The 55319-nt window shown below is 70.1% G+C and carries 57 protein-coding genes; 28 read left to right on the top strand and 29 right to left on the bottom strand.

Going from position 1 to position 55319, the window contains the following annotated elements:
• Positions 1-207 precede the first annotated feature (207 nt).
• The 6 genes from ACIBI5_RS48760 (at position 208) to ACIBI5_RS48785 (ending at position 4970) form a co-directional block, all read left to right on the top strand.
• Positions 208-381: a hypothetical protein gene (locus tag ACIBI5_RS48760; protein WP_379620108.1), complete on the top strand. Its 174-nt coding sequence runs from the start codon at positions 208-210 to the stop codon at positions 379-381.
• Between the two features lie 173 nt (positions 382-554).
• Positions 555-1415: an SDR family NAD(P)-dependent oxidoreductase gene (locus tag ACIBI5_RS48765; protein ID WP_397257779.1), complete on the top strand. Its 861-nt coding sequence runs from the start codon at positions 555-557 to the stop codon at positions 1413-1415.
• A gap of 10 nt (positions 1416-1425) precedes the next feature.
• Positions 1426-1908, top strand: a complete 483-nt coding sequence (locus ACIBI5_RS48770; protein WP_397257781.1) for a MerR family transcriptional regulator — start codon at positions 1426-1428, stop codon at positions 1906-1908.
• A 62-nt stretch (positions 1909-1970) separates the two neighbouring features.
• Positions 1971-3104: a catalase family protein gene (locus tag ACIBI5_RS48775; protein WP_397257783.1), complete on the top strand. Its 1134-nt coding sequence runs from the start codon at positions 1971-1973 to the stop codon at positions 3102-3104.
• A 16-nt stretch (positions 3105-3120) separates the two neighbouring features.
• On the top strand, positions 3121-3660 hold the full coding sequence (locus ACIBI5_RS48780; protein ID WP_397257785.1) for a hypothetical protein: 540 nt from the start codon (positions 3121-3123) through the stop codon (positions 3658-3660).
• Positions 3657-4970: a Dyp-type peroxidase gene (locus tag ACIBI5_RS48785; RefSeq protein ID WP_397257787.1), complete on the top strand. Its 1314-nt coding sequence runs from the start codon at positions 3657-3659 to the stop codon at positions 4968-4970. Before ACIBI5_RS48780 ends, ACIBI5_RS48785 begins: the two co-directional genes overlap by 4 nt.
• Here ACIBI5_RS48785 and ACIBI5_RS48790 read toward each other — a convergent pair.
• Together ACIBI5_RS48790 and ACIBI5_RS48795 are read right to left on the bottom strand one after the other, a co-directional pair.
• Positions 4927-5154, bottom strand: a complete 228-nt coding sequence (locus ACIBI5_RS48790; RefSeq protein WP_397257789.1) for a hypothetical protein — start codon at positions 5152-5154, stop codon at positions 4927-4929. The two genes, ACIBI5_RS48785 and ACIBI5_RS48790, sit on opposite strands and share 44 nt — an antisense overlap.
• 22 nt (positions 5155-5176) lie before the next feature.
• Positions 5177-5926: a glycosyltransferase family 2 protein gene (locus ACIBI5_RS48795; protein ID WP_397257791.1), complete on the bottom strand. Its 750-nt coding sequence runs from the start codon at positions 5924-5926 to the stop codon at positions 5177-5179.
• Between the two features lie 176 nt (positions 5927-6102).
• On the opposite strand from ACIBI5_RS48795, the gene ACIBI5_RS48800 reads away from it, so the two are divergent.
• On the top strand, positions 6103-6981 hold the full coding sequence (locus ACIBI5_RS48800; protein WP_397257793.1) for an RNA polymerase sigma-70 factor: 879 nt from the start codon (positions 6103-6105) through the stop codon (positions 6979-6981).
• Between the two features lie 104 nt (positions 6982-7085).
• Entirely contained in the window at positions 7086-8408 is a 1323-nt protein-coding gene (locus ACIBI5_RS48805; protein WP_397257795.1) for an FAD-binding oxidoreductase, read from the top strand.
• Positions 8409-8411: 3 nt separating this feature from the next.
• Here ACIBI5_RS48805 and ACIBI5_RS48810 read toward each other — a convergent pair whose 3' ends face one another.
• Positions 8412-8957 (bottom strand): YciI family protein, encoded by a 546-nt coding sequence (locus ACIBI5_RS48810; protein ID WP_397257797.1) that lies wholly within the window; start codon positions 8955-8957, stop codon positions 8412-8414.
• A gap of 90 nt (positions 8958-9047) precedes the next feature.
• Between ACIBI5_RS48810 and ACIBI5_RS48815 the strand changes: the two genes are divergently transcribed.
• Genes ACIBI5_RS48815 through ACIBI5_RS48825 form a run of 3 tightly spaced genes read left to right on the top strand, consistent with a single transcriptional unit; the run spans position 9048 to position 12210 of the window.
• Positions 9048-10124, top strand: a complete 1077-nt coding sequence (locus ACIBI5_RS48815; protein WP_397257799.1) for a TetR/AcrR family transcriptional regulator — start codon at positions 9048-9050, stop codon at positions 10122-10124.
• Positions 10121-10720: a transcriptional regulator gene (locus ACIBI5_RS48820; protein ID WP_397257801.1), complete on the top strand. Its 600-nt coding sequence runs from the start codon at positions 10121-10123 to the stop codon at positions 10718-10720. The genes ACIBI5_RS48815 and ACIBI5_RS48820 overlap by 4 nt, the downstream gene beginning before the upstream one ends.
• Positions 10714-12210 carry a pyruvate, phosphate dikinase gene (locus ACIBI5_RS48825; RefSeq protein WP_397257803.1) on the top strand — a complete coding sequence of 499 codons (1497 nt, stop codon included), beginning with the start codon at positions 10714-10716 and terminating at the stop codon, positions 12208-12210. The genes ACIBI5_RS48820 and ACIBI5_RS48825 overlap by 7 nt, the downstream gene beginning before the upstream one ends.
• Positions 12211-12213: 3 nt before the next feature.
• Here the strand turns inward: ACIBI5_RS48825 and ACIBI5_RS48830 are convergent, their stop codons facing one another.
• Genes ACIBI5_RS48830 through ACIBI5_RS48840 form a run of 3 tightly spaced genes read right to left on the bottom strand, consistent with a single transcriptional unit; the run spans position 12214 to position 15539 of the window.
• The gene (locus ACIBI5_RS48830; protein ID WP_397257805.1) at positions 12214-12801 is read right to left on the bottom strand and encodes a histidine phosphatase family protein; all 588 of its coding nucleotides are present in this window, start codon (positions 12799-12801) and stop codon (positions 12214-12216) included.
• 48 nt (positions 12802-12849) lie between these two features.
• Positions 12850-13977, bottom strand: coding sequence for a MalY/PatB family protein (locus ACIBI5_RS48835; RefSeq protein ID WP_397257807.1), 1128 nt, complete (start codon positions 13975-13977; stop codon positions 12850-12852).
• Positions 13974-15539 carry an APC family permease gene (locus tag ACIBI5_RS48840; RefSeq protein WP_397257809.1) on the bottom strand — a complete coding sequence of 522 codons (1566 nt, stop codon included), beginning with the start codon at positions 15537-15539 and terminating at the stop codon, positions 13974-13976. The genes ACIBI5_RS48835 and ACIBI5_RS48840 overlap by 4 nt, the downstream gene beginning before the upstream one ends.
• Positions 15540-15607: 68 nt before the next feature.
• Here ACIBI5_RS48840 and ACIBI5_RS48845 point away from each other — a divergent pair, with 68 nt between their 5' ends.
• Positions 15608-16534 carry a LysR family transcriptional regulator gene (locus ACIBI5_RS48845; RefSeq protein WP_397257811.1) on the top strand — a complete coding sequence of 309 codons (927 nt, stop codon included), beginning with the start codon at positions 15608-15610 and terminating at the stop codon, positions 16532-16534.
• Positions 16535-16543: 9 nt separating this feature from the next.
• Here the strand turns inward: ACIBI5_RS48845 and ACIBI5_RS48850 are convergent, their stop codons facing one another.
• From ACIBI5_RS48850 to ACIBI5_RS48860, 3 genes are all read right to left on the bottom strand, one after another.
• A complete protein-coding gene (locus ACIBI5_RS48850; protein WP_397257813.1) occupies positions 16544-17548 on the bottom strand; it encodes a CU044_5270 family protein in 1005 nt (334 codons plus the stop codon).
• Positions 17545-18129, bottom strand: coding sequence for an RNA polymerase sigma factor (locus ACIBI5_RS48855; RefSeq protein ID WP_397257814.1), 585 nt, complete (start codon positions 18127-18129; stop codon positions 17545-17547). The genes ACIBI5_RS48850 and ACIBI5_RS48855 overlap by 4 nt, the downstream gene beginning before the upstream one ends.
• A gap of 81 nt (positions 18130-18210) precedes the next feature.
• Positions 18211-19416, bottom strand: a complete 1206-nt coding sequence (locus ACIBI5_RS48860; RefSeq protein WP_397257816.1) for a cytochrome P450 — start codon at positions 19414-19416, stop codon at positions 18211-18213.
• 198 nt (positions 19417-19614) lie between these two features.
• Here ACIBI5_RS48860 and ACIBI5_RS48865 point away from each other — a divergent pair, with 198 nt between their 5' ends.
• Complete coding sequence (locus ACIBI5_RS48865) at positions 19615-20283, top strand: helix-turn-helix domain-containing protein (protein WP_397257818.1); 669 nt, start codon at positions 19615-19617, stop codon at positions 20281-20283.
• A 7-nt stretch (positions 20284-20290) separates the two neighbouring features.
• Here the strand turns inward: ACIBI5_RS48865 and ACIBI5_RS48870 are convergent, their stop codons facing one another.
• From ACIBI5_RS48870 to ACIBI5_RS48880, 3 genes are all read right to left on the bottom strand, one after another.
• Positions 20291-21253, bottom strand: a complete 963-nt coding sequence (locus tag ACIBI5_RS48870; RefSeq protein WP_397257820.1) for a cupin-like domain-containing protein — start codon at positions 21251-21253, stop codon at positions 20291-20293.
• Positions 21254-21364: 111 nt separating this feature from the next.
• Positions 21365-22033: a response regulator gene (locus ACIBI5_RS48875; protein ID WP_397257822.1), complete on the bottom strand. Its 669-nt coding sequence runs from the start codon at positions 22031-22033 to the stop codon at positions 21365-21367.
• Entirely contained in the window at positions 22030-23214 is a 1185-nt protein-coding gene (locus tag ACIBI5_RS48880) for a sensor histidine kinase (protein WP_397257824.1), read from the bottom strand. The genes ACIBI5_RS48875 and ACIBI5_RS48880 overlap by 4 nt, the downstream gene beginning before the upstream one ends.
• Positions 23215-23423: 209 nt before the next feature.
• Here ACIBI5_RS48880 and ACIBI5_RS48885 point away from each other — a divergent pair, with 209 nt between their 5' ends.
• The 3 genes from ACIBI5_RS48885 to ACIBI5_RS48895 are packed head-to-tail and all read left to right on the top strand — an operon-like array spanning position 23424 to position 27989.
• Positions 23424-25619 carry an MMPL family transporter gene (locus tag ACIBI5_RS48885; protein WP_397257826.1) on the top strand — a complete coding sequence of 732 codons (2196 nt, stop codon included), beginning with the start codon at positions 23424-23426 and terminating at the stop codon, positions 25617-25619.
• Positions 25616-26746 (top strand): serine hydrolase domain-containing protein, encoded by a 1131-nt coding sequence (locus ACIBI5_RS48890; RefSeq protein ID WP_397257828.1) that lies wholly within the window; start codon positions 25616-25618, stop codon positions 26744-26746. The genes ACIBI5_RS48885 and ACIBI5_RS48890 overlap by 4 nt, the downstream gene beginning before the upstream one ends.
• 55 nt (positions 26747-26801) lie before the next feature.
• Positions 26802-27989 carry a winged helix DNA-binding domain-containing protein gene (locus ACIBI5_RS48895; protein WP_397257830.1) on the top strand — a complete coding sequence of 396 codons (1188 nt, stop codon included), beginning with the start codon at positions 26802-26804 and terminating at the stop codon, positions 27987-27989.
• 187 nt (positions 27990-28176) lie between these two features.
• Here ACIBI5_RS48895 and ACIBI5_RS48900 read toward each other — a convergent pair whose 3' ends face one another.
• Positions 28177-28590: a hypothetical protein gene (locus ACIBI5_RS48900; RefSeq protein ID WP_397257832.1), complete on the bottom strand. Its 414-nt coding sequence runs from the start codon at positions 28588-28590 to the stop codon at positions 28177-28179.
• A 51-nt stretch (positions 28591-28641) separates the two neighbouring features.
• Positions 28642-29085 (bottom strand): MarR family transcriptional regulator, encoded by a 444-nt coding sequence (locus tag ACIBI5_RS48905; RefSeq protein WP_397257834.1) that lies wholly within the window; start codon positions 29083-29085, stop codon positions 28642-28644.
• 25 nt (positions 29086-29110) lie between these two features.
• Between ACIBI5_RS48905 and ACIBI5_RS48910 the strand changes: the two genes are divergently transcribed.
• The 3 genes from ACIBI5_RS48910 to ACIBI5_RS48920 all read left to right on the top strand — a co-directional run bounded on the left by ACIBI5_RS48910 (position 29111) and on the right by ACIBI5_RS48920 (position 30799).
• On the top strand, positions 29111-29557 hold the full coding sequence (locus tag ACIBI5_RS48910) for a MarR family winged helix-turn-helix transcriptional regulator (RefSeq protein ID WP_397257836.1): 447 nt from the start codon (positions 29111-29113) through the stop codon (positions 29555-29557).
• A 148-nt stretch (positions 29558-29705) separates the two neighbouring features.
• The gene (locus tag ACIBI5_RS48915) at positions 29706-30092 is read left to right on the top strand and encodes a PadR family transcriptional regulator (protein ID WP_397094517.1); all 387 of its coding nucleotides are present in this window, start codon (positions 29706-29708) and stop codon (positions 30090-30092) included.
• Positions 30089-30799 (top strand): RDD family protein, encoded by a 711-nt coding sequence (locus ACIBI5_RS48920; RefSeq protein WP_397257838.1) that lies wholly within the window; start codon positions 30089-30091, stop codon positions 30797-30799. Before ACIBI5_RS48915 ends, ACIBI5_RS48920 begins: the two co-directional genes overlap by 4 nt.
• On the opposite strand, the gene ACIBI5_RS48925 is transcribed toward ACIBI5_RS48920, so the two are convergent.
• From ACIBI5_RS48925 to ACIBI5_RS48960, 8 genes are all read right to left on the bottom strand, one after another.
• Entirely contained in the window at positions 30788-31444 is a 657-nt protein-coding gene (locus ACIBI5_RS48925) for an alpha/beta hydrolase family protein (protein WP_397257839.1), read from the bottom strand. The two genes, ACIBI5_RS48920 and ACIBI5_RS48925, sit on opposite strands and share 12 nt — an antisense overlap.
• Before the next feature lie 42 nt (positions 31445-31486).
• Positions 31487-32815 (bottom strand): carotenoid oxygenase family protein, encoded by a 1329-nt coding sequence (locus ACIBI5_RS48930; protein WP_397257841.1) that lies wholly within the window; start codon positions 32813-32815, stop codon positions 31487-31489.
• A gap of 679 nt (positions 32816-33494) precedes the next feature.
• A complete protein-coding gene (locus tag ACIBI5_RS48935; protein WP_397257843.1) occupies positions 33495-35798 on the bottom strand; it encodes a sensor histidine kinase in 2304 nt (767 codons plus the stop codon).
• An 80-nt stretch (positions 35799-35878) separates the two neighbouring features.
• Positions 35879-37303 (bottom strand): aldehyde dehydrogenase, encoded by a 1425-nt coding sequence (locus ACIBI5_RS48940; RefSeq protein ID WP_397257845.1) that lies wholly within the window; start codon positions 37301-37303, stop codon positions 35879-35881.
• A gap of 166 nt (positions 37304-37469) precedes the next feature.
• A complete protein-coding gene (locus ACIBI5_RS48945) occupies positions 37470-37706 on the bottom strand; it encodes a hypothetical protein (protein ID WP_397257847.1) in 237 nt (78 codons plus the stop codon).
• A gap of 117 nt (positions 37707-37823) precedes the next feature.
• Positions 37824-38219, bottom strand: coding sequence for a hypothetical protein (locus ACIBI5_RS48950; RefSeq protein ID WP_397257849.1), 396 nt, complete (start codon positions 38217-38219; stop codon positions 37824-37826).
• Positions 38220-38317: 98 nt separating this feature from the next.
• Complete coding sequence (locus ACIBI5_RS48955) at positions 38318-38836, bottom strand: type II toxin-antitoxin system PemK/MazF family toxin (RefSeq protein ID WP_397257999.1); 519 nt, start codon at positions 38834-38836, stop codon at positions 38318-38320.
• A gap of 124 nt (positions 38837-38960) precedes the next feature.
• On the bottom strand, positions 38961-39626 hold the full coding sequence (locus ACIBI5_RS48960; protein WP_397257851.1) for a DUF4386 family protein: 666 nt from the start codon (positions 39624-39626) through the stop codon (positions 38961-38963).
• 55 nt (positions 39627-39681) lie between these two features.
• Between ACIBI5_RS48960 and ACIBI5_RS48965 the strand changes: the two genes are divergently transcribed.
• Positions 39682-40290, top strand: a complete 609-nt coding sequence (locus ACIBI5_RS48965) for a TetR/AcrR family transcriptional regulator (protein WP_397257853.1) — start codon at positions 39682-39684, stop codon at positions 40288-40290.
• A 127-nt stretch (positions 40291-40417) separates the two neighbouring features.
• Here the strand turns inward: ACIBI5_RS48965 and ACIBI5_RS48970 are convergent, their stop codons facing one another.
• Positions 40418-41227 (bottom strand): hypothetical protein, encoded by an 810-nt coding sequence (locus ACIBI5_RS48970; protein ID WP_397257854.1) that lies wholly within the window; start codon positions 41225-41227, stop codon positions 40418-40420.
• A 785-nt stretch (positions 41228-42012) separates the two neighbouring features.
• Entirely contained in the window at positions 42013-42348 is a 336-nt protein-coding gene (locus tag ACIBI5_RS48975) for a hypothetical protein (protein WP_397257856.1), read from the bottom strand.
• 464 nt (positions 42349-42812) lie between these two features.
• Between ACIBI5_RS48975 and ACIBI5_RS48980 the strand changes: the two genes are divergently transcribed.
• On the top strand, positions 42813-43871 hold the full coding sequence (locus ACIBI5_RS48980; RefSeq protein ID WP_397257858.1) for a M4 family metallopeptidase: 1059 nt from the start codon (positions 42813-42815) through the stop codon (positions 43869-43871).
• Positions 43872-43899: 28 nt separating this feature from the next.
• Positions 43900-44046, top strand: a complete 147-nt coding sequence (locus ACIBI5_RS48985; RefSeq protein ID WP_397257860.1) for a hypothetical protein — start codon at positions 43900-43902, stop codon at positions 44044-44046.
• A 14-nt stretch (positions 44047-44060) separates the two neighbouring features.
• Here ACIBI5_RS48985 and ACIBI5_RS48990 read toward each other — a convergent pair whose 3' ends face one another.
• From ACIBI5_RS48990 to ACIBI5_RS49005, 4 genes are all read right to left on the bottom strand, one after another.
• Positions 44061-44552 carry an SRPBCC family protein gene (locus tag ACIBI5_RS48990; protein ID WP_397257862.1) on the bottom strand — a complete coding sequence of 164 codons (492 nt, stop codon included), beginning with the start codon at positions 44550-44552 and terminating at the stop codon, positions 44061-44063.
• 10 nt (positions 44553-44562) lie between these two features.
• Positions 44563-45198: an SRPBCC family protein gene (locus tag ACIBI5_RS48995; RefSeq protein ID WP_397257864.1), complete on the bottom strand. Its 636-nt coding sequence runs from the start codon at positions 45196-45198 to the stop codon at positions 44563-44565.
• Positions 45199-45210: 12 nt separating this feature from the next.
• Positions 45211-45594 (bottom strand): ArsR/SmtB family transcription factor, encoded by a 384-nt coding sequence (locus tag ACIBI5_RS49000; protein WP_397257866.1) that lies wholly within the window; start codon positions 45592-45594, stop codon positions 45211-45213.
• A gap of 159 nt (positions 45595-45753) precedes the next feature.
• Complete coding sequence (locus tag ACIBI5_RS49005) at positions 45754-46692, bottom strand: hypothetical protein (protein WP_397257868.1); 939 nt, start codon at positions 46690-46692, stop codon at positions 45754-45756.
• A 55-nt stretch (positions 46693-46747) separates the two neighbouring features.
• On the opposite strand from ACIBI5_RS49005, the gene ACIBI5_RS49010 reads away from it, so the two are divergent.
• The 6 genes from ACIBI5_RS49010 (at position 46748) to ACIBI5_RS49035 (ending at position 53304) form a co-directional block, all read left to right on the top strand.
• Entirely contained in the window at positions 46748-47200 is a 453-nt protein-coding gene (locus ACIBI5_RS49010; protein ID WP_397257870.1) for a MarR family winged helix-turn-helix transcriptional regulator, read from the top strand.
• A gap of 506 nt (positions 47201-47706) precedes the next feature.
• Complete coding sequence (locus ACIBI5_RS49015) at positions 47707-48288, top strand: PadR family transcriptional regulator (RefSeq protein ID WP_397257872.1); 582 nt, start codon at positions 47707-47709, stop codon at positions 48286-48288.
• Entirely contained in the window at positions 48285-49025 is a 741-nt protein-coding gene (locus ACIBI5_RS49020; protein WP_397257874.1) for an ABC transporter ATP-binding protein, read from the top strand. The genes ACIBI5_RS49015 and ACIBI5_RS49020 overlap by 4 nt, the downstream gene beginning before the upstream one ends.
• A gap of 5 nt (positions 49026-49030) precedes the next feature.
• On the top strand, positions 49031-50824 hold the full coding sequence (locus ACIBI5_RS49025; protein ID WP_397257876.1) for an FtsX-like permease family protein: 1794 nt from the start codon (positions 49031-49033) through the stop codon (positions 50822-50824).
• A 918-nt stretch (positions 50825-51742) separates the two neighbouring features.
• Positions 51743-52201 (top strand): hypothetical protein, encoded by a 459-nt coding sequence (locus ACIBI5_RS49030; RefSeq protein WP_397257878.1) that lies wholly within the window; start codon positions 51743-51745, stop codon positions 52199-52201.
• 779 nt (positions 52202-52980) lie between these two features.
• A complete protein-coding gene (locus ACIBI5_RS49035) occupies positions 52981-53304 on the top strand; it encodes a hypothetical protein (RefSeq protein WP_397257880.1) in 324 nt (107 codons plus the stop codon).
• A gap of 429 nt (positions 53305-53733) precedes the next feature.
• Here the strand turns inward: ACIBI5_RS49035 and ACIBI5_RS49040 are convergent, their stop codons facing one another.
• Positions 53734-55176 carry an alpha/beta fold hydrolase gene (locus tag ACIBI5_RS49040; RefSeq protein ID WP_397257882.1) on the bottom strand — a complete coding sequence of 481 codons (1443 nt, stop codon included), beginning with the start codon at positions 55174-55176 and terminating at the stop codon, positions 53734-53736.
• Positions 55177-55319: the final 143 nt, after the last annotated feature.

A 55319-nucleotide genomic window follows, 5' to 3' on the forward strand; every position in this document is an offset into this window, starting at 1 on the left:
CCCCCGACCTCGCCCTGCTGGCCGGCGACGTCATCGTCGTCGTCGGCACGGCCGAGTCCACCGCGGCGGTCGCCGAGATCCTCGCCACCGGATAGCCGCGCCGGACCGGCCGTGACCTTCCGGCCCGAAGCGAGATGACTCCTGTCACCAGCGGCTGGTGACAGCGGCCTCTACGCCGGCGGCACCCCTCTGGCCGATGATCGAACCATGACGAACAAGGACACCTCCTCCCCCAACTGGACGCTCGGCCTCTCCTCCGGACTCGCCATCGGCATGGGCCTCGCCGCCGCCCTGAACGACATCGTCCTGGGAATCGCACTCGCGCTGTGCTTCGGAGTGGCCCTGTCGTACGCGCTGGCGCCCAAGAAGGACGAGGCCTGACGAGGCCGACCTGGCCATCTTCGTCGGCTCCGTGCACGACGACACCCTGCTGCGGCCGGGGTCGCGCTCATCGTCGGCGGGGTGCTGGTGGTCGAGCTGGGCGCGCGGTCGGCGCGCTGAGCGCCGGTCGTCCATTTGCGTTCGAGCGCGCTCGAAGACATAACGTCCCCGGCATGACATCACAGACCTGGATCATTACCGGCGCCTCCCGTGGTTTCGGCCGCGCGCTGGCGGAGTCGGCGCTCGCCGGAGGCGACCACGTGGTGGCGGCGGTGCGGCGGCCCGAGAGCGTCGCCGATCTCGCGGCCGCCTACCCGGACGACTTCCTGGTGGCCGAGTTCGACGTCCGCGACGTGAATGCGGCCGCGGGCCTGGTGCGTGCCACCCTCGACCGCTTCGGCCGGATCGACGTGCTCGTGAACAACGCGGGCAGGGCCGTGGTCGGCGCGGTCGAGGAGGTCGCCGACGCGCAGTTGCGTGAGCTCATGGACCTTCACCTGTTCGGCCCCGCCGCGCTGGTCCGGGCGGCGCTGCCCGCGATGCGCGCGCGGGGCGCCGGGACCATCGTGCAGATGAGCAGCCAGGGCGGGCGGATGTCGTTCCCCGGCGTGTCCACGTACTCGGCGTCGAAGTTCGCCCTCGAAGGGTGGTCGGAGGCGCTGGCCGGGGAGGTCGCGCCGTTCGGGATCCGGGTGATGATCGTCGAGCCGAGCCGGTTCAGGACCGACTTCAACGCCGCCGACGTGCTGGAGTTCGCCGAGACGTCGCCGACGTACCGTGAGGTGCTCGCCGGGGTGCGCGCGGACATGGCCGGGACCGACGGCCGCCAGGAGGGCGACCCGGCGCGCGCGGCCGAGATCATCGTCTCCCTCGCGCACGGTGACGACGTGCCGCTACGGCTGCCGCTCGGACGTGAGGCGGTCGAGCGCATCTCCGGCGTCCACCGGCGCGGACTGGCGGAGGTCGAGCGGTGGGCGGAGACCGCGCGCAGCGCCGACTTCGAGGACGTCCCGGCATCGGCCCGGCCGATTTAGGCTGATTGTCATGGCCACCGACGACCTGATGACCAGGGCACTCGAGATGATCGGGGACGACGGCCCGCCGTCGGTCGAGGCGATCCACCGCCTCGCCGACCTGGCCGACGTGCCCACGCCGATGACGATCGTGGAGGTCGCCGACCTGCTCGACATCTCGCCGCACACGCTGCGCTACTACGAGCGCGCCGGGCTGGTCGAGGTGGCCCGCGACGGCAACGGCCATCGGGTGTACGACGACCGGGCGGTGCGGCGGCTGGTGTTCCTCACCCGGATGCGGTTGTCCGGAATGCCGATGCGCGACCTTCAGCACTACGTCGCGCTCGTCGACGACGGGGCCGGGACAGTGCCAGAACGGCTCGACATGCTGCTCGAGCACCGCGACACCATCCGCCGCCGGATCCGGGAGCTGACCCTTTCGCTCACGGCCGTCGAATACAAGATCGCCACCTACGGAGGCGAGACCGGGCCCGACGTCCACACCAAGGTTTGAACGACGCCTCAGGCTAACGAGCCGCGAAGCAGGGCAGATCATCCCCCGCGTCGGCAGGGGAGATGACAGTGCGTCCCATCAGGTATTCGGCCGAGATCGAGCCCCAGGAGCCGGGCTTCGAGGAGAGCCGCCAGAAGGCCATCGACATCGTCACCGAGTTCGAGCGGAACTCGGTGGCGGGAGAAGGCGTCAACCGGGCCGTGCGTTTCGCGCATGCCAAGGCGTACGGCCTGGTCAAGGGCACCTTCGAGATCCTGGACGGCCTCCCGGCCGAGTACGCCCAAGGCGTCTACGCCCGCCCCGGCATCCACGACTGCGTGGTCCGCTACTCCAACGGCCTCGCTCACCTGGGGATCGACCGGGCATTGGGCAACGTGGTCGGGATGGCGACCAAGGTGTTCGGCATCGAGGCGGAGACCACGCTGGAGGACGAGCGGCACACCACGACCATGGACTTCAACATGATCAACGGCCCGTTCTTCTTCTGCAACACCGCACTGCACTACCGCTTTCTCGCCAAGCTCTTCATCGACATCCCGAAGTACCACGCCGGCGGGAAGAAGGGCACGCACCAGATGTTCCACGACTGGGTCACCGGCTACGGCACCCTGCCGCCGGACGAGTGGGCGTGGGACGAGCTCGGCGCCTTCATCCGGCTCGGTTCGCAGGCCCGCTGGCAGAACCTGCTGCTGTCGACCTTCTGGACGATGGGCGCGGTACGGCACGGTGACCACGTCGCGAAACTCCGCATCACCCCCACGCCCGTCTCCGCGGGGGCGGTCACGAACCGCGACCTCGACCCGGCGGCGCACGACGAGGTGTTCCGCCCCGCGCTCGTGGACGAACTGTCCAGGCACGGCGCCGAGTTCGACTTCCAGGTGCAGCTGTGCGCGTCGCTGGAGGAGATGCCCGTCGACGACCTGACGGTGGAGTGGCCGGAGCGCCTCTCGCCGTTCGTCACGGTCGCCCGGATGCGTTTCCCGCGCCAGGACATCGGCGGTGCGGACAATCTGGCCGCCGCCGACGTCGTCTCGTTCACGCCGTGGCGCTGCGGCGCCGAGCACGTCCCCGTCGGGAGCCTGCAGCGCCTGCGCAGGGAGGTCTACCGGCTCTCGTCCATCGAACGGCACCGCCTCAACGACCAGGTCCGGGCCGAACCGGACAGCGTCGCCGACGTCCTCCCGCCGACACCCTGAGGGAAGGAATCCGATCATGCAGCAGGACTATGTCCCGATCTCTCCCGGCGTCACCGCCGAGGAGATCGGCAAGTGGACCCAGCCCACCCGGCGGCAGACCGACGGCGTGGGCCTGCGGGTCGGCAACAAGGCCGAGTTCACGCTGGTGGCGCCGGTGAAGCCGGGCGGAGCGGAGATCTTCCGCGAGCGGGTCAAGAAGGCACAGATCGAGGCGGCCTATTGGGAGGGCAAGCTCGGCACCGTCCACGACCTGCGCGTCGCCCTGATCAACGACGGCACGCAGATCCTGTTCGCCGCGAGCTACAGCGACGAGTTCAAGCCGTACGTGGTCGACGTCATCAACTTCGCCACGCCGTGGATCGACCACATGTTCGTCGACGTGGCCGAGGGCTATCCGGGGCTGGGGTCGCCCGACGCGCTGGCGTACATCGCGAAGCACCAGGTCGAGGCGAGCGTCTGGTACGCCTCGAACGAGCAGGCCAGCGTCCGTGACATCGCGCGCGGGCAGAAGGCGCTCACCTCGCTCAACGACCTCCTCGACGCCACGCAGGCATGAGCGAGATCCGGCTCGACCTCGGCGACATCCAGGGAACGGTGCTGAGGCCAGGTCCGGCGGCGTACCGGGGGGCGTTCCTGCTGTTCAGGATCGACGACGCGGCGGCGGCCAGGGCGGCGCTCCGCGACGTCCTCGGCTCCGTGACCTCGGCCGCCCACATGGACCGGCCGCGCCCCTTCACCTTCAACATCGCCTTCACCCACACCGGGCTGGAGAGGCTGGGCGTGCCCCAGGAGTCCTTCCCCCGGGAGTTCCGGGACGGCATGGCCGCGCGCAAGGACGTCCTGGGCGACGTGGGCGACAGCGACCCCGCGCGCTGGGAATCTCCGCTGGGCACCGGTGACGTGCACATCGGCATCGTGATCATCGCCGGGGACGAGGCGGACCTCGAACGGCCGCTCGCGCTGGCCGCCGACTTCAAGGGCGTGTCCCAGGTGTACCGGCGCGATGTCCATCTGCCGCCCGGCGGCAAGGAGCATTTCGGGTTCCGGGAGGGGATCGGCGGGCCGTACGTCGTCGGCAGCGGCATCGACGCCCTGCCCGGCCAGGACCACGTGATGCCCGGCGAGTTCATCCTCGGCTACGAGGACGGATCCGGCCGGGTGGCCCCGCTGCCCGAGCCGGAGATCCTCACCCGTAACGGCACCTTCGTCGCCTTCCGCCAGTGCGCCACGCACGTGGCGGAGTTCCGCCGCTACCTGAAGGAGCACGCCCGCTCGCCAGAGGACGAGGAGTTGCTGGCCGCCAAGATCGTCGGCCGCTGGCGCAGCGGCGCCCCCCTCGCCCTGAGCCCCGACCACGACGACCCCGGCCTGGGCGCCGACCCCCACCGCAACAACGACTTCACCTACGACGGCGCCGACCCCGACGGCCTGCGCGTGCCGCGCGGCGCCCACATCCGCCGCGTGAACCCCCGCGACTCCCTGACCGGCACGATCGTCGACACCCGAATCCACCGCATGGTGCGGCGCGGCGCCCTCTACGGCCCGCCCCTGCCCGAGGGCCGGACCGACGACGACGGCGTCGAACGCGGCCTGATCTTCATCTTCATGGGCGCCAGCCTGACCCGCCAGTTCGAGTTCATTCAGCAGGTATGGATCAACAACGGGGACTTCACCGGCCTGGGCACGGAAAGGGATCCGCTGGTCGGCGCCAACGACGGAACCGGCGTCCACACCATCCCCGCCCACCCCCTGCGCCGACGCCTGACCGGCTTGCCGCGCTTCGTCACGGTACGGGGTGGCGAGTACCTCTTCATGCCCGGTCTCACGGCTCTGGACTGGATCGCCACCCGGACTCCGGCGGGATGATCCCCCACCTGTCCCGCTCCCGCAGCCGCCGCCCGTGCTCGTCGGTCTCGACGAGGCTCGCCACACCCGCGAAGGCGATGTCGATCGTGGTGGTCCCGGACGTCTCCCGGCCGCTGCGCAGCAGCAGCTTGGAATGCGTCGGCACGTACACCCACAGCCGGAACCTTCGGTCGGGATAGTCCACGATCTCCATTCTGGGACCGCGTTCAGGTGGTGACCTGGGCCCACATGGCGCGTACCGCCTCGGCGCGCTCTTCGACCAGCCGCATGCGCAACTCCCGTTCGAGCTTCGCGTAGTGCTCCGTCCGCGCGGTCTCCTGCCCCGGCCACTTGCGGTAGAGCAGGCCGACCTCGCTGTGGAACCAGCCGTGGCTGATCACGCTGGCCGGGACCAGCAGGCCGGTGTCGTCGGAGCCGGGGATGCCCATCCACCCGCCCAGGGCGACCGCCAGTTCACGCCGGACGCAGATGGTCGTGGGGTGCACGGGGAGCCGGTAGTCGTTCCCGCGCCAGTGGTCGTAGACGAACCCGGGTTCCAGCCGCCCGCCGGGCGGATCGCTGTCGAAGGCGACCGCGGAACCGTCGGGCAGCAGGTCCAGGACCCGGGACGTCGTCCACCGCACGAGCGGATCCGCCGCCAGCACGCCGATGTCCCTCATCAGCACATCCGGCATGAGCACGTCGTCATGGTCGAGATTCTTGATCAGCTCGCCCCTGGACCGCGCGAGCGCGAGATTCCGTGTCAGCGCGACCCCGCCCCGGCGCCCCGTCGCGAACGTGACGATGGGGTCGCGCGGAAGGATCTCCATGGCCGCGCCCGTGGCGCCGTCCTCCTGGATGACCCACTCGACCTCCCAGCCGTCCGGCAGGCGTTGCGAGCGGACGGACTCGTAGGCCGCGAGGAGATGGCCGGGAACCGGGTTGTAGCTCGGCGTGACGATGGAGACGAGGGGCACGTGGCCGACCCTAGTGGGGCTTGGCGCCGGGTGCGCCGGCCAGGGTCGGCCCCTACCTGTGGTGGTCTGGTGCCGGTGGGGTACACGGCGATGTGACGTACGCCACGTCACAACGTGGTAGGTACCGGCGTCTTGTGCACGTACGCATGGCCGGAGGAGAACAGGTGGGGGCAGCGATGAACGAAGCGGCGACCGAGGCGTTCGTGACACACCGCAATCTGCTGTTCACCGTCGCCTACGAGATGCTCGGCTCCGCCGCCGACGCGGAGGACGTGCTCCAGGAGACCTGGCTCAAGTGGGCGGGGGTCGACCTTGACGAGGTCCGGGACCGGCGGGCGTACCTGGTGCGGATCACCACGCGGCAGGCGCTCACCCGCCTGCGCGCGCTCGGCCGGCGCAAGGAGTCCTACGTCGGGCAGTGGCTGCCGGAGCCGCTGCTGACCACGCCCGACGTGGCCGAGGACGTCGAGCTGGCCGACAGCGTGTCGATGGCGATGCTGCTGGTGCTGGAGACGCTCACGCCGACCGAGCGCGCGGTGTTCGTGCTGCGCGAGGTGTTCGACCTGGACTACGACGAGATCGCCGAGGCCGTCGACAAGACCCAGGCGGCGGTCCGGCAGATCGCCCACCGGGCACGGGCCCACGTGGCGGCGCGCCGGCCTCGGGGACGGGTTTCCCCGGCCGAGACCCAGGACGCGCTCAAGGCGTTCCAGCGGGCGGTCGCGACCGGCGATCTGCAACGCCTGCTCGACATCCTCGCGCCGGACGTCGTGCTGCTGGGCGACGGCGGCGGAGTCGTCCAGGCCGTGCTTGAACCGGTCGTGGGCGCCGGGAACGTGGCTTCCCTGCTCGCCGGGTCGAGCAGGTTCGGCGATGTCGCGGCGTTGCGGCCGTCGCAGGTCAACGGCCACCCGGCGCTCATCTTCCGGCTCAACGGCGAGATCGACACCGTCCTCGCGCTCCGCATCGACGACGGTCTCATCACCGGCCTGTACGCCGTGCGCAACCCGGAGAAGCTCTCTCACCTGGAGCAGGAGACCAGCCTGCGCCGCTAGAAGCCCGTATGGCGTATGTCACACGGCCATGCCGTCACAGAATCCGAATTGGCGGCATCTTTTGGTCATACAGTGCGTAACCCACCCAAACCCTGGAGCAAGTCATGAGTTCAGTGCTGGATTTCGGCGGCGACATCATCGAGCCGGGCGCACCGGAGTACGAATCAGCCGGCCGCTCACTGCTGGCCGCGGGCAGTCCGGCGTACGTGCTGCGACCCAAGAGCGTCGCGGACGTGCAGGCGGGGGTGAGGTTCGCCGCCGCGGAGGGCCTGTCCCTGTCGGTACGCGGCGGCGGCCACAGCTTCGCGGGCTTCGGCACCAATGACGGCGGCGTCGTGATCGACCTCGGCATGCTGGCGAACGTGGAGATCACCGACCCCGTCCGCCACCTCGTGCGGATCGGCGGCGGCGCCACCTGGGGCCAGGCCGCGGCCGCGCTGGCCCCGCACAACCTGGCGATCTCCTCGGGCGACACCAAGAGCGTCGGCGTCGGCGGGCTGACGCTGACCGGCGGCATCGGCTGGAAGGTCAGGAAGTACGGCCTGGCCCTGGACAACCTGGTCGCCGCCGAGCTGGTCACGGCCGGAGGCGAGATCGTACGGGCCAGTGAGCGGGAGAACCCGGAGCTGTTCTGGGCGCTGCGCGGTGGCGGCGGCAACTTCGGGATCGTGACCGCCTTCGAGTTCGCGGCGCACGTGACGACGGAGGTGTTCTTCGGCGCGATCACCTTCCCCGCCGCGGAGGCGTCCGCCGTGCTCCAGGGCTGGGCGGACCACCTCCGTGACGCGCCCGAGGAGCTCACCTCCCTCGTGAGCCTCGCCAATCCGGGCGCCGGTGGCCACGAGGCGCCGGTCGAGATCGCCGTCGCCTTCGACGGCGACGACCCGGACCTCGCCGCGGCGGCGATCGACCCGATCCGGCGGCTCGGCACGGTGATCGGCGACACCGTCGCGCTGATGCCCTACGCGGACGTCCTGGTGGACGGCGGGACCCCGCCGCCCGGCATCCAGCTCGTCACGCGAGGCGCGTTCGTCGAGAAGGAGTCGGTGACCTCGGCCCTGCGGATCCTCACCGAGGTCGGGACGTCGCAGGGCTCGCCGCTCATCGTCGTGCGCGGCGTCGGCGGCGCGGTGGCGCGCGTGGCCGACGACGCCACCGCCTACGCGCACCGCCGGGCGGAGCTGATGGTCGTGACGCTCACCGGGGGCCCCAAGCCGGTCGTCGAGGCCGGCCGTCCCGCCTGGGACGCGATCTGGGAACGGCTCGCACCGCACGTCAGCGGCGCGTACGCCAACTTCCTCGCCTCCGCCACCGAGGAGGACGTCGCCGCGATCTACCCGAAGGAGACGTACGAGCGGCTGGCGGCGGTCAAGCGGGACCACGACCCGGGCAACCTGTTCGCGGGCAACCACAACGTGCGCCCGTAGCCGCTACCGCCGGCCGCCGAACTCCCAGTCGTGGACCTCGATGCCGGCGTACCGGTCCCGGGTCAGTACGGCGCGCGCCGCATCCGGGTCCGGCGCCCGGATCAGCAGCGCCGTACCCACCCAGGTGCCGCCGTCGTCGGACAGCAGCGGCCCGTAGGCGATCAGCTCGTCCCGGCCCGAGGGGTCCAGATCGGCGGGCCGCCCGGAGCCGAGACCCAGCACCAGGTACCGGTTGCCGCCTTCCCCGCCGCCCGGGAAGTCCCACATGGTGCGCCCCAGCACGTTGCGCCATCGGCGTACCACCACGTCCCGGTACACACCGGCCTGGTAGTTGGGCTCGTCGAAGGCGAACGCCCGCGCGGTCGCGGCGTCGGGCAGGTCGACGATGTGGACGCTGCCGCTGGCCGTCTCGGTGCCGCGGACGAAGGTCGGGCCGCGGGCGATCAGCTCCTTCGTGTACCCGTCCATGTAGGACCAGTGCGCTTCCAGCAGTTCGTCGCGCAGCGCGGCAGAGTCTGGCCGATCCCGGTGATAGCAGAAGAACTCCATGGCGACAGTACCTATCACACCGATTTCAGATGGCGACAACATTCGGATTCTATGAGTATCCTGGCTGCATCACGGAGAGAAGGAGCGGTGATGGTGCGGCTGACGCGGGTCCAGCAGCAGGCGCGTACGCGGGCTTCGGTGCTGGCGGCGGCGAGGCAGGAGTTCATCGAGCAGGGCTACGTCCTGGCCAACGTCGACCGGATCGCCGAACGGGCGGAGCTGACCCGGGGCGCGGTGTACTCGAACTTCCCCAGCAAACGGGCCCTGTATCTGGCCGTGCTCGTCGAGATGGTGGGGCAGGCCGAGACAACGGAGCCCGCCGGACCGCCGCGGTCGCCGGCCGAGGCGCTGGGCAGGTTCGCCAGAACCTGGCTGGAACGGCTGCCGCTGGTCGACGACAGCGCGTCGGGCGGGCGGCTGCAACTGCGCTCGCTGGCGGGTGTCGTCGAGGACGAGCAGGCCCGCGCCGTGCTGGCGCAGGTCGCCCAGCTGGAGGCGCTGCTGCTGGCCATGGGACTGGAGACCTGCTCATCCCACCGGCAGGTACGGCTGGCCGAGCTCGTGCTGACGTTGCTGGGCGGCGCCGGCTTCCTGGCCGAGATGGCCCCTGGCTTCGGCGACCCCTTCGACCGGGCGCGAGCCTGTGAGCATCTGGCCGGGCTCGACTTGGCCGACACGTGGGCGCCGCCGCATCTGCCCTTCGTGACGCCGGCCGTACCGTGTCAGGACGCTTGGACACCGCCGGAGGGGTTGCCGGATCTGATCACCGGTGACCGCGTCGACCTCGGCGCCGACGGTGTGGTGGCGGTGCTGGGGGCGCACCGCGTGTCCGCGGCCGAGGAGGCCGTCCGGGCGACGGGGCCCGGCGAGCGGGTCACAGTGGTCGTCGTCCCCGGCGACCTCGCCGAGACCGGCGCTCTGGTGCGGCTCAGGATCAGCGACCTCGCCGGTTGCCTGCGGCGCGTCTTCCCGCCCGCCGCCTGGGCGCGCCTGCGGGTGGTCGTCGACGACGGAACCGTCGCGGCCGCCGCCGGCCTGACCGAGGCCGGCCATGAGACCGAAGCCGCCGTCCGCGTCCGGGACGGCATGATCGTCGCTCGGGCCGGTGGGCGGGGCGCCGCCCACGCGGCCGCGGACCACCCCACGTCGCGAAAGGCCACGACATGACCCGCACCGACCTGCTGGTGCTGCACACCCTGCGCTGCGGCGGACATTCCGGTCTCGCCCGGGTGTCCGCGACCACCGGCCTGGACGAGTCCGCGGTCGAGTCCGAGCTGATCGACCTCGCGGTCGCCGGTCTCGTCACGCACCAGATGGGCGCGTGGGGCCTGACGGAAGCGGGCCGGGCCACCGATGCCGAGTGGATCAACGAGGAGCTGGAGTCCGGCGGCGCCCGCCCCGCGATCACCGCGGCGTTCGAGCGCTTCCTGGTGCTCAATCCGGAACTGCTCGACCTCTGCACCGCCTGGCAGATGCGCTCCGTCGACGGCGTCCTGACCGTCAACGACCATCGCGACCGATCGTACGACGGCCGCGTCCTGGACCGGTTCTCCGACCTGGACCAGCGCGCCGCGGCCGTCTGCGCCGAGCTGTCCACGGCGCTGCCGCGCTTCGGCCGGTACCGCGTGCGCCTCAGGGACACGCTGGGCCGCGCCAGGGCGGGCGAGCTGGAGTACCTCGCCGACCACACCACGTCGTACCACACCGTCTGGGCCGAGCTGCACGAGGACCTGCTCGCGACGCTCGGGATCACCCGGTGGTGAGGTGGGTCAGGCCGCTGTCCGCGCGGTCCGAGGAGAGCGCGCGGGCCGTGGGGGCCAAGGCGAGCGGTCTCGTGGTACTGCACCGCCTGGGCCTGCCCGTGCCCGCCGGGTTCGTCGTCACCACCGAGGCCTGCCGGGCCTATCTTCGCGAAGGCCGTCTTCCTGACGGGCTGACCGGGGAGCTCGCGCTCGCCATGACCGGCCTGGAGGCCGCGACGGGGCGCCGGTTCGGCGGGGCGCGGGCGCCGCTGGCCGTGTCGGTGCGCTCCGGGGCGAGCGTGTCGATGCCCGGCATGATGACCACGATCCTGAACCTCGGCCTCACCGCCGAGGCCACGGCGGGACTGGCGGCCGAGACCGGCGACGCCCGGTTCGCGCAGGACTCACGGCAGCGGTTCCTGTCCGGCTTCGCCGCCGCGCGGGACGTCCCCGACGACGCGGCGCGGCAGCTGGAGCTGGCGGTCGAGACCGTCTTCTCCTCGTGGGAAACGCCGCGCGCCCGCACGTACCGCGAGCTGCACGACATCCCCCACGATCTCGGGACAGCCGTGATCGTCCAGGCGATGGTGTACGGCAACCGCGACGCCCACAGCGGCACCGGGGTCGCCTTCAGCCGCGACCCCAACACCGGGGAGAACGTCCCGTTCGGCGATGTTCTGTTCGGGCACCAGGGCGAGGACGTCGTCTCGGGCCGGTCGCTGACCCGGCCCCTGCGCGAGCTCGCCGACCGCGAACCGGCCGTCTGGGCGGCGCTGACCGAGGCTCTGCGCCGGGTCGAGGGGCACTACCGCGACGCGTGCTACGTCGAGTTCACCTTCCAGGCCGGTGAGCTCTGGTTGCTGCAGGTCCGGCCGGGACGGTTCGTGGGCGGCGCCGCCGTTCGCGTCGCGACGGAGCTGGCCGACGCGCGGCTGATCACGCGCGGCGAGGCGCTGCTGCGGGTCTCGCCCCAACACCTGCCGCACGTACGCACCCCCCGCATAGCCGCACCGGCACGGGCCGACATCCTGGCCCGGGGCGTGGGAGCCTGCCCCGGCGTCGCGGCCGGCAAGGTGGCGACCACGACCGACGCGGCGGTACGCATGGCCGCCGACGGCCCGGTCATCCTGGTCCGTCCGGAGACGTCCCCGAATGACATGCGCGGCCTGGCCGCCGCCGCGGGCATCGTCACCGCGCGCGGCGGTCCGGCCAGCCATGCCGCGGTCGTCGCACGGGCGATGGGCAAGCCCGCCGTCGTCGGCATCGCCGACCTGGTCGTCGACGGCCGCTCCCTGAGCGCCGGTGGGCGCACCGTCGGCGAGGGCACGGTGGTCACCATCGACGGGACCAGCGGCGAGGTGGCCCTCGGCAGCCCGCGCATCGCCACGGACACGGCCGACGCCCACCTGCGCCGGCTGCTGGCGTGGGCGGACGACGTCTCGGGCGAGCGCTCCGAGCGCGATGAGGCCCAGCGCCTCATCGCCGCCCACATCGCTCTGCGTGACTCCTAGATCTCAGGGGCGGACGCCGGGCCCGAACCCCGTCCAGCGCAGGTCGTCCGGGAGGTGGCCCATGTCGTTGTACAGCATCACCGACGGGCCCACGCCGTCGCGATACTCGATCACGGTGAGCGCCGTGTTCCCGCAGGTCAGGCCCAGCCACCGTACGGGCGGCGCGTCGAGGGCGTCCCGGACCAGCCAGGCCACCTGGTAGGCGTGGGTGACCAGGACCTCATGGGTCTCGGCCGTGGCAGGGCGGGCGAAGCGATCGGTCAGGGCGTCGGCGAGCCGCGCGCCCTCGGCCGCCTCCTTGGCGTCGTATCCGTCGAAGAACCCCCTCCACGCGGGCGGCATCTCGGCCGGGACGTGGGGGACGTGGTCCACCAGTTCCGCCGCCTCCCCCACCGGAACCCCCGGCAGGCGGGCGCCGATGATCTCCGCCGAGCTCACCGCCCTGGACAGGGGTGAATGCCAGACGGCGTCCACGGGCAGGCGGGCCAGCCGGTCGGCCAGCAGCTCCGTCTGCCGCCTGCCGACGTCGGTCAGCGCGCCGAAGGGGTCGGCCGCGCCGTGCCGTACCGCGTAGATGTGCCGTGTCGCCATCTCGGATCCCTTCTCAGATGTTCATGAAATCCCGATGTTATAGGCATCCTAAAGCAGACAGGCGATGACGCGGTCGAGGGCGCCGGTGAGCACGTCGGGCGGGGTGGCGAAGTTGAGGCGGACGAAGCCGTTTCCCGCCGACCCGTGGTCGGCGCCGGAGGCGGTGGCGACGCCGGTCCGCCGCAACAGGTGGGCGGCGGGGTCGGCGAGGCCGAATCGGCGCAGGTCGATCCAGGCGAGGTAGCCCGCCTGCGGCTCGACGTATCCGATGTCGAGACCGGCGAGCGCGTCGGTGACCAGCTTGCGGTTGCCGTCCAGGAACCGGACGGCCTCGCGCAGCCACGGCCGCCCTTCGCGGAACGCGGCGACCGTGGCCGTCATGCCGAGCGGGCTCATGCCGCCGACCGCCGCCCTCGGCAGCCCGGCCCAGACGCGCGCGTCGCCCGGATCGCCGAAAACGATCAGCCCGCAGCGCAGGCCGGGGAAGTTCCACGCCTTGGTGGCGCTGATCAGGGTGATGGCGGTCTCGTCGAGCGAGCCGTACGGGATGAAACCGGGCTGATAGCGCAACGGCGCGTGGATCTCATCGCTGATCACCTTCGCGCCGTACCGCGCGGCGAGCGCGGCCAGGGCGCGCAACGGCCCGCCGTCGAGGACGCGGCCGGTCGGGTTGCCGGGGTGGCAGAGCAGCACGCCGCCCGCGCCCGCGCGCAAGGCTCGCTCGATGCCGTCGAGGTCGAGCTCGTAGCCTCGCTCTCCGACGGACATCGGCACCTGTACGGCTTCGCGCCCGGCGACCCGGATCGCGTCGAAGAACCGGCCGTAGACCGGCGTCGGCACGACCACCGGCGAATCAGCCCTGGTCAGATGCGTGATCGACATGATGATGCCGCGCATCAGCTCCGGCAGCAGCCGTACCCGGTCCGGGCCGACGGTGAGGCCGTGCTCCTCGGCGAGCCACTCGCTGGCCGCCTGGGGGACCTCGCTCAGCTCGTCGGCGAGCGGGTAGCCGAAGGCCTGCCGCCGCACGTCGTCCTGGACGGCGGCCAGGATGGGCGCGGCGACCGGCAGGTCCATCTCCGCGACGGTGAGATCGATGATGTCCCGGTCGTACTGCGACCAGCGCTTGTTCCGTCGCGCACGGGATCGCTCAAGGTCCCAGTCGAGGTCGGTCAAACCATGCTCCTAGCTTCTTGCGGGGTCAGGGATCGCTGGTGGCGCAGGCCCGATCGGTGCGCGAGCCACCAGATTCCCGCGCTGAGCACACCCACGAGCACCGAGTCGTACGGCGCGGCGATGACGTCGGCCCCGCCGAAGGAGCCGAGCGCGGACAGGAGGCCGAGCATGACCAGGAAGCCCACCAGCCAGCCGCCCACCGCCCGCAGCTTGGAGGTCCGCACCAGGTAGATGACGAACCCGATCAGCAGCAACGGCACGGCCACCCGGATCTTCTCCCAGGTCGACCAGTAGAGGATGAGCCCGGACAGCACGAACGAGGCGAAGCCCACCGGGATCGCCCACCTGCGCAGCCAGCCCTTCTCCATCGGGGTCGACGCGGCCAGGACGGTCACCGCGACCGAGACGGCTGCGTAGCTGAGCCCGTAGTAGAAGCTGAGCGAGCTGGCGATGGACTTCCAGTTCCCGAACGTGAGCACGATGACCGAGCCGATGCCGACGTTGAGCAGCAGCGCGCGCCGGGGGATGCCGAACCGCGCGTCCACCTTGGCCAGCGCGGCGGGCAGCAGCCCGTTCTGCGCGGCGCCGTAGGTGTAGCGGCCCTTGACGCCGATGCCGATCAGCAGGCTGCCCGAGGGCGAGAAGATCGCGTCGGCGAGCAGGACGGTGGCGAACCACGACAGGCCGAGCAGGGTCGCGAGCGAGGCGAGCGGCGAGTTGAGGTTGATCCCGTGCCACCCGCTGCCGAGCAGGCCGTTGGGCAGCGAGAAGATCATCACGGCCTGCAGGCCCATGTAGAGCACGATCGTCCCGGCCAGCACGATCAGCGTGGCCCTCGGCACGGTGCGGCGCGGATCCTTCGCCTCGCCGGACATGACCGCGGCGGCGTTGATGCCGGTGAAGGAGTAGACCAGGCCGCCGCCGACCACGGCGGTGAGCGCCGCCGAGACGCCGTAGGGCGCGACCCCGCCGCCGGTCGCCACGTTGGTGGTGTCGAAGCCGCTGGCCAGTAAGAGGATCACGGTCAGCGCGGGGATCACCACTTTGATGGTGGCCACGACGTTGTTGACCCGGGCGAGCAGTTTGATGCCGAACAGATTGATCGTGCAGAAGAACACCAGCAGTCCGGCGGCGATCAGCCGTCCCGGCCAGCTCAGCGACTCGCCGGACATCACCCACGGCAGCCACTTGGCCGCGTACTGCACGACCGCCGTCGACTCGCTCGGCCCGGCGCTGACGGCCTGCAGGAACACCGCCCAGCCGACCACGGCGCCGACCAGCGGGCCCGAGGCCAGCTGCGGCCACCGGACGTTGCCGCCGGACATCGGATGGCGGAAGGCGAGGTCGATGAAGGCCAGCGACACCAGTGCGGTGGCGACGGAGGCGATCGTCCAGGACAGGAAGGCGGCGGGGCCGGCCGCCTTGGCCGCCGTGTACGGCGCGAGCAGCCAGCCGGAACCGATGACGCTGGAGAAGGTGATCAGGGCAAGGGACGTGGTTCCGAGGCCGCGCCGCAGGCGCAGATCCTCGTCCGGCGAAACGGCCGACAGCGTCTCAGACATGTCCTGAACTATTGACGATGACCCAATTGCCTAGGTAGACCGGAAATGTCGAGGTCTAGGGTTAGTCTATGCCTATGTCCCTCCCCGGCTTCGACGGCACAGGACACAAGGTCGAGACGATGGACCTCGTCGTGTTCACCACGGTCGTCCGCACCGGAAGCCTCGGCGCCGCCGCCGCCGAACTCCGGCTGTCGATGCCGTCGGTCAGCGTCCGGATCGCCTCCCTGGAACGCAAACTCGGCGCCCCGCTGCTCGTGCGCAGCGCCCGTGGAAGCACGACCACCCCGGCCGGCGAGCGCCTGAACGACTACGCCCAGCGCTGCCTCGACCTCCTCGACGAGGCCGCCATCGCGGTGACGGCACACGAGACCCAGCGGCTCGTGCTCGCCGCGCCCGCGAGCCTCGGCGACGTCGTCTTCCCCGCCGCGCTCGCGGCGGTCGCCGGCAAGCCGATCACCGTGCACTGCCGGGTCGCGCACAGCGGCGAGGTCGTCGGCCGCCTGGCCGACGGCAGCGTGCACGCCGGATTCGTGATGCCGAAGGTGCCGCTGCGCGCGTTGCGGTCCGAGCCGATCAGCCGCTCCCCGCTGGTCGCGGTCTGCCGCCCCGACCACCCCCTCGCCGGTCGCCGGCGCCTGCGGGTCGACGACCTCGCCAGGACCGGCGTCATCGTCTACCGCTGGGGCCGCGACGCCCAGGAACTCGCCGCCTCCCTCGAACACCCCGAGCGCGGCCTCGACGCCCCGATCCACACGACCGGGCTGCCGTCGACCGCGCTCCGGATGGCGCTCGACGCGGGGTTCGTCGCGGTGGTGCCCCGGTTCGTCGCGGCGCGATCGGTGCGCGACGGCGACACGGCGCTCCTGCCGCTGGGGTTCGGTGGGTGGCGGGTCGACGTGCAGTTCGTGTACGCCTCGGCCACGGCCGACCGGCTGGGTGTGCGGACCCTGCTGGACCACCTGCCCGCGATCCGGGCCACGTTCGACCAGAACTGACCTGGGACGTCAGCAGGCCCTCGCCTCCGCGACATGTGGCATCGTGTCGACGATCTTGGCCTCCAGCATCGCGACGGCGGCGCGCAGCACCTCCGCGCCGTCCGGCCCCTCGGACAGGTTTCGCCAGCCGAGGAAACGATAAGTGCCGGGCTCGAAGATCAATTCGGTGCGTTCCCGGCCGTCCGGGCCCTGGTAGTCGATCGAGGCGCCGATGCCCTGCCGCCCGGCCGGGTCGGTGAGGTCGGTGCGCATGGTGGCGGCCGGCAGCTTGGACAGCGCGCCGAACACCGCCTCGCGCAGGCCGACGCCGGGGAAGGGATTCTGGGCCAGGGTGATCAGGCGGAAAGCCACCGTGACGTCGACTCGTGGCCCGACCTGGTCCTCGCTGGGCCTGGGCCGTTCATTCCTGACGGAGGCCTCGGCGTCCGCGCGTACCCGGGCGAGCAGTTCGCCGGGGTCGGTGGGCAGGTTCCCGGCGCCGTCCACCGGCAGCACGTCCGCGGCGCATCGCCCGGTCTGGTAGTCGACCGTGCCCGGGGTCGGCATCGTGGAGGGGACCTGGCCTCTGTGGATGCTCCGCCTGCCGTAGGTGGAACGGGTCAGCGCGTTCCCTGGGTCGGCGGCGGGGACCCAGGCCTCGTGGGTGACCTCCTGGGTGTGCTCCCCGTCGCCCTCGACCTCGCTCAACGTGAGAATCCAGTTCTGCTCCAAGCGCTTGACGTAGACGAACTGGCCGGTCTGTGGCGCCGGTTGCCTGGCGGCCGCGGTGGCCGCGTGCTGGAGCAGTTCCGCCGCGTTGGCCGGGGTCGCGCCGCCGTTGGGGCCGATCATGAAGGCGACCGCGGCGACGGTCGCCGCCAGCCCGACCGTGCCCGCCCTGAGCGCGTGCTTGGCGTAGCCGGTACGCGGCTTGCGCCCCGCCGCGAGCAGATCCCTCGCTCTGGCGGTGGCCGTGGCGGAGGGGCCGGGCAGCGCGTCGTACGACGACTTGATCTCCTGTAGGTCCTGCGTCATGACAACTCCTCGATGCCGACGTACGAGCGGAGCTTTCTGCGTGCCCGGTTGAGCCGCGAGCCGACGGTGCCCCGCGGGATGCCGAGCGCCTCGGCGATCTCCTCGTAGCTGAGCTGGGCACCGGCGACCAGCAGAAGCACGGTCCGGTCACCGGGCGAGAGCGCCGCCAGCCCGGCGGCCAGGCTCGGCCGCATGACGGCGGCCGACACCCGCTGGATCACGTGCTCGTCGTGGCTCACGACGTCGGTGACCTCGGCGCTCCTGGCCAGGGCGCGATACCTGCGCGCCTCGGCCCTGCGATGGCCGGCGATCAGGTTGGAGGCGATGCCGTACAGCCAGGCTCGTGCGTCGGGGTGGGAGAGGTCGTAGCGCGTGCGCCCGTGGAAGGCCCGCAGGAACGTCTCGGCGGCGAGGTCGTCCGCCGCCGATTCGCCGAGGCGGAACTGCACGTAGCGATGAATGGCCTGGTGATAGCGATCGAACAGCGCGCCGAACCGCTCGGGGCGGCTCAGCGATGCCTCGATGAGCTGTGCGTCGGTCTCGGTGGTTGGCGGAGCCGACGACGGAAGGGGTGGTGGCATGCCTGCCTTTCGGAGAAACTCCGTGGACACGCCTACTTCGCCGTACCCCCGTTTCGTATTCACGCCTTGGCGCGCCGGGCGCTAGTCCCAGGCGACCGGCAGGCTCTTGATCCCGAAGATGTCGGCGGTCTCAGGACGCAGCACGACCTCTTCAGCCGGTACGGCCAGCCGCAGTGTCGGAAAGCGCTGGACCAGCGCGGCGAAGGCCACCCGCATCTCGATCCTGGCCAGCTGCTGCCCCAGGCACTGGTGGATGCCGTGCCCGAAGGCCAGGTGCCCGCCGTCCTGCCGGCGCAGATCCAGAACGTGCGGATCGGAGAACCGCTCCGGGTCACGATTGGCCGTGTTGTACGACAGGATCACCGCGGTCCCCGCCGCGATGGTCTGCCCGCCCAGCTCGACGTCCTCCAGAGCCGTCCGCATGAACGTCTTGCCCACGGTCAGATACCGCAGCAGTTCCTCCACGGCCCGCTCGGTCAGCTCGGGATCAGCCCGCAGCGCCGCCAGCTGCGCCGGGTTGCGCAGCAACGCGAACGTGCCCAGGGCCAGCATGTTCGCGGTCGTGTCCAGCCCGGCGGCCAGCAGGATCAGGCTGACCCCCCGCAGCTCCTCATCGGTCAGATCACCCTCGATGAGATCGCTGAGCACGTCGTCGGTGGGGTTGGCCCGCTTGGCCGCGACCAGCTCGGCCAGATACGTCTGCACCGCGGTATAGGCCGCGATCAGCTCCTCGTCGGGGGTCTCCCCGTCCATGAACTTCTCGACGTTCGCCTGGAAAGAGCCCCGGTCGGCGTACGGCACGCCGAGCAGCTCGCAGATCATGACGGCCGGAACCGGCTTGGCGAAGGCGGTCACCAGATCGGTGGGCGGCCCGGCCTTCTCCATGGCGTCCAGGTGCTCGGCGGTGACCTGCTCGATCCGCTCGGTGAGCTGCCGCATCCGCCGTACCGTGAACTTGCCCGCCAGCGGCTTGCGGTAGCGGCTGTGCCGCGGATCGTCCATCAGCAGGAACTCACCCGGCGGCGCCGGCGGAACCTCGATGTCACCGAAGTCGATCAGCGGATGATGACGCATCAGCTCCTTGCGCGAGCTGAACCGCGAGTCGGCGAGAACGGACCTTAGCAGGTCGTAGCCGGTGACCAGCCAGCCTTCGTGCCCGTCGGGGAAGACGAACCGGCTGATCGGACCATGGTCGCGCGCCTCGACCAGTTCCTTGGGCGGGTCGAAGGGACAGCCGGGCTGACGCGCCGCCGGCATCGCCGCAATGGTGTGGACAGATTCACTCATGACCTGTCCTCATATCGAGATAGTACGTGTTTGACATGTCTTGAAAGCTACGTTGCATTCGGACAAGCTGTCAACCCGCCCGCGTGCGTTACCCCAGATTTATGCCGATATTTCAGTGCAATGACGTTGCACCCAAACGCAATGGACGTTGCAATGAATGGAGGCGAAGGCAATACTGGCGGCATGCCAGGAGGACGGTTGACCCAGCAGGACCGCGAGCGCATCGCGGCCGGACTCGCCAGCAGGCTCTCCTACGCCCAGATCGCCCAACGGCTGAACCGCCCGACCTCGACGATCAGCCGGGAGGTGGCGCGCAACGGCGGCCCCGGCGGCTACCGGGCCCAGCAGGCGCACCAGGCGTCGGTTCAGCGGGCCAGGCGCGGCACACCGGCGCCCCCGCGTGCGACCGGAACACCGGCCGGCGCTTTGGAACAGGAGATCATCGAGATGGTGGTCAGGACGGGACTGCCGCGGATGACCGCGCGCGTACAACTCGACCTGGCGCTGTCCGAGAACGGCAGGCGCACCGCGGCCGAGCTCACCCGCAGGCTGCGGATCAGCCCGGCCTCGGTATCCGTGGCCGTGAACTCCCTGGTCGAAAGCGGGTTCATCCGGCGCGAGCGCGATCCGCGGCGCCGGCGCGACATCTACGTGCTCGACGACGACGCCTGGTACCACGCGGTCGTGACCAGCGGGCGGCAGACCCTCGAGACCATGCGCGCCACGATGGCCCTGGCCGAGGCGCACGGGCTCGACAGCACCGTGGGGCGGCGGCTGGCCAGGACGGGTGCGTTCCTGGAACAGGTCAGCAAGGACACGATCGAGTCAGCCGATCGCTGGCGTGGCCTCCTGGAGCTCGGCGAGTGACGATCGCTCACTCTTCGCCGTCCGCGGTCCGCTTCCCCGGCCCTGACTTGTGGTAATCCTCCGGCTCGAAACGGCCGTATCGAATCAGGTTGTAGAGGCATTCACCCGTGGAGGGCGGAGTGAAGAAGAAGTTCTTTTGATAGCGCTTGCCGAGCACGCCGTAACGGACCATGTCGGTGGCGGTGCGCGCGACGTAGCGGGGGCCCAGGCGCAGCAGAATGCCGAAAAACGCGCGCGCGGACATCATCGGGCCGAACCAGTGGTTGATGGAGATCGACGGGGACTCCGAGCGCAGGTAGTGCCACCAGCCCCGGGGGATGTAGAGCAGGTCGCCGGGGCCGACCGTGGTGGTGTAGACCCTGGCGCGGGCGAGGCGGGGAAACTGCTCCGCGTCGTAGTGCTCAGGGTCCACCGGGCTGTTGACGATGTTGTCGACGAAGGGGTGGACGAGGTGCGTCTGCCGTACCGACACGAGGACGACCCGCTTGTAGCCGCGGATCTGGGTGAAGACGTTGTCGTTGGCATCGCTGTGCAGCCCTGAGCAGGTGCCGCCCGAGCCGACCCACAGCCTCGTGTCGGTGGCGTGGGTGCTCGGCGGGGTGAGCGGGGTGAAGTCGAAGGCCGAGCCGTACCCGGGGATCAGCTGATCGGGGCGGCAGTATCCCAGGTAGCAGGCCGCCTTCAGGTCGGGACGCTCAGCGTGGTCGAGGAAGTCGTCGAAGGGCATCTCGCGCTCGTACGACTCCTGTCCGCCGGGGAGCAGACCTCCTGACTTGGGCAGTTCGTCCAGCACGGTGACAGGGGTGTCACCTCCGAGGGCCCGCAGGCTGTCGAACGTCCAGCCGGCGGCCTTCCAGCCGTCGATGAGACCGTTGACCTTGATCGGTTGTCGTGCTCTGATCGCCGCGTGCAGGGTGTCCGGCCGCGTGTCGTTGACGGCTGGAATCGGCCTCGTCCTCAGCTGCGCCATTCTTTACACCTTTTCTGTCGCACGGTGAGATGGACAGTTCGGCCCCTAGTCTGCGGAGCCGGTAATTTAGGGTCAAGTGACGCTTCTATTGATAAATAGGGTCGAGAGACTTTATGGCTTGTGTTCCTCACCCGCGGTCACCAAGCCCGATTCATAGGCCACGATGACCGCCTGCGCGCGGTCGCGGACGGAGAGCTTGTCGAAGATGCTGGTGATGTAGTTCTTGACGGTCGAGAGGCTGATGTCGAGGACCTGGGAGATCTCGGTGTTGTCGAGGCCGGTGGCCATCAGGCGCCACACCTCGACCTCGCGGGGCGTGAGTTCGCCCAGGCCCCTGGTGGCCGGCCGCGTACCGTGGGGGGCCCGTACGTAGGTGGCGATCAGCCGGGTGAGCAGGCGGGGCGCGACGGCGGCCTCGCCGGCGTGGACGGTGCGGATCGCCGCGCTCAGCTCCTCCGGGGAACTGTCCTTGGGCAGGAACCCGTAGGCCCCGGCGCGCAGGGCGCCCACCAGGTACTCGTCCATGTCGAAGGTGCTGAGGGCCAGGACCCGGCTGCCGGGCACGGTGGCGGCGAGTTCCTTGGTCGCGGCCACTCCGTCCAGGACGGGCATCCGGATGTCCATGACCACGACGTCGGGGCGCAGCCGCCGGGCGAGGGTGACGGCCTGCGCGCCGTCCTCGGCCTCGCCCACCACGTCGAACGACGGGTCCGGGGAGAGGATCAGCGACAGGCCGCGCCGTACCAGCAACTGGTCGTCCACGATCATGACCCTGATCATCGGCGTGCCCCCTCGTGCTGGACGGCCGCCTCGTCGGACTCGTCCGTGGTCAGCGGCAGGCCGGCCACCACGGCGAACCCGCCGTCGGGCCGCGGGCCCGCGCTGAGGGTGCCGCCGTGCAGGGCGACGCGCTCACGCATGCCGATCAGGCCGTATCCCCCGATCGGTGCTCCCTCCTGGGGTGACGCTCCCCCGCCGTCGTCCCGCACCTCGACGGTGACCCGGTCCTGGGCATAGGTCAGCTCGACGGACGCGCGGGCGGGCCCCGCGTGCTTGCGGGCGTTGGTGAGGGCCTCCTGGGTGATCCTGAACACCGTGAGGCCGACGGTCGGCGGCAACGGCCGCGACGGCCCGTGGACGCTGAACTCGGTCGGCAGGCCTGCCAGACATGACTCCTCCACCAGGCGGCCGAGGTCGCCGGCCCCCGGCTGGGGCTGTGACGGCGTGGCCTCCGGTTCGTCACCGTCGCGCAGCACGGCGAGGAGCTGGCGCATCTCGCGCAGCGCCAGCCGCCCGGAGGCCTCCAGGGTGACCAGCGCGTCCCGGACCACCTCCGGTTCGGCGAGGTTGGCGCGGGCTCCGCCGGACATGAGCTGCATCGTGGTGATGTGGTGGGCCACGATGTCGTGCAGCTCTCGCGCGATGCGGCGGCGTTCGTCGGCCACCGCGCGGTCGGCGAGGAGCCTGCGGTTGGCCGCCACCTCCGCCTGCCAGCGGTTGACCGCCATGGCGGTGCCGACGACGATCAAGGTGGTGAGCGGCGGGATGACGGCGTCCTGCCAGGACGGAAAGCGGCCGATGCTCTGGCTCACCAGCGTCAGCGCCACCGTCGCGACGGCCGCGACCGCCGTCACCCGGCCGGGGCGAGCCCTGGCGACCGCGTACAGGGCGACCACCAGGACGGCGCCGAAGTGCCTGGGCAGCGGCACGATCAGGGTGGCCGCCGAGTCGAGTACCAGGATGGCGGTGAGCGCCGCCACCGAGTGGCGGCGCCGGGCGAGCAGCGGCAGGGCGGCCAGGGCGACGAAGAGGAACCCGGCCACGCTCACGGCGTGCCGGCCGTCGGGGGCGTTGAAGAACGCGTAGCTGAGCAGGTTCATCACGCAGGCGCCGCCGGCCACGAGCGCGTCATTACGCGTCCACGGCGGCTCGGCGTCGTCCGCCTGCCGGGTCCTGAGCATGTGTTCCCCCTGTGTCCCGTCCCCGGACCAGGGTTACACAGCGGCGGCGGTGACCAGGACCACGCTCCTGGTCACCGGCGGAGGGAAGGACCCAGGGCCCCGATCAGGATCATCCGCTGCCACGAGGTTCGGCGCCTGTCCTGCTGATGGTCTGGAAGCAGGCCGGGAGCCCCCGGCAGACATCCGCATTCCGTCCGCCGGAGGACATCGTGATCCGCGCCCTGACCGGGTACTCCACCACACACCCATGGAAGGTCATCGCCCTCTGGGCGGTGCTGGGTGTCGCGCTGAGCGCCCTGACTCCGACGCTGTTCGACCGCGTCACGCAGAACCAGGCCGGAGACTTCCTGCCCCGCGGATACGACTCGGCCGCCGCGCTGCACATCGCCAAGGAGCGGTTCGGGGTGAACCCCGACGCCACCACGGTGACGATGCTGGTCGCCCGGTCCGACGGCGAGGCCCTCACCGCTCCCGACCGGCGCCGGATCGAGGCCGAGGCGGCGAAGCTGGCCAAGCGCCGGGTGATCATGCCCAGGGAGGACGACGGCCCGCAGCAGTTCCTGATCCCGGACCGCTCCCAGACCCCGCGGATCGCCCCCGCGATGACGGCGCCCGGCGGGAGCTTCCAGCTGCTCTCCGTCGAGCTGGTCGGCAATCGCGCGGACAAGGGTGTCCAGGGCGTCTACCGGACCTTCCGTGACGCTGCCAGGACGCGGTTCGCCGAGGCGGGGATGCGCACCGGGTTCACCGGGGCGCTCGCCGACACCGTCGACACCATCGACTCCCGCAAGATCGTCACCACGGTCGGCAGCGGCATCATCATGGGCCTGATCATCCTGCTCAACGTGCTGGTGTTCCGCAGCGTGCTTGCGGCCCTGCTGCCGCTGCTCGCGGTCGCCCTGATCGGCTTCGTGGCGGCGGGGGCCGTCGCGGGGGCCGCGATGCTCACCGGGCTCAAGCTCGACGCGAGCACTCCGGGCCTGATCAACGTGGTCCTGCTCGGCATCGGCATCTACTACCTGCTGTTCCTGTTGTTCCGCTTCCGCGAGCACCTGCGGGAAAGGCCGGAGCAGTCCGCCCGCGAGGTGGCCGCGCAGGTCTCCGCCCGGGTGGGCGCCGCGATCACCTCGGCGGCGCTGACCATCGTGGCCGCGTTCGCCACGCTGGGCCTGGCGACCTTCGGGCAGTTCCGCTCGATGGGCCCCGCGATCGCCGTCGCGGTCCTGGTGATGATGATCGGCAGCCTCACCCTGCTTCCGGCCCTGCTCGCCGCCGCCGGGCGCAAGATGTTCTGGCCCTCCCGTACGGCCCTGCGCCCCGAACCGGGCGTGGGCCGGGCCGCCCGCCTGGGCGCGCTCGTCACGCGACGGCCGCTGACGATGCTGACCGTCTCCGTCGCCCTGCTCGCCGCGCTGGCCGCCGGGCTGATCGGCATCCACATGGACTACGGCCAGGGCGGTTCCGCCGCCCGGACCCCCGCCGCGGCCACCGCCGCCGAGATCTCCCGTGCGCTGCCCGCCGGCGTGTCCGACCCGACGAGCGTCTACGTCGCCGCCAAGGACGGCCGCGCCCTCACCACCGATCGGCTCGACGGCCTGTCCCGCGCGCTCTCCGAGGTCGGGGGTGTGGGCCAGACCGCGCCGACCGTCCTGAACCAGGACCACAGCGCCGCCAGGATCGACCTCTACCCGACCGCCGACCCGCAGAGCCGGCAGGCCCGCGACCTGGCCTCGGGACCGATCAGGGCCGCGGTCGCCCGGCACACGCCCGCCGGGACGACGGCGCACGTGGGCGGCACCCCGGCCGTCGTCGCCGACATCTCGACCGCCGTCGACCACGACCTCACGATCGTGTTCCCGGTCGCGGCGGCGCTGATCGCGCTGATCCTCCTGCTGCTCCTGCGCAGCCTGCTCGCGCCGTTGATCCTGATGCTCTCCGTCGGGCTCGGCTTCGCCGCCACCCTCGGCGCCGCGGCCCTGCTGTTCCAGCACGTCCTGGGCGAGCCGGGCGTCGGCTTCACGCTGCCGCTGGTGCTGTTCCTGTTCGTCGTGGCCCTCGGGACCGACTACAACATCCTGATCGCCGACCGGATCCGCGAGGAGATGCGGCGATCCGGTACGGCTCGCGCCGCCGTGGCCCGCGCCGTACGGCACACCACGCCGGCCATCGCGACGGCCGGCCTGGTCCTGGCCGCCTCCTTCGCCAGTCTCGTCACGTCACCGGGCAACGAGCAGATCGCGTTCGCCATGACGCTCGGCATCATGCTCTCCGCCCTCGTCGTGTCCCTGGTGCTGGTCCCCGCCCTGGCCGCGCTCCTCGGCCGGGCGGTCTGGTGGCCGCTCCTCACCGAACCCCGGGCCGGCAACCGGTCAGCCCGCAACCATCTGCCGGGAGGCAACCGATGATGATGATGAAGAGCGCGATGCTGGTGTTGGCGGCCCTGGTCGCTTCGGCGGCGGGTCAGGCCGACGCGGCCCCCGCATACGGCCGGACGGCCTTGCAGGCTGATCTGGACACGATCCGCGACGCCGGCACGCTGGGAGTGCAGGCCCGGGTGGTCTCACCCCGCGGTGACCTGGCCGCGGCCAGCGGTACGGCGGTGCGCGGCCGTAAGGTGCCGGTCCCCGTCGACGGGCACTTCCGGATGGGCAGCAACACCAAGACCTTCGTCGCCACCGTGATCCTGCAACTGGAGGCGGAGGGCCGCCTGTCGCTCGGCGACAACGTCGAGCGATGGCTTCCCGGGCTGGTGCGCGGCAACGGCAACGACGGGCGCGCGATCACCGTCAGGCACCTGCTCCAGCACACCAGCGGCCTGCACGACTCCGTGGGCGACATCGAGATGAAGATGCGCACCGAGCGGGGTTACCGCGAGTACCGGTTCCTGCGCATGAGCCCGAGGAAGCTGGTGGCGCTCAGTGTCGGCCACCGCCCGCTCTTCGCCCCCGGCGCCCGCTGGAGCTACTCCAACATCAACTACCTCCTCGCCGGGATGATCATCGAGCGGGCCACCGGGAACTCCTGGCGCGAGGAGGTGACGCGCCGGATCATCACCCCGCTGGGACTGCGGAACACCACCCTGCCCGGCGACTCCCCTCGCCTGCCCAAGCCGCACCCGGAGAGCTACACCGACGACGCCAAGACCGCCCGCCCGTTCCGCGCCACCCGGCTCAGCCTCGGCTGGGCCGGCCCGGCGGGCGAGGCCGTCACCACCACCGGCGACCTGAGCAGGTTCTGGCGCGGGCTGATGGGCGGCCGGCTCCTGCGGCCGCAGCAGCTCAAGAAGATGACCACCACGGTCCCGCTCGGCGCGCCCGGCAGGGAGTTCGGTCTGGGCATGGCCAAGCAGAAGCTCAGCTGCGGGATCACGGCCTGGTCGCACCCCGGCGGCACGCCCGGGTTCATCACCGACAACGCCGTCACCGAGGACGGCCGCACCAGCGTGATCGTCTCCCGGACCAGCTACCCGGGCACACCGGAGCAGGGCAAGGCCACCGCCCGCCTGATCGACAACGCACTCTGCGGCAACTGAGTATCGCGGCCCAACCCCCACCGGCACCCCCCAGCCGCCGCGATAGTGTGCGGCAGTGGCTGACAAGGTCTCGAAAGGCGACGTCATCGCGTTTCGCCTCAACGCCCACCACCTCACCGCACGGTTGGGCGCGAACGGGCTGCTCGACGCGGCCGGCCGGTGCGGAATCCAGAACAGCCCGCCCGGATCGGCGCTGCTCGCCCTGCACGCCAGGGTGGAGAACCTCTCGCCGGAGCAGGTGACGCACGCGGTCGCCGAGGAGAAGAGCCTGCTGCAGAGCTGGTGCATGCGCGGCTCGTTCTCCTTCCCGACCGCGGACGCCCCGGTGTTCACCACCGGCGTGCTGCCGCCGTCCGAGGAGGGGCGGCTTCATCTCATTCTCGGCGTGGAGCAGGCGCTCGGCGAACTCGGCATGAGCCTGACCGAGGCGGTCGAGCTGACCGGCGCCGAGATCGACGCCGTGCTGTCCGGGCGCCGGCTCGCCATCAACGAGCTGGGCGCGGAACTCGCCGTCCGGATCGCCCCCCACCTGCCGAAGAGGCAGCGCGGCATCTGGGAGGGGCAGGGCCCCTACGCCCAGGGCCAGCCGCTCGGTGAAGGCGTCGTGCATTTCTGCATCCGCATCCTCACGTTGCAGCGCGTGGTCTGCTTCGCGCCGCGCGCCGGGAACAAGGCGCCGTTCGTCCTGGTCGAGGAGTGGCTCGGCCGTACGATCCCCGACGTCGACCCCGAGGTCGCGCGGGCCGAACTGCTCCGCCGCTACCTGCGCTGCCACGGACCGTCGACACGCGCGGACTTCGCCGCGTGGGTGGGGATCAAGACCGGTGACACCGGCCCCTGGTGGAGCCTGGTCGAGGACGAGCTGACCCCGGTCGAGTACAACGGCAGGTCGTGGATCCTCGCCGAGGACCTCGACGCGCTGCGGTCGGCGCCGAAGCCTCAGGGGGTACGCCTGCTCCCGCCGCGCGACCCGTACACCCAGGCGCGTGACCGCGAGACGATCGTCGACCAGAAGTACCACCGGGAGGTGTGGAAGACAGTCGGCGAACCGGGCACGGTGCTCGCCGACGGCGAGATCACCGGCATCTGGCGGCCACGCAAGAGCGGCCGGAAGCTGACCGTCACCGTCAGGACGTTCGGCTCGCTGCGGGCTCGGGACAGGAAGGCGATCCAGGGTGAGGCCGAGCAGGTCGCGCCGTTGCGGGGCGCGTCGTCGGTGAACGTCGAGTTCGAAACCTACTGACGACCAGCCGCGGTCGACACCGCGCTCTGCTCCAGGAAGTAGTTCCTGGCGGGGCTTCCGGCCTGACGGCGACCAGGCCACCGATCCGCGGACATGCCGTCACGCGCGGCACCCCGCCGTCCTTCAGGACGGCGGGGCTGCCTCGTTCCGGGCCCTCTCCAGCCGGAGGAGGGCCCGGAAAGGCGGACTACTTGACCGCCCCCAGCCGGTACTCGGCGCCACCACCACAGCAGAGCCTGTAGTCCTTGGTCACGTCGCCCTGCAGGGTCACCTGGCCGAGCTGGTCGTTGGGATCGAGGTCGTCCACCTCGATCAGGCGGATCACCGCGTTGAAGGGGACGCACTTGTCGACCTCGACCCGCTGGCCCGCGGCCATCGACACGTAGCGGCCGGCCGGCCAGATCTTCCCGCCGTTGCTGGTGAGGTACACCTCGTCACGGCCGTTCTCGCTGATCGTGAGCGCCCGGATACCGTCGAGGAACACGTTGCCCCCGCAGGCGAGTTTCTCCCGTGCCGGAACCTCGGCGGCCGCCGACGTCCCGGTGAGCGCGAGTACCCCGACGCCGATGGCCACGGTCGCGAGCTTGAACAGCCTTCGCATGCTGGCTCCTTCTGCCGGTTGCTGGAGCCGCAAGCGAACCGCGCGGCGTCTTCATCCGGACTTCGGGCCGACGTCACCGCACGTCAGGAGGTCGAGGTTGTGCACCATCCGCGCCAGCACACCCACCGTCGCCGCGTACTCCTCCGCCGAGACACCGCGCCCGACGACGCCCCTCACCTCCCCGACCGCCTCTGCCCATCTCGCCTGAACCCTCCTCCCTTCGGCCGTGAGCACGACCCGTTCCCCCGCCTCGGCCACCAGCCCCCGGGCCGACAGCACCGTGAGGGCGTCGCGCACCCCGCCGAAGGGAGAGAGGACGCCAAGTAGATCAGCGGGGCCGTCGAGCAAGCTGGTGAGGATCTGCCACTGACGGCGGTCGGCATCCAGCCGGGCGAGAGCACGGTCGACCGCCTCGTCGATCGCCGCGTCGAGCCGCTTGGCCCAGTACCCGACGGGCCTCCGCCGCGAAAAATGAATGTCTATTGACATATTCATGTCTATGAGCATGTACCATGGGCGCATGACGGTCAACGACGAGGTGCGCCAGGTGGAACAAGCCATGGTCAGGGTCCGCCGCCGGCAGACCCGGCGGGCGCTCTCCCCCGGCGGCCTTCCCGACCGGCTCGCCGGGGTCCTCGACGCCGTGGAACCCGACCATCCCCACGGAACGACCGTGGGCACGCTCGCCCACCGGCTCGGCGTCGACCAGCCGCGGGCCAGCAAACTGGTGGCCGAGGCTGTCGCGGCGGACCTGCTGACGCGCTCCGCCGACCAGCGGGACGGCCGCCGCTCGCCGCTCGTCCTCACCGAGGAGGGGCTGACCGCGCTGCGAGCCGTACGCGATCGTCGTGCGGCGCGCTTCGCCGGCGCCATGCACGACTGGCCGGCCGAGGACCAGCGGACCTTCGCCCGGCTGCTCACCCGCTTCGTCGACGCCCTCGACGAGGCGGACGCCGACCGCCCCTGAGCGACGTCACCCGCAGCTCAGTCCTCACCCGGCGCGAACCTCGGCTCCTTGGACAGCGCCAGCCGTACCAGCCCCGCCACCCTGATACGACCGCCCCCGTTCGACCCGATACCTTGCCACATAAGGTATCGGGTCGTACCGTCTTCTTATGGCTGAGGACACCGAGGCGCCGCCGGGATCGGCCGCCATCGCTCGTCTGCGTCGCGAGCTCGCCCGCGGCACGACCGAGCTGGCCGTGCTGTCCGTCCTCGGCGTTCGCCGCCGATACGGCTACGAGCTGCTGAAAGTGCTGCGGGAAACGGCCGAAGGGGTCCTGGAGGTCAAGGAGGGCACGCTCTATCCGCTGTTGCACCGGCTGGAGGATTCCGGCCACATTCTGGCGACCTGGGAAGCCGAGGGGCGGGCCAGGCCGCGCAAGTACTACGTCATCACTCCGGAGGGTCGCACGTACCTCGCCATGCTGCGCGCCGAGTGGAGCGGCCTGGTCGGCGGGATGCGACAGCTCCTCGACACGCTTGGTGAGGTGCGGGAATGAGCAACGAGCAAGAGATCATCGACGATTACGCGCAACGGGTCGGCCGCCATCTGACGGGATCGGCCCGGGACAAGGCCAAGGCGGAGCTCGGCGCGCACCTGTCCGACGCGTCCGAGGCGGGAGAGCTGGACCAAGCCCTGAGCCGGCTCGGCACCCCGCGAGAGGCGGCGGCCACCTTCGCCGACTTACGATCCGCGCCGCCAGCGCCCATGAACGCGCGGCTGGCCGCGATCGTGATCGACAACCTGCCGCTCGCCGGCGTCACGCTCGCGCTGCTGGTGAAGGGGATCATCAGGATCAACGAGCTGGGGAACGGCTTCGCGCTGGCGTTCCCGCCGTTCCTGTACTTCAAGATCGGTGACGGATGCGTGGCCGTGGGCCCCGTCCTCTGCGACACCGACCCCTACGGCTACGCCGGGCTCCTCTACACCCTGGGCGTCCCGCTCGCCCTGCTCTGGTCGATCGCCGGCCTGGGCCTGGTGGAGGCCTGGACCGGCGCCACCCCCGGCAAGCGCCTGCTGAAACTGCGCGTCGTGACCGAGACCGGGCTACGCGTCCACCCGGCCAGGAGCATCGCACGACGCCTCAGCCTGATCCTGGGACCGGCCGCCTGGCTGGACTGGCTGCCCTTCGTCTGGGGGGACCGGCGCCGGTTGCTCGACCACCTGACCGGCACCAAGGTCGTACGGGCGCCGTCACCGTCCTAGTTCCGTGACGAACTCCAGGGTGGTTCGCGCGAGCCCGGCCAGGAACAGGTCACGGTCGAAGCCGTCGTCGTCGGCCATCCCCGGCGGAGGCGTGTTCATGAAGCTGAAGTGGCCCGCCTTGGGCACGATGCGAACGTCGACCGAGGCCGGTGCGCCCTTCAGGAGGAGGGCCTGCTCGACGGGCGTGACCGTGTCACGCTCGCCCGCGTACACCAGCATGGGCGCGGTCACCGCGTCCAGGGCGCCCGGCGCGGCGAACCACCCGGCGGCGGGCGCGTACAGGGCCAGACGCGCCACGCGCGGTTCGCGCGGAACCTCCAGGGGCCGCCCGTCCGCACCCCAGGGCGTCGCACCGGCGAGGCAGAGGGCGGCCCATCCGCCGATCGAGTGACCCACCGCCACGACCGCCGCTCCGGGAGAGGCCCAGCGGTCGAGCGCGTCCTTCAGGCCGCGCGGGCGGGTGAGCAGCTCCGCCGGGGTCGCGTCACGGCCGTTGAGGCGTTCGAAGCGGGGGGCGATGACCTGGCAGCCATGGTCGGCCAGGTGTTCGAGCAGCGGGCGGTGGCGTTCGGGGTCGCCGCCCGCTCCGGCGGCGAAGAGCACGACCCGTTCCTGTCCCGTGGGACCGAGCGTCAAGGCATTCATGTTGTTGCTCCTTCGGGCCGTTGCCTGCCGTACCGAATCCTGTCAGACGGGGCCGGGAAGCCAGGTCCCGTGAAAACCCGACGGAACACGGACCGGCAGGTACACCCGTGCCACGGGCTCGGCCGCCAGATCGGCGGCGTCCAGGATCGCCAGATAGCCGGTTCCCCGTGAGCGGTCGTGGACGAAGGTCATCAGGTAGCCGTCCCCCGCCGCCCCGCTCCGGGGGACGAAGACCGCCTCGCCGCAGGTGTGACCCGGGGGCAGCCGGTGGGCCTCGCGGCTCGTGCCGGCGGCGAGATCGTACCGGTAGATCTCCGAGCGCTCCGGCTCGCTCTCCAGCGAGAAGCTGGTGACGTACCCGTACCGGTGGCTCTGCCCGACCTCGGCGTCGGCGACCCGCGGGTACTCGATCGGCACGTCGTCCAAAGGCTGCTCGGTGACCTTGCCCGAGGCCAGGTCCAGCCGCCAGCGGTACAGGACCGGCACGCCACCGCCGACGTCCTCGGGGCCGTCGCGCCACAGCGTCGGCACCCGGCAGCCGATGACCGTGATCACGCCGTCGGCCTCCGCGGCGTTCATGGTGTGCCACACGTAGCAGGGCTCGACCTCGAACCAGCGCACCGGCCCGCCGTCCCGGCGCATCACCCCGAACCGGGCACCGTGCCCGTCGTCCCACCGCCACGGCATCCCTCCGGCGGCCATCGCCGGATCGAACACGACGGGCAGATCCATGAAGATCACGTGGTCGCGGGTGATCGCGAAGTCGTGCATCATGCTCGCCCGCGGGATCTCCACCGCCTGCGACTGAAGCAGCTCGCCGGTCGGCGCCGCTCGATAGTAGGTGAGGTACGGCGGCCGCAGCCGGGAACCGAAGAACACCAGCTCACCGGTCACCGGGCAGACCTTGGGATGGGCGGTCATGGGCGTGCTCAGCGCGCCGCCGAAGGTGAACGGCCCGGCCGTCTCCAGCTCCGGCGTGAGCTCGTAGGGGAAGCCGCCCTCCTCCAGGGCGAGCAGGCGGCCCGCGTACCCGACCACGTGGGTGTTGGCGCTGGTGACCCGATAGTCGATCCGCCCGCTCTCAGGGTCGAAGGCCAGGGCGAACCGGGACTCTCCCGGGTGCTCGAACAGCGGTGTCCGCACGTACCGGTTGCGATACCAGCGTGCCCGCCCGCCGGACAGCGCCACCGCGTGAACCATCCCGTCACCGGCGAAGTAGTGCGGCGACCATCCCGTCCGCGGGTTCGGGCCGTTGCGCAGGTACACGCCGTTCAGCTCCTCGGGAACGGCACCTGCCACCTCGGCCGGCTCCAGGGTCACCTCCTCCACGACAGGCGCGTTGTTTCCCGACAGGTGCAGGGGCGTGGTCATCGGCTGGGCCTTCCGTCGTCCGATCCGGCCGGGCCAGCCTGCCGGGAACATCCGGGCAGAAACAGCCTTGTTCTTGCCGCCGCCGTCAGCCGCTCCAAGAACTCCCAGGTCAGGACGGGGGAAAATTCCCGGCTCGCGGTGGATAGTCCCCGAGGCCGCCGCTTTCTCCCAGCCCGTGCCGATGACGCCGTCTGAGTGGAGAGCCCTGACCGGTCGGTGGCGTTGCTGCTGTTCGCCGATCCCGAGCCGGCGGGCGCGACCATGCTCCGCTTCACCCGGGACCCCGGCGGCTGGAGGGCGGCGGGTGGCCCGCCAACGGCTACTGGGGCGGTTGTGCGCGGGAGTACGGGGCGGCCCCGCGTTCCTGACCGGGGCCAAGGGGGGCATGCTGAGCGCGATGGGCCGGTCCCCTTAAGGAGCGACCTTCCTCAGGTGGGTGAGTGTGTGGCCGGGAAGGACGGCGGTGCGCTGATCTCCCGCTGGATGGACGGCCGGGGGAACCCGCACACCTCGGTCCGGGGAGTGGACGCGTTCGGGCGGCGGATCTGGTCCCGTGACCTTCGAGGCGAGGCGCGGCGATCGCGGTGGTGAGCGACGACCGTCTGGAACGGTTCGACCGGAACGGGAAGGTCGGCGGGCGACGAGACGACGTCACGGCGGCGAGGTTCACCGAGACCGGTCAGCTGGTCACCGTGAACGCGAAGAACGAGGTGAGCTGGTCCGCGCCCTGATCGGCAGGCTGCCACCTGGCCTCCATCCAGAGCGTGTCGCCGCTGGTCAACGCTTCGATGCGTACCCCCGGCGTGGCCGGTGCCGGCACGTCGATCTCGCCGCAGTCGGCGACCACGCTGACCGACACCAACGCGGCGCTGCCCACCACCGTGACGCGGGCCCGGGTGGCCGCGGTGGCGAGGACGACGAGGACCGCTTCGGTGAGGTCCCGCCTGACCGCCACGGGCGGTGTCGGCCACTGGCCGCGTGAGTCCAGCTCCACCACGATGCCCTTGCGGTCGGCCACGTCGATGCAGTGACGCAGCTCGTGCAGCAGGGGGTTGGCGGCGTCGTCGGACTCGGCGAACAGCCTGCGCATGCGGGCCGCCTCGATGGCGCAGCTCCGCTGGACCGTGGGGCTCTCGGGGCGGAGTGAACCGTCTGCGAGCCCCTCCAGCAGCGGCACCGTGGTGGCCGACAGTTCGGCGAAGCGCTCCTGCCTGCGGTCGTGTGTCTCGGCGGCGACGGCTTCCGCGACGCGTACCCGCTCGATCTCCCTACGCGCGGCCACCGCCGCCGTGCCGAGGCTGCGCAGGACGGTCGCCACCACCGCCACGCACAGCGGGAAGCCGATCACCGTGACTGACCCGGTCGCGAACCGGGCCAGCGACTCAGGCGTGGCGCCCTCGAACAGGAGCAGGTGCAGCAGCGCGGTGAGCTCGTGGCCCAGCAGGAACAGCGCCGCGGCGCGCAGGGGACGCTCCAGCACCACGACGAGGCCCGCCCAGGTGGCCGCGGCGAACATCCAGTCCTCGCCGGTCGACGTGCGGCCGTCCGGCAGGCTCACGTACGACAGCAGGGACGCGGCGAGCACGGCCGCGAGGACCGGGCCGCGCAACCGGTCCCACGACCGCCCGCGGACGACCAGCACGGCCTCCGCGATCAGCACGACCCCGAGCACCGCGAAGGCGCCGAACTGCGCGAGCGGCATGTCATAGGTGTGAACGTGGCTCACGAGGGTGGGGAGCGCGATCCCGAAGACGCCGATCATGGCGACGACCAGCGTCGCCACCCGCAGACCGCGCCCCAGCCTCGCCCGCGCCGACTCCTCGACGACATCCTTCACCACGGTGTCACCGACGGGGGCCGCACCCACGTCCCGCCATTCGAGCAGAACCTGAGTCCCCTCGCCCGCGGCGGAGGTGATCGTGGCCGTGCCGCCGACGCGCTCCATCCTGCCGCGGATGGACTCGCGCACGCCGCGCCGGGTCCCGGGCACGTCATGCGCCGAGAACCCCTTCCCCCGGTCGGCGACGTCGAGGCGCACTGCCCGCGCGTCACCGCTGAGCCGGACGGTCACGTGGGTGGTGCCGGAGTGACGGCGCACGTTGGTGAAAGCCTCACCCGCCGCGTCGGTGATCGCCCTGGCGACATGGAACGGCAGGCGCAGCCGCCCGGGGCCGTCGAAGTCCACGGTCAGCCGTGTGGCGGCGAGATCGGCACGCAGCAGCTCGACCAGGTCGGCCTCCTCAGGCGCCCGCCCGCCGACCGAGCGCAGCCTGCCCAGGTCCCGCCGCGCCTGCGGACCCAGCCAGGCGGCGTCCGAACGCACCTGACCCGAGCCCACCATCAGCAGGGTCGTCGCCGCCGTGTCGTGCAGCGAGTTGACCTGCTCGCGTTCCTCGGCGCGCACGGCCGCGGCCAGCAGCGCCTCCCCGCGCGCCCGCAGGGCCTCGGCCGCCATCAGATCGGCCTGTTTCGCCGCGCGGCTGACGAGGATCCAGGCCGCTCTGGCCTGCACGGCGGCCGACAGCGCCCACAACGTCCCCGTGGCCAGGCTCGCGTCCACCTCCATCGCCCCCGCCGCCACGAGCAGCCCCACCGCCCCACCGCCGGCGGCGACCGCGGCCACCCCGCCCGCCACCGGCGAGGTGTGCCACTGGTAGGTCGCGCAGGCGAAGGTGACCAGCAGGCGTAACCACCCCGTGTTCTTGTCCGCCACGGCGTCGGTCCAGAAGACGCTGCCGAACAGTCCGAGCAGGACGGCCACGTCAACGGCGACCAGCGCGCTCCCCCGCCCCGCCCGCAGCCACCACGCGAAGGCGCAGGTCCAGAGCGCCGCGAGGCCGACCACGACCAAGGTGCTCACCAGTTGCTCGGCCGGGGCTCGCAACGGGGCGATGGCGCAGATCGGCACCAGCGTCGCCAGGCGCACCGCGGCGGCGTACCTGCGGCCGAAACGCACCAGCAGCGCCGCGGCCTCCCCTGCCAACCGCCCGCCTCTCGATCGCTTACGCCCTTGCCGCCCGCAGCCTAACGTCTCCGCCGCCCGGACATATCACGACTTGTCAGTCAGCGACCGATGGTCTTGTACTCGATGTACTGGTTCAGGCCGGCGGTCCCGAACTCGCGGCCTATGCCACTGGCCTTGAAACCGCCGAATGATCCGTCCCAGGCGGGCATGGCACCGTTGACGAGCACGAGGCCGGTGCGGATGCGGCGGGCGACCTCGACGGCATGGCCGGGATCGGCGGCCCATACGCCGCCGCCGAGACCGTACTCGGAGTCGTTGGCGATGCGGACGGCGTCCTCCTCGTCGTCGAAGGGGATCACGACCAGGACGGGACCGAAGATCTCCTCGCGGGCGACACGCATGGAGTTGTCGACGTCCGCGAACAGGGTGGGCTTGACGTAGTGGCCGCCCTCCAGCCCTTCGGGGAGCCCGGGGCCGCCGGTGACCAGGCGGGCGCCCTCGGCGACGCCGATCTCGATGTAGGAGATCACCCGCTGCCGCTGGTCAGCGTGGACCATGGGGCCGATGAACGTGGCCGGATCGGACGGATCGTCGACGATCAGCGACTCCATCATGGCCCTGATCGCCTCGACGACCTCGTCGTACCGGCTCCTCGGGGCGAGGATGCGGGTGTGGGCCTGGCAGTTCTCGGCGTTGTTGCTCAGTGAGTGGAACTTCAGGCCCTCCACGACGGCGTCGAGGTCGGCGTCCTCGAGGATGACCACGGCGGACTTGCCCCCCAGCTCCAGGCTGACCCGCTTCAACCGCTCACCCGCGATCGACGCGATACGCCGGCCGGCGGCGGTCGATCCGGTGAAGGCGATCTTGTCGACGCCGGGATGGGCGACCAGGTATTCACTGGTCTCGCGGCCGGCGGGCAGGACCGAGACCACGCCGTCGGGGAACCCGGCCTGGGCGAAGATCTCCGCGAGGGCCAGGGCGTCGATCGCGGTCTCCGGGGCGGCCTTGAGGATGACGGCGCAGCCGGCGAGCAGGGCGGGCACCATCTTGACCAGGGCCGCCTGGTGCGGGGCGTTCCACGGGATGACGGCGGCCACGACACCCACCGCCTCCCTGCGCAACAACGCGCCTGAGGGCAGCTTCTCCTCCCACTGCAGGTTCTCCGCCGCCCGCAGATAGGCGCCGGTCTGCTCCGGCAGGCCGTAGACATTGAGGCCGGTGGTCATCGAGATCGGCGTGCCGTTCTCCGCGGTGATCAGCGCGGCCATCTCGGCGGCGCGGGCCGCGTAGAGCTCCTGGAAGCGCGCCACCGTCTTCTGGCGTTCCCCGGGATCGGTCCGTGGCCAGGGCCCATGGTCGAACGCGTACCGGGCCGCGGCCACCGCGGCGTCCACGTCCGCGGTGCCGGCGTGCGGGGTCCGGCCCACCAGCGACCCGTCGTGAGGAGAGCGGACCTCGATGATCTCCGTACCGGTGGGCGCGGTCCAGCGACCGCCGATGAAGAGCTCGTTGTAGAACGTCATGTCGTATCTCATTTCGTGGGGGCCGTGTCAACCTTTGGATGCGGCTCTCACTGAAATAGATATCGACATGCCGGAATAGCGGGAGGAGAGGTGCGTGAAATGGATAAGACCCGTGCACGATCGGGCGGATATTCAGGTGCGGTGATCGATCGAGACAGCCGAACGGTCAGGGACCCACCCACAGCTGCCACTCTGTGAGCGGAATCTCGACACAGAAGTAGTCCATCCAGGAACCGGCGTCCTCCCCGATCTGCCCCACTCGCTCACAGGTCTCCTGGTCCCACCACGACGAGTGGTAGGTGAACCCGGTTGCCGCCGTGGCGGCCTGGGCCGGCGTGGTCACCGGCCCCAGAAGCGCGGTCACTGCCAGCGTGGCGCCCGCGACGAGTTTGACTGAACGCATGGTTGCTCCTGCCGTAGAAAGGCTTGGACGAATCCACGCTAGGAACTGTCACCCGGAGGGCTCCACACCTTTCACGCCGGCTTGAAAGGTGAACGGCTTGCGTACCGGCCACCTCTCCTAGTCCCAGTCGTATTGGCACTTGGGCAGGCCGTGCCTGCTGGGGTTGGCGTCGAAGCCGTCGGAGGTGAACACGTAGCCGGCGGGCACCCAGCCCCACTTGCCCTTCCTGTCGCCCTGGGTCTTGTACCAGGTGGTGTTGCCGCCCTTGTGGTACTGGCCTTCCGACCAGCAGGTGAACCAGCTGTTCGTGGTCCACAGGTTGTCGATGAGGTAGCCGACGGGGGTGGTGGTGGACGGCTTGTCGTACAGCGGGGCGTTGCCCTCGTTGCCGCACCACAGCACGCCGTTGCCGTTGACACCGCAGCCGGCGGCCTGGGCTCCGGTCGCGGGAATGGTCACCGCGGCCGCGACCACGGCCGCGGCGCCGAGAATGGACTTCCAGTGCAGGTTCATGCCGGACAGTCCACCCGGCATCCGTGAACGGAGCCACCTCTAAGGTTTCAGGGTCCAGGTCACGCGCACATGTGAGGCGACCGCTCGGCAGCTCGCGATCAATATGAGTTCGGGCGATACACCCAGCCGGTTCGGTGTTGCCGCATCACCCCCTGCCAACTCGCCGTGTCGCACGGGCCTGCGATGCGGTGAAAGGCCTGGTGATAGAGGAAATGGGTCCTCGACAGGTCGAGCCAGCTGTCCTTCCGGGCCCGCTTGTCCCAGCGGGCGGTGGGGATGGGCACACAATCGTGCCGGTGAGACTTGTCCTGGCTGGTGATCTTCAATACTTCGGCTCCGTTCCCGTGACTCCGTACCACGAGGCAGGGGCGAACCTTGGAGCCCGAGCCGTCGTCGAAAGGGACCGCGGCCCACCAGATCTGCCCGGGAGCCGGCCGGGAATTCCATGAGGAATCTGGAGGTCTTTGGTGGACCGACGGCCTCCGCTTAGTAGCCCGTACGCCGAGCCATGCGAGGAGGGCGAAGAAACCCACCAAGCATCCGAGAACAAGAAGAAGACCAACGACTCGTTCCGCGGCTTCTGACGCAGCAGCCACCCAGGATAAGTACGGAACCATCACGAGGAGACAATCTAGAGCCCCTCCTGGACGAGCGACGCCCTTTCGAACCCGCGTAGGGCGACCCGCTGGTGGAATCGCGCACCTGTCATGCTGTTGATCAAGCTGAGGCAGCGAACGTCGGTCAGCCGACCCCACTGGCCTCCATCGCACGCTCGTCCGAAGGCTGGAGCCTTCCTCCGTATCGCACGGCCAGGCACAGCGCCCACAGGCTCCAGGCGAGATAGCCGACGAAGTTGGCCAGATCGGCACCGGCAAGACCGAGGGGCACCAGCACCCCCGCCGCGATCGCCACCGAAGAGACGACCCCCAGCACGGCGAACCAGCCCGGGACTCGAGGCAGGGCGGCCAGAACCAGCAAGGTCCAGGCGGAGGTGAACAGATAGCCCAAGGTTTCGCCGATGCCGGTGCCCAGATAGCCGTGCAGCGCGGCGAAGACGGTCTGGGCGCTCTGCGGATCGGGCGCGTGCGCCAGCGCGGGCACGGCGAACGGCCAGCGCAGCAGTCCCAGCATCTGGACGAGCCCGGCCAGCACCCCGACGTGAACCGACAGCGTGGCGGCGGGACCCGGCGGCAGACGGCGGCCGAGCAGGACGGCAGCCGGGACGAGCGCCGCCGCCGCCAGGGCGAGCACCAGGAACCAGGCGGAGATCGCGACCTGACCGGCGGCGAAGGTGGCGAGGATGGCGGCGGGCGGCTCGTCGAGCACGCCCGGGTAGTCGAAGGTGATGGCGAGCCCGGCAAACGCCAGGTTGGCGGCGAGCACGCTGACGATCATGGTCCATCTCATGAGAGCCCCTAACTCTGAACGGTGTTTAACATTAAACACCGTTTAGAGTTGTCTTGTGAAGACCGGACCGCGACGATCTGTGAACCCCGAGGCCGTACTCGATGCCGCCCTCGACCTCCTCGACACGGGCGCCCTGACCATGCGGGCCCTCGCCGCCCGGCTCGGCCTGACCCCCGGAGCCCTGTACACCTACTTCCCCGACCGCGCCGCGATCGTGAGCGCCCTGGCCGACCGGCTCCTGGGCCAGGCCGACCTCACCCTGCTACAGAACGGCCCAGGCACCCCGAACGAGCGCATCACCGCCTTCTCCCTGAATCTGCGCGACGTCCTGATGCGCCACCCCGCGGCGATGCCCGCGATCCTGGGCGCCGCCTTCACCGGACCGGTGGCGCTGCGCGTCGGCGAAAGCCTGTACGAAGCCCTGCCGGACCCCCGCGCCGCCTACACCGTCATGGTCTACGTACTGGGCGCCATCGCCCTGGAAGCAGCCGAAGCCGGACCCACCCCCGAACCCGAGGCCGAACGCATAGCCGCCCGCCGAGCCGCCTTCACCGTCGACCCGGACGCCTTCCCCCACACCCACGCCGCGGCCGACACCATCGCCGCCTACATCTCCACCGAACAGTTCCGCTGGGGCCTGGAACGAGTCCTGTCAGCACTCTGAGGAATCGGCCCCGCAAGACACCGTCCGCTGGAGCCGCGCACGACTGTGGTGAAGCGCGTCGTGGCAGGTCTGATCCGTGCTTTCGCTTCGTCTGCTTTCGCGAAGGCAAGAAGGGCGTTGACAGCCTTCAGTAGATCTTCGGATTCCCCTCTGTCCATTCTTTGGGCCAGACGTCATCAGGGATGGCCACACCCCCAAGGTACAGTGCCTGGTAGGACGAGAAGTTTCCGTCACCGCGCATCGTACTGACACGAAACGGCGATCCATGGTTGTCAATGACTTGGGTCGCCGGCTTCCCATCACTCACGGTCTCCATGGACAGCGAGAACTCACAGTAACTCTTCGAGGTGAAGGCCTCGATCTGGAAAGTGATAATCTCACCCTTCGCCAGCCTCACTGTTTTCCCCGAAAAATAGTCACCTTCATAACCGTCTTCCCCTTGTTCCTGAGCACGGGAAGAGGGGTCGTCGAGGTTGAACCCGATGTACACATTCTCTTCCGGAGCGCCGGCCGAAGGATCGTAAAAGGCAGTTCCCCGGAGGGGCGCCGAGCAGCTCTTCTCTGCTTCCATCCCCACGATGGCCACGCTGCTGTCGCTGTTTCCTCGGACGACGACCTTCATGACGACGTCCCATGCGTCGACCGCGCCGTGCGCGCGCAGCCAGTCCGCTTGCTTCCGCGACCGGTCGGGAAGGGCGTGCAGTTCCGCCAACTCGGAATCGCCGAAGTGGATGGCATCAGAAGCCACCCACGAGCCATCCCCGTCCGCGCCCGGCGGCTCAAGGCGAACGAGGTCTATCAAGACCGGCGGCCCGGCGGAAGGTGTGAATGAGGCCGAGGAAGGACTGGGGGAAGCATCAGGAGAGCGTGGGCTCGCCGTACCCGTCCCTCCTTCCAGAGGCTTTTCGGCAATTTTGATCAGCACCCCGACGAGCACAGGAACGAGGATCGTCGCAAGCGCCCACGCGACGTATCGCTTCCATCGTGGACGAGGTTTGTGGCCGACAGGGTGCACGCGTCGGGGTTGTGTCATCGAGCGCGCCCTCCGAGATGACAGCGGCAGGTGATCCCAGATTTGCCCAGTGATCCATTTACTCAGAAAACGCGCTCACCGCCAACCCTTGGAGCAGCCCGCCCAAACTCAACTGATTGAGGTCGAAGACAGGCTTCCCAATGAAGGACATCGACCAGTACGCGGTGAGCCCTCCCGGCAAGTAATAGCGCTCATGAAGGACGACACGGCCCACTGATGGCCATCGGAGTGGTCATCGACAGCGCGCAGGTTCCGTGAACGCGCGGCGCCGTGATCGCCGGCACCATCCCCGAAACGCCGTACAGGGCGCCGGCAATCGAGACCGGCCACCTGAGGGTCAACGCGGTCACGCTGGACACGCCGGCAGCCTGACCTCGCCCAGCGCCGACGACGTCGAACGCCACAAGGCACGCCGCGCCAAGATCCAACTCGTGGTCCGCGAATACCTGGACTCGGTGGGCAAACGCCCCTTTCTGGCCCCGGCGGGCCCCCGGGTCGCCGTTCTCGACCCGAGCTGACCTTGGTGAAGTGCAGGACGATCGCCGTGACGAGTTCCCTGCCTGCTCGACCCATCGCCGCACCGCCGCCGACGCCCGCCGCAGGAGACCCCCGCAGCGGGCTGGATCGGCGCCATCGCGGCGACGCGAGCCGGGCGCCCGATCAGCGCCCCAGAGGTCGCACCGTGCACGTCACGGCTTGTACGGGCATGCACTCCAACCCTGGTAGGTGTCCTCGGTGTCGCCGTCCTTCCCGCCGTTGTTGTCGGCCCACCAGCTCCACACGTAATCACCCTGGTTCGTGATGTACCAGCTCCCGATGTAGTGGTTCCCGGTAGCGTGTCTGTGGCCTCTGACTTGCGAGGCGGGTTCCGCGCCGGGCCCATCGTTGATGATGATCCAGCCCCAGGTGCACGGCTCGCTCGCCTGCGCCGGGGGCGTGGCGCCAGTGATCATGACGCCGACCGCGAACGCGGTGGTGACCCCGAGGGTGCCCCATCGCTTGAGAGCGCTCTTCAGTGGTTTCATGGTCCCGATCTTGGCGGTGCCCGCTCACCATGGCCTCACCGCGCGCTCACCGGTTCAACGTCATGAGCGTCGTCCAGAGATCTCCTGCCGACACCCCCGAGTCGCTCAAAGGCGGCGCGGTGACGGCGGCACTGACCACGGCCGCCAGAAGGACGCTGGTCCTGGCCGGTCCCTGCGGTTCTCCACGACGCCGACGTTGTCCTTCCCCGGCCGAGGTCACCGCTATCGGCGACCTCCCTGCGACGCCTGAAGCGACACGACCCTCAGGCCCCGGGCTGGGCGGCGCTGCGCTGGGAACACCCCGAACGTATTGGGGTGAGGCTTTCCGATACGGCCGGCCGTACCAGAAAGTCCCAGGTCAGTCCAATGACCGGGTTTCGGGCACCACACATGTCCGGCGGGTTGACGACGGGTCAGGCCGATCTTAACCTCCAGACGCCACGGTCCCCTCCGGAAGGTGCATCGTGAACATTCCCGTCTATGCGGCAACAGCGGTGATGATGGCCTTGAGCCTCAACCCGACGCATGTCAGGGTCCCCGCCTACGGCTATCACAACGGCACGGTGTTGATCGACATCACCTTGGAGCGCGCCTATCACAGCCTGGTCGACCCCTTACGCCCCGGTATCTCGTGCTCGACCCACTACCCCACTCCCCTCAAGATGCCGTTCGACGTCCCGATCGGCTCCGGAAGACCCTGGGGCCGCAACTCCGTCACCGCCTGCGGCGACCTCATGTACGGCGTGCAGCGCATGTGGGACATGCTGCGCGACTGGCTGGGCCGCGACGGCATCGACGGCGTGGGCGGCGGCGTCCCGGCCCGGGTCGAGTGGAACCCGCCCGCCCCGGTTCCTCCTCCCGTCGTCGACTTCGTCTTCCGCCGCGACGCCGACAACTTCCCAACCTCGCTGGATCTGGTGGGTCACGAGTACGGCCACGTCGTCTACCGCACCACCCCGGGCGGCGCCGGCGAAGACAACGAGAGCCACGGCCTCAACGAGGGCGCCGCCGACATCTTCGGCACCCTCACCGAGTGGTACGCGAACAACACGGTGGACCGGCCCGACTACGTGATCGGTGAAAGCCTCGAGCTGCCCAGCGGCCTGCCGCTGCGCCACACCTACGATCCGAGCCTGGATGGCCATCCCGGCTGCTACAGCGACCAGATCCCCGACGCCGAGGCCCCCGCCGCCTCCGGCCCCCTGCGCCACTGGTTCTACCTCCTGGCCGAAGGCAGTCACCCCGGCGGGGGCAACCCGGCCAGCCCGATCTGCGCCGGCGGCCCCGCCGCGGTGAGCGGCATCGGCATCCAGAAGGCCGGCAAGATCTTCATGGGCGCGCTCAACCACAAGACCCACTCCTGGCGCTACACCAGCGCACGCTCCGCCTCGCTCGCCGCGGCCATCGCGCTGTACGGCCCGCTCGGCCCCGAATGCGCCACCGTCCAAGCCGCATGGGACGCCGTCAATGTCCCTTCCCAGCCCGATGATCCCTCCTGCGCACCCCCGCACCCCGGCACCTGACCCCGCCCAGGCTGCTGGACAACGCCCGATGAACGTCGAGCCCACCCCTGCCCAAGTGGCCCTGCGTGCGCGGGTCACGCGGTCGGCCCGCGGCCTGGAGACGCGGGCCGCGCGGCACCGCCAGAGCACGGTCGCCGATCGCGGGCCGGGCGTGCGGTGGGTGCGCGAGCCATGATGCTCAGACCCAGCTCAGTTCGTCCCTTGGCGGACGTCCGTCCCGTGCTCGGCGAACGCCTTGAAGTCCTCCATGTGCTGCTGCGACTGCTTGCGGAAAGAGCCAGGCATCACAAGCCCCACCAGCCGTAGCAGCAATCCGTCGAACCGGAAGTCGCTCTCGCTCTCCCACAGCGTGGTGTCCGGACCGGCTGCGATCAGCCGGTCGCGCTGGGTCTGCCACATGCCCTCGCCGACGATCTCGCGGTCGTAGTGCACGACGACAGAACTGGGGATGGCGTGCAGGTCTTCAGGTTCCAGGCGCGTGATGGTCTCGGTGACCTCCATCTTCTGCTTCCCCATGTGAAACACGACTCGCGAGGTGGTGCCGAGCCGGCCGTGCGCTCCGTCCACCGGCTCGTGCAGTTCCAGGCCTCGCAGCCACTTCGGCAGGTGCGCCGGGTCCGCGAGCATCTGGTGCACCTTCTCCCGCGGCAGGGCGATCTCGATCGAGGTGGTGTACTTCATCAGGCGTTCCCTACGGGGCGTAGAACGTGGTGGTGGCCTTGACGGCGGCCGCCACGTGATCCGGATCGCCACCGGCGGCCAGGTGAGCTTCGCCCCATGCCGCAGCGCTGCGCCGCACGAACTCGCGCCCTGTGGGCGAGGTCTGGAACTCCTCGTGATCGAGGGTCTCGCCGTCTGCCAGGAACCGGGCCAGGGTGAGGAGATGCAGGTCCCAGCCCACACCGCCGGCACCGGGGCCGTAGGTCGGGAACATGGGCTCCCCGACTGCCGCCGCGTGGACCAGTTCAAGCTCGGTGTCCCCGGCAGGGCCCGGGGACAGGCGCACTTCGACCTCGCTTGTGCCCGGCCACTCGTCGGCGTCCGGCCCGAAGAGCCAGGACACCCGCAGCAGACGCGGCGGCTCGCACCGGAGGATCTCCCCGTGCTCACCGCCGTCCAACGCGAACGACCCGCCGAGCCGTAGGTCTCCGGTGACCGCCTTCAACCAACGGCCCAGCCGCTCAGGGTCGGTGATGGCGTTCCACACGTCGTCGACCGGCGCGTCGTAGCGACGCCGCAACTCCATCGTGTACGCGTCGCCGGCGGGCAGGGTCGCTGTTCCCATCGTCCGGCGCGCAGCGGCCAGTTCGTCCAGTACGTCCTTCATGTCATGTTCCTTTCACTGGCGGATCGGCCTTGCCGACGTCGGTGCCGTGTCGGGCTGCCGACCGGCCCGGGATCGGGATGCACGCCTGCCTCGGGCCAGCTCGGTGCCCAGGGCATCGAGTCGCTGATCCCAGAACCCGCGGAACCGGTCCAGCCACGCGTCAACCTCGCTCAGCGACGTCGGGTCGACGGCATAGAACCGGCGAGCCCCCTCGGCCCTGACCGACGCGAACCCGTTCTCACGCAGAACGCGAAGATGCTGGGAAACAGCCGGCTGGGACAGCGCGAACTCAGCCCGGATCACGTCCGTGATCGCCCCAGAGGTCTGCTCACCCTCGGCGAGCAGCTCCAGAATGCGCCGGCGCACCGGGTCGCCGAGAACGTCGAACGCGTGCACGAACCAGAAATATACCAGGCTGGACTTATATAAGCCAGGACTGGTACTTCCGCCTTGCCCCAGATGTCGACGCACATCGACACCCGGCAACCCCATCGATGCGGGAGTCCTCGCTCGTCGGCGTCGGTCATCTTCCTCTCACCCAGCGACGCGGGGACCTCAGGCCTGCGCTTCGCCGAGGATGATGCCGCCCACGCCCAAGGCCGGGGCGTAAGGGTTGTCCGAGCGCTGGGCGACCGTGAAGAACACGGCGCGCCGCCTGCCGTCGGCGACGGCTGTCGGCTTCCACACTCCCGCGTCGTGCCACGGCGTCCCGTCGATGGTGCGGACGATGTGCCGCGCCGGCTTCCACGAACCGTGGGGACTGCCGCCCCGGGCTCTCCACAGGCCGTGCTCGGGGGTGAAGACGGAATCGAGTGGATGCCGGGAGGTGATCAGGGCGAAGCCGTCGCCATCGTGCGCGACGAGCGCGTCGAAGCGATTCGACTCCGGTTGCCCGCGCCTGCGCCAGCCGCTGATGCCGTCGCCGCTCTCGGCCGACCCCGTCGACGGGCGCCCGTCGACGGCGAGCCCGGCCGTGTAACGCAGCAGCCAGGCTCCCTCGTCATAGAGCACGTTCGGCTCGAGAACGGTGCCGCGTTCCCATGGATGGCTCGCGGTGAAGACCGGCTCGGGATGACGCACCCAGCGAGTGCCATCCCATTGCAGGAAGCCGATCTGGTACGGGCCGTACAGGCTCCCCCACTCCGCGGAACTGGCGTAGTAGATCCGCTCGATCACCGCGCCGCCGGCGTCGCGACCTCGAGCGTAGGACGGGCAGTGGTAACCGGTGGCGTCCCACGCGCCGCTTGGCGGCGGTTCGGCCAGCCTGGCCGCTTGGCGTGGATCGTCGGGGCTCGTGATGATCTGCCAACCCGCGTCCAGCTTGGACGATTGAGCGGCGTACAGGTGAATGACCCTTTCCTCCGCTTGCATGCCGCCGAGAACCATCCACCAGCGGCCGTCACGACGGGTGACGCCCGGGTCTGCCACGGTGTCGAGGTTCCGTAGATGGGCCAGGCCTTTCCCGGTCGCACCGCCGAACACCAGGTTTTTCATGTCGATACTCCGTACGATGGTCGAACATTTCGATTTCATATAGTACGATCATCGTATGGAAGAGGCAACAGATCCCGTGATGGCGCTGATGGGGTTGCAGCAGCGGGCTGCGGCGCTTGGCACCGTCCACGCCGAGCAGATCGCCCGCCGGCTCGGCATCACCGCGACCGACCTGAAGTGCCTGTTCCTCCTGCTGCAACGGCCGCACACGCCCCGCGAGCTGGCGGCCGCCCTGCACCTGACACCCAGCGCGATCACATCCGTCATCGACCGGATGGTTGGGGCGGGGTTCGCGCGACGCGAGCCGTCGCAGACCGATCGGCGGCGCTATCTGGTCACCGCTGTGCCGGATCGTGCGCAACAGGCCATCAAGCTGTACACGCCGCTCTTCACCAGCATGCGCCAGGTGCTCGCACACTACGACGACGACCAGCTCGCGACGCTGCGCGACTTCGCCCAGCGCACGGTGGATGCTTTCGAGGAGCTGACGACGCGGCCGCAGGATTGACGGGTCAATTGCGCCCCACCAGGATGAGGCCGGGCATCAGGGTACGGGTGCGCGGCCGCCACCGCGGCCAAGCCGGCCTCGGCCCGCCAGGCAGCACTGCCGCCGGGCTACCAGATCGTCACGCTACCCAACGTCAACGTCCCCAACTTCCAGCACCGCACGCTGCTCTGCCCCGGCACCAAGCGCGTCCTCGGCGGCGGCGCGGACATGTACCGATCACCACCCGGCGCGATGTCGGCTGGCGGCACCGGGGCATCATCCCGCCGCGGCTGGACACCCTCACCCGGCAGGCGTCGATCCGGCTACTGGGCGACCTGATCGGCCCGACCCCACGCCACCGACCACGGCGCGCTGGACGCGCACGAACTCGGCGACCTGCCGCTCGCCTTCACTCAGGCCGGCGCTTACATCACCCGCACCCCACAACGCCCTCTAAGTCAACGAGTCGCGGTTTGACACCTTTCATAGGTAACCGCTATCTATTAGCCAACCGTTAGGGGGTTGGTGTGCAGGACGCGGTGCTGGCGATGCTCGCCAAGGAGCCCTCCCACGGCTACCACCTGCACGCCCGGCTACGCCGCAGCCTCGGCCCGCTGGGCGAGTCGATGAACCGTGGCCAGATCTACGTGACGCTGACCCGCCTGGAACGGGCGGGCCTGGTCGCCTCCGCGCGGGAGGACGGCCTGCCCGAGCGGCCCGAGCGCAAGGTGTACGCGCTGACGCCGGCCGGGCAGCAGCGGGTCGCCACCTGGCTGGCCGAGGTGGGCTGGCCGAAACCGGACCTGGCGGAGTTCCACCTCAAGCTCGCCGCCGCGGCGGCGGCCCGGCTGGCCGACCCGGTGGAGCTGGTTGCGGCGCAGCGACGCGAACTGCTGCGCCGTCTGCGCGAGGTGCAGCAGGCGGCGCTGGCCGAACCGGCGGGATCGGGCGCCGGCCTGCTCCTGGAAGGCGTCGTGCTGCGGCTGCGAGCGGACCTGCGCTGGCTGGACGCCTGCGAGCACGCCTGGTCGGGCGCCTGGCTCAAAGCCGGTTCCGGGGCCGGTTCCGCGGAAGATCCCACAGTAGAGGACGAGGTCGAGGGCGGATGAACATGTCGGAGGCCGCATTGCTGGCCCACGGCCTGGTGAAGACGCACGGTCACGGTCAGAGCCGGGTCCGCGCCGTCGACGAGGTCGACCTGGAGGTGCCCCGGGGACAGACGCTGGCCGTCATGGGGCCCAGCGGCTGCGGGAAGTCCACCCTGCTGCACCTGCTGGGCGGGCTGGAGCGGCCCACCGGCGGCGAGGTGTGGCTGGCCGGGCGGCGCATCGACACGCTGAGCGAACGAGCCCTGGCACGCCTGCGGCGCCGCGCGGTGGGCTTCGTCTTCCAGGCCTTTCACCTGGTGGAGGAGCTGTCCGCGGCCGAGAACGTGGAACTGCCCGCGCTGCTGGCCGGACGCTCGCGCAGCCAGGCCAGGCGGCGCGCGAACCTGCTGCTCGACCAGGTCGGCCTCGCCGGGCGCGCCCGGCACCTGCCCTCGCAGCTGTCCGGCGGCCAGCGCCAGCGGGTCGCCGTCGCCCGTGCCCTGGCCAACGACCCGCTGGTCGTCCTGGCCGACGAGCCGACCGGCAACCTCGACACCGCCGCCACCCTCGACATGCTCCGGATCTTCCAGGAGTTGCGGTCCTCCGGGCAGACCCTCGTGATCGTCACCCACGACGAACGGGTGGCCGCCACCGCTGACCGGCTCGTCTCCATGCGCGACGGGATGTTCGTCGACGACACCCGGCTGACCGGCGCTCCCTCGCGCGGTCTCGGCGGGCTGATCGGGCTGGAGGGCTGAGCGCCGTGGGCTCGGTCGCACTCGTGGTCCGCCTCGTGCTGGCCGACCTGCGCCGGCACAAGGCGCAGGCCGCGATGCTCCTGCTCGCGGTCACCGTGGCCACCGCCACCCTGGCGTTGGGCCTGTCCCTGCGCGGTGTGAGTGACGCGCTGTATGAGCAGACCCGGGCGGCCACCGTCGGCCCGGACGTGGTGGCGCTGTCCGGCGTCACCGGCGCCGAAGCGACCGAGGCGCTGGCCTCGCTGGCGGAGTCTCCCGAGGTGGTCGCCCACCACGGCCCGTACCGCATCGTCTACGCCGATCTCACCGCGCGCGGCTCGCTGTCCTCCCCCGTGGTCGTGCACGGCTTCGCCGCCGAGCGCGGCGCGATCGACCAGCCGCTGGTGACCTCGGGTGCGTGGGTACGCGCCGGAGGCACGGTCCTGGAACGCGGCTTCGCCACCGCCCTGGGCGTCGGCGTCGGGGACCGCGTGATCATCGCCGGCCGGGCGTACCCCGTCGTCGGGATCGCCGTCACCGCGGCCACCTCGATCTACCCGTGGGCGGCGCAGATCGGCCCGTACGGCGGCGCGAGCGACTACAGCGGCCTGGCCTGGATGACCCGGGCGGACGCCCGGGCACTGGCGGCTTCCCGGGACCTGCCGGTGTCGCTGGCCCTGGACCTCAAGCTGCGCGATCCCGCCGCCACCGAATCCTTCCGCGAGGCGCACCGCGGTCTCCCGGGCAGGATCAACTTCCACTCCTGGCAGTTCAAGGCCCGCCAGGACGCGGTCATCCTCAGGAACAGCCAGCCGATCCTGGTGGCCGGCAGCTGGCTGCTCGGCTTCCTGGCCGTCGCCGGGGTGGCGGCGCTGGCCGCGGGACGCGCCGTCGAGCAGACCCGCAGGGCCGGGCTGCTCAAGGCCGTCGGCGCCGGACCGGGGCTGATCGGCGCGGTCCTGCTCACCGAGTACCTGGCGCTGGCACTGGCCGGCGACGCGCTGGGGCTGGTGATCGCCCGCCTCGCCGCGCCCGTGATCGCGAGCCCCACCGCCAGCCGGATCGGCGACGCGGGCGGGCCGGAGGCGGGCACCGTGGTGGCGGCGACCGTCCTGGCCGTGGCGGTGGCGGTGCTGTCCTCGCTGCGTCCCACGGTGCGGGCCCTGCGCACGGCGACCGTCACGGCGCTGGCCGGCACCGCGCACCGGCCCCGTCACCGGCCCTGGCTCACCGCGCTCTCGTCGTGGCTGCCCACGTCGCTGCTGCTCGGGCTGCGGCTGACCGCCCGCCGGCCGGGCCGCGCGGTCCTGCAGGCGTGCTCAACCGCCACGACCGTGGTCATGATCGTCGCCCTGGTGACCCTCCACGCCCAGCCGGACCGTGGCTACGGCCTCGACGGCTCCTCCGCCCTGCCCAACCTGCGGGGCGTGCACGACCGGCGGCTGATGCTCGCCGTCACCGTCCTGCTGATCACGCTCGCCATCGTGAACACCATCACGTTCACCTGGACCACCGCCATGGAGGCCCGCGCGAACATGGCCATCGCGCGTACGCTCGGCGCCACCCCGGGCCAGATCGCGGCGGGACTGTCCACCGCCCAGATCCTGCCCAGCCTGCCCGGCGCCGTCGCCGGCGTCCCGGTGGGCATCGGCCTGCTCTCGCTCTTCGCCGCCGGGAACTCGACCGGGCCGCCCGCCTCCTGGTTGACCGGCGCCGCGCTCGCGACCGTCCTGGCGACGGCGGCACTCACCGCGCTGCCCGCCCGTCTGGCCGCCCGCCGGCCCGTGGCCCGGGTCCTCAGCGCCGAATCGGCGACTTAGAGGGAGTGGTGTTGGGGTGGTCGGGGCCGAGGTCAGGAGGCCCGGCTTTGATTCGAGAGCCTACCGCGGCTCTCTCAGGTGCCGCCCTTCATCGAGGCGAGGACGTCGACACCGTCTGGATCCACCGCCCCGACTTCGTGGCGTTCCTGGGCACCGCCCTTCATCGAGGTCGTGCGGCGTGTGAGGAAGGCACCGGTGGCATGGCGCCGCCTCACCGTTCGAGGCTTGGTCAGAAGCTCTATCCCGGCCCACGGCCAGCGAGCTACGACGAGAACAGGCGGGACTCCGTGAGACTGGAGGCCGCCCGCACCTGCGATGTTGCCCTGGTCAGCGACCGGAACCGCTACTCAAGATCGAGTGCCACCTGCGGGGGACCGTGCAAACGGGCACCGCAACGAACTGCGGGAAGCGAAAACGACCGTGGTGGTTACGGATGATATTCGGCTGAGGCCAGAGACCTGAACGGCGATGGCGGCGCCAAAGAGAGGGCGCCATGATCTTGACTAGCGGCGAGAGGTAGTTGCTGGGCGTCCGGGACGCAGTTGGGGTGCCGGCGCGTACCGGCCTATGTCGCGTACACGCGAGAGACCACCGAGCGATCATGCGTCCTTGACGTTCGGTTCTGTCCGGCTGACGCTCGCACATCTTTGCGTCCCCTCGGTGCAAGGTCACGGTCGTTAGAAGCTGAGCACCCGCTCAAATCAGGTTGAGCGTTCGCTCAGACGAGAGTGATCGACACCTGAATACCTCCAGGTCAGGTTAGGTGGACGAATTGTCGGCACCCACAGCGTTGCCGACGCCGACGCGCGCCCGGGGCGCGTTCAGATATACCCCCGACATACCACGTTCTGCTGAACTGCCACGGAACGCGCCAGATAGCCGACGAAGCGGAAAGGCAGGTTCATGAGAACACCAATCATGTCAGCCGCGCAGAGAATCGCTACAGGGCTGGCCCTGTCCGTCATCGCCTTAGGCACCACAGTTATCGTCCCGCAAGCGGCTTCGGCATCCCCGGGCTACCTGTATTCCAAGTGGGGCGCGAACTGCAACAAGGGTGACACGAAAAGAGCGTACGAGACCTCCATCTCCCGCCACCACTACGACGAGCAGCACATCCGCATGAACTGGGGATACCCCGAGGGAAAGAGCGTCGCGCGCCAGCGGGCCTACAACCGCGCGCGCGTCGAACCGTACTGCGTGAGAGGGCAGGGCCCCGGCGTCTGGAAGTGGCATTCGCACTACTACGGCATCGCGAGCGGAAAGGTAAGCCGACTGAAGATCGGCTACCACATGTGCAGCCGCGCTGGAACTTGCAGCAAAGCACACAAAACTACGTACGGGACATGGCGAGCGGGCTGGACCCACGAAAAGGTGTGACAAAAGACGTTCCATCACCCCCGAGTAGGTGTCGCATAGGCCTACCGACGACCTACATCACCAAAGAGTCCCTCTCCCATCCCCGCCCGCCGCAACACACATGATCAATTATGGCTGGGAGCAGCGGGAGTGGCCAGGACCCGCTGGATGATCACGAGCGTGGTTCCCTCGCCTGACCACGCTCGACCATCCCGATAGCGCGCCACCGGGCATACTTCCGAACCACCCGATGAGCACGCGATCACGCTGTGCCACTTCAGGCTTTCAGTCTTCGTAGACGTACCTGGTTACGAATCTGGCGACAGCCAAGATCAGCTCTGCAACCATCTCCGAAACGTCTCCTTCTGCTCAGCCACGGTTCCGACATGAGCGAGATCGGCTGGCTCGAAGATATCAACGTGGGAGGAGAGTCGGAGGTGCGTGGCTTTATGGGGGCATACGCATATCTCCCGCGCGCCATCTGGCGTTGTATAGGCGAGGGGTAGACATCTCTCCGCGCACCGTTGCACAGGAGGAGCCCTCGATTTCGAGCTCTTTTCGGACAATGACCATGCATTCAAAAGGTCGTTACTCAAAGCATTAATGACGCGCCCGTCTGCCCCTATCAGATTGACAGTCGCCCTCCTTTGGTCGAGAAGGAGATTGGGACCTCTTCGCGCGAATCTTCTCGCATGCCCGGACCTGCCGGCCGAAGCGACCTGGACGCCCGCCCACGGTGCGTTCTATCCGCGCTCGTGCTGCGCCTGGTCCGGGAGAACCCGTCCTGAGGCCACCCGGGGGTGCACGGCGAACTCACCATGCTCGGCCTTATGGTCGCGCCGTCCACGGCCTGGGAGATCCTCAAGCAGGAAGGCATCGACCCGGCACCTGAGTGGGCGGCCGATTTCCTGCGCTCGCAAGCCGACGCTCTTCTGGCTTGCGATTTCATGGAGACCGTCACCCTGAGCGGGCAGCGCCAGTACCTTCTGGCCGTCATCGAGCACGCCAGCAGGCGCGTCTGTGTGCTCGGCACCACCGCCCACCCCACCGCGGCATGGGTCACCCAGGCGGTAAAAACCTCGTCCTGGATCTGGAGGACGCGGGCTGCCGGGCACGGTTCCTGATCCGAGACCGGGGCGGCAAGTTTCCCACTCTCGTGGAGGAGATTCTCACCGGTATCCGGATGCCACGGATGAACTCCATCATGGAGCGGTGGGTGCAGACCTGCCGTCGCGAACTTCTGGACCGATGTCCGCTCTGGAAGGAAGGCCATCTACACGACCGGCCGGCGGAATCTTTCACGACTACTCACATGTCGCTTGAACTGCACGGATGTAGCTTTCGGCAGGCGCAAGGTCCGTCGACATCAACTCGCTACCGCCACTGACCGATTGGATACTGCTCAGGGACGAGACACAACAATCAGGTACATTGCCCCGTCTCAAGTCGGCTTTCCATCCTGTGAGCCACGCGAACCACGATTACGCAGAGCTACCTTGCCCCTGGTGTGGCGACCCGGGCGCCGGGCCTTGATGTACGAACGTCGCCGCAGGTCACTCGGCGGGGCAGGTCGTGTCGGGTGGTGGGAGCTTCAGATCGGTGAGGTACGCGGTCATGTGTCCGATCACGCACTTCTGGCCCGTCGCCCACATAACGTGGCCTGGCCCCTCGTAGGTGACGGTCACCGAACCCGGGATCATATCGGTGAGGGTCCGGGTCGTCGCCACGTCGGTGTACGCGCTTCCCACACCCAAGGTCGGCGGGAGGGCATCCGCCGGGAGCGGGCGGGGCGGGTTGACGACCTTCAGGGGCCAGCCCGCGCACCCGAGGCCGTCGAACCGGGTGGACCCGAGATTCGGCATGGCCTTCTCCGCCGCGCGACGGTAGGTCCGCAGGTTGTCATAGCCGGTGAACCCGCGACCGTCGCCGCAGCTCATCGCCAGGAGGCCGGGCGCGGACCAGAGACGGGTGTTGGTGATGACCCAGGTGCCGAAGCCGGACCCGTCCCCACGCCGCGCCTTGTCGAGCGACTGGGCGAAGACCAGCCAGCTCTTGTGGTTCTCGCCCGGGAGGGCCGGGAAGGCGAACTGCCGCAGCATCCATCCGGTCATCTCGCCCTTGCCGAACATGGGAGAGGTGGCGGGGATCGGCTTGCGGTCGGCCTTGCGGACGAACGCGCGCCAGACCGCTTCGGCGTCCTCGCCGTGCAGCGCGCAGTCGGGGGTGTCCGCGCACCAGGTGACGAACTCCTCGAACTTCTCCTCAAAGACAGCGTGGAACCGGAGCACTTGGTCGTCGAACCCCGCGGTCTGGTTGATCACGCCGTCGGCGTACAGGGCCCGGATCCGCTGCGGGAACAGGCGGGAGTAGGCGACGGCGGGCACTCCGCCGTAGGAGGAGGCCAGGAGGCTCAGCCGCTCCTCACCCAGCGCCTCCCGGATCGCCTCCATGTCCCTGGCCATCGCCATGGAGTCCACGTGGGCGAACAGTCCGGTGGCGTCCGCCTTCTGGCAGGCGCGGAACGCCTTGGTCAGCGCGGCGGTCTGGGCGGCGTACCGCTTGCGGCTGGGAGGGTCTTCCAGCTCGGTGCCGGGCTTCCAGCAGACCTTAGGCATGTTCGTGTGCCAGAGCTTGGTGCGCGGTCGGTAGAAGACAAGGTCGAAGCGGCTGCCCAGGTCCTTGAGGTGGTGAGCTGCCTTCACGTCAGTGATGCCATCCCCCCCGGGTCCGCCGGGGATGCTCAGGATGCTGCCGATCCGGCGGGCGGGTTCGGTGGCGGGCAGCCGGGCGAGCTCCAGCCGGATCTTTCGCCCGCCGGGCTCGGCCCAGTTCACCGGTACGTCGAGGGTGGCGCACTCGGTGGGCGCGGGGAATTCCTTGTCCGCGCACTTCCCCCAGGTGAGCCGTCCGGGCTCGGCCGCAGCAGGGAACGAGGCCGCTGGCGAGAGCGCTGCCGTGGCCGCCGTGACGGCGAGGACCGCCAAAGCATTCCTCACGACCCTCACCTCAGCGCTCCGGGTCTCGTCACACGCCGGAAGCGTTCGGGCAATCCTTGAGTGATCATGACTTTCATCCTCGGACGGACACGGCCGGGAATCGTCGTCCTCCTGGAGGATTGTCGACTGGGAGTCTGCTCCCC

Origin of the sequence: Nonomuraea sp. NPDC050540 (assembly GCF_044457485.1) — a bacterium.
Lineage (GTDB): Bacteria > Actinomycetota > Actinomycetes > Streptosporangiales > Streptosporangiaceae > Nonomuraea.

Bases quoted from the DNA above. Each gene is read 5' to 3' on its own strand.
- ACIBI5_RS48760 (WP_379620108.1), top strand. From the start codon at position 208: ATGACGAACAAGGACACCTCCTCCCCCAACTGGACGCTCGGCCTCTCC.
- ACIBI5_RS48765 (WP_397257779.1), top strand. From the start codon at position 555: ATGACATCACAGACCTGGATCATTACCGGCGCCTCCCGTGGTTTCGGC.
- ACIBI5_RS48770 (WP_397257781.1), top strand. From the start codon at position 1,426: ATGGCCACCGACGACCTGATGACCAGGGCACTCGAGATGATCGGGGAC.
- ACIBI5_RS48775 (WP_397257783.1), top strand. From the start codon at position 1,971: ATGACAGTGCGTCCCATCAGGTATTCGGCCGAGATCGAGCCCCAGGAG.
- ACIBI5_RS48780 (WP_397257785.1), top strand. From the start codon at position 3,121: ATGCAGCAGGACTATGTCCCGATCTCTCCCGGCGTCACCGCCGAGGAG.
- ACIBI5_RS48785 (WP_397257787.1), top strand. From the start codon at position 3,657: ATGAGCGAGATCCGGCTCGACCTCGGCGACATCCAGGGAACGGTGCTG.
- ACIBI5_RS48800 (WP_397257793.1), top strand. From the start codon at position 6,103: ATGAACGAAGCGGCGACCGAGGCGTTCGTGACACACCGCAATCTGCTG.
- ACIBI5_RS48805 (WP_397257795.1), top strand. From the start codon at position 7,086: ATGAGTTCAGTGCTGGATTTCGGCGGCGACATCATCGAGCCGGGCGCA.
- ACIBI5_RS48810 (WP_397257797.1), bottom strand. From the start codon at position 8,957: ATGGAGTTCTTCTGCTATCACCGGGATCGGCCAGACTCTGCCGCGCTG.
- ACIBI5_RS48815 (WP_397257799.1), top strand. From the start codon at position 9,048: ATGGTGCGGCTGACGCGGGTCCAGCAGCAGGCGCGTACGCGGGCTTCG.
- ACIBI5_RS48820 (WP_397257801.1), top strand. From the start codon at position 10,121: ATGACCCGCACCGACCTGCTGGTGCTGCACACCCTGCGCTGCGGCGGA.
- ACIBI5_RS48830 (WP_397257805.1), bottom strand. From the start codon at position 12,801: ATGGCGACACGGCACATCTACGCGGTACGGCACGGCGCGGCCGACCCC.
- ACIBI5_RS48840 (WP_397257809.1), bottom strand. From the start codon at position 15,539: ATGTCTGAGACGCTGTCGGCCGTTTCGCCGGACGAGGATCTGCGCCTG.
- ACIBI5_RS48845 (WP_397257811.1), top strand. From the start codon at position 15,608: ATGCCTATGTCCCTCCCCGGCTTCGACGGCACAGGACACAAGGTCGAG.
- ACIBI5_RS48850 (WP_397257813.1), bottom strand. From the start codon at position 17,548: ATGACGCAGGACCTACAGGAGATCAAGTCGTCGTACGACGCGCTGCCC.
- ACIBI5_RS48855 (WP_397257814.1), bottom strand. From the start codon at position 18,129: ATGCCACCACCCCTTCCGTCGTCGGCTCCGCCAACCACCGAGACCGAC.
- ACIBI5_RS48860 (WP_397257816.1), bottom strand. From the start codon at position 19,416: ATGAGTGAATCTGTCCACACCATTGCGGCGATGCCGGCGGCGCGTCAG.
- ACIBI5_RS48870 (WP_397257820.1), bottom strand. From the start codon at position 21,253: ATGGCGCAGCTGAGGACGAGGCCGATTCCAGCCGTCAACGACACGCGG.
- ACIBI5_RS48875 (WP_397257822.1), bottom strand. From the start codon at position 22,033: ATGATCAGGGTCATGATCGTGGACGACCAGTTGCTGGTACGGCGCGGC.
- ACIBI5_RS48880 (WP_397257824.1), bottom strand. From the start codon at position 23,214: ATGCTCAGGACCCGGCAGGCGGACGACGCCGAGCCGCCGTGGACGCGT.
- ACIBI5_RS48890 (WP_397257828.1), top strand. From the start codon at position 25,616: ATGATGATGATGAAGAGCGCGATGCTGGTGTTGGCGGCCCTGGTCGCT.
- ACIBI5_RS48900 (WP_397257832.1), bottom strand. From the start codon at position 28,590: ATGCGAAGGCTGTTCAAGCTCGCGACCGTGGCCATCGGCGTCGGGGTA.
- ACIBI5_RS48905 (WP_397257834.1), bottom strand. From the start codon at position 29,085: ATGAATATGTCAATAGACATTCATTTTTCGCGGCGGAGGCCCGTCGGG.
- ACIBI5_RS48910 (WP_397257836.1), top strand. From the start codon at position 29,111: ATGACGGTCAACGACGAGGTGCGCCAGGTGGAACAAGCCATGGTCAGG.
- ACIBI5_RS48915 (WP_397094517.1), top strand. From the start codon at position 29,706: ATGGCTGAGGACACCGAGGCGCCGCCGGGATCGGCCGCCATCGCTCGT.
- ACIBI5_RS48920 (WP_397257838.1), top strand. From the start codon at position 30,089: ATGAGCAACGAGCAAGAGATCATCGACGATTACGCGCAACGGGTCGGC.
- ACIBI5_RS48925 (WP_397257839.1), bottom strand. From the start codon at position 31,444: ATGAATGCCTTGACGCTCGGTCCCACGGGACAGGAACGGGTCGTGCTC.
- ACIBI5_RS48930 (WP_397257841.1), bottom strand. From the start codon at position 32,815: ATGACCACGCCCCTGCACCTGTCGGGAAACAACGCGCCTGTCGTGGAG.
- ACIBI5_RS48940 (WP_397257845.1), bottom strand. From the start codon at position 37,303: ATGACGTTCTACAACGAGCTCTTCATCGGCGGTCGCTGGACCGCGCCC.
- ACIBI5_RS48945 (WP_397257847.1), bottom strand. From the start codon at position 37,706: ATGCGTTCAGTCAAACTCGTCGCGGGCGCCACGCTGGCAGTGACCGCG.
- ACIBI5_RS48950 (WP_397257849.1), bottom strand. From the start codon at position 38,219: ATGAACCTGCACTGGAAGTCCATTCTCGGCGCCGCGGCCGTGGTCGCG.
- ACIBI5_RS48955 (WP_397257999.1), bottom strand. From the start codon at position 38,836: ATGGTTCCGTACTTATCCTGGGTGGCTGCTGCGTCAGAAGCCGCGGAA.
- ACIBI5_RS48960 (WP_397257851.1), bottom strand. From the start codon at position 39,626: ATGAGATGGACCATGATCGTCAGCGTGCTCGCCGCCAACCTGGCGTTT.
- ACIBI5_RS48975 (WP_397257856.1), bottom strand. From the start codon at position 42,348: ATGAAACCACTGAAGAGCGCTCTCAAGCGATGGGGCACCCTCGGGGTC.
- ACIBI5_RS48985 (WP_397257860.1), top strand. From the start codon at position 43,900: ATGAACGTCGAGCCCACCCCTGCCCAAGTGGCCCTGCGTGCGCGGGTC.
- ACIBI5_RS48990 (WP_397257862.1), bottom strand. From the start codon at position 44,552: ATGAAGTACACCACCTCGATCGAGATCGCCCTGCCGCGGGAGAAGGTG.
- ACIBI5_RS48995 (WP_397257864.1), bottom strand. From the start codon at position 45,198: ATGAAGGACGTACTGGACGAACTGGCCGCTGCGCGCCGGACGATGGGA.
- ACIBI5_RS49005 (WP_397257868.1), bottom strand. From the start codon at position 46,692: ATGAAAAACCTGGTGTTCGGCGGTGCGACCGGGAAAGGCCTGGCCCAT.
- ACIBI5_RS49010 (WP_397257870.1), top strand. From the start codon at position 46,748: ATGGAAGAGGCAACAGATCCCGTGATGGCGCTGATGGGGTTGCAGCAG.
- ACIBI5_RS49020 (WP_397257874.1), top strand. From the start codon at position 48,285: ATGAACATGTCGGAGGCCGCATTGCTGGCCCACGGCCTGGTGAAGACG.
- ACIBI5_RS49030 (WP_397257878.1), top strand. From the start codon at position 51,743: ATGTCAGCCGCGCAGAGAATCGCTACAGGGCTGGCCCTGTCCGTCATC.